Consider the following 45762-nt stretch of genomic DNA (forward strand, 5'->3'; position numbering starts at 1 on the left):
TGCAGTCGCGATGCTCCAGCTTCATGCGCCCGCCAGCGTCAGGTGTTTCACGCGCACCGAGGCCGGCGGATGCGAATCGTAGAAGGCCGAGTGCAGCGGGTCCGGGGTGAGGGTGGAGGCGTTGTCCTCGTACATCTTGACCAGGGCCGACACCAGGTGGCGGCCATCGGTATGCCGGGCCGCGAAGGCGTCGGCTTCGAACTCGTGCTTGCGCGAGGTGATCGAGGACAGCGGCGCCAGCGGGAAGGTGAACACCGGCAGAACTAAAACGAAAAGCACCAGGGCCATGCCGTCGTTGGAGGCGTTCATGAAGGGCAGCACGCCCAGGCCCGTATAGAACCAGGCCTGGCCCTTCAGGTAGCCGAGCAGGGCCAGGAAGGCCAGCGACATGGCGAACATCACGGCGACGCGCTTGACGATGTGGCGCAGCTTGAAGTGGCCCAGTTCGTGCGCCAGCACGGCCTCGATCTCTTGCAGCTCGAGACGCGACAGCAGGGTGTCGAAGAACACGATGCGCTTGGCGCGCCCGAAGCCCGAGAAATAGGCGTTGCCGTGGGCGCTGCGCTTGCTGCCGTCCATCACGAACAGGCCGCGCGACGCGAAGCCGACGCGCGCCATCAGGCTCTCGATGCGCTGCTTGAGGCTGGCGTCTTCGAGCGGGGTGAACTTGTTGAACATCGGCGCGATCACGCTCGGGTAGATCGCAATCATGAGCAGCTGGAACCCGCTCCACACCAGCCAGGTATAGAACCACCACAGGTCGCCCGACTTGTCCATCAGCGTGAGCACCACCCACAGCAGCGGCAGGCCGATGACGGCGCCGACGATCGAGCTCTTGATGAGGTCGGTGAACCACAGGCCGGGCGTCATCTTGTTGAAGCCGAAGCGCTGTTCCAGCACGAACTGGCGGTACCAGTCCAGCGGCAGGTCGAGCAGGCTGGAGATGACGCCGAAGGCCACCACCAGCGCCAGCTGGTGCCACAGTCCAGGCCCGGTGAGGGGCAACAGGGCCAGCGACAGCAGCTGCAGGCCGCCCAGCAAGGTGAAGCCGATCAGGACCGCGCCGCCCCACAGCATGCCCACCAGGCCGAGGCGGGTCTTGGCGACGGTATAGTCGGCCGCTTTCTGGTGCGCCGCCAGCGGCACCTTTGGTGCAAACTCGGCCGGCACGCTGGCGCGATGGCGCGCGATGTGCCGGATATGGCGCGCGGCCAGCCAGGTGCGCAGCACCATGGTCAGCACGAAGAAAACGACGAACAAAACTGAAAACCCGAATGAAGACATTCTGTGCCTGTGAGAAAATGCAGGATTAGGTAAAACACGACTAGGCAAAGAGAGAATTATGTCACAAGCTACACCAACCACCGAGTCCGCCGCAGTGCCGCGTCAAAACGAGTTCAACCTGGTCTGGGTGGACATGGAAATGACCGGCCTGGACCCGGACAACGACCGCATCATCGAAGTGGCGGTGATCGTCACCGACCCCGAGCTGAACATCATCGCCGAAGGCCCGGTGTTCGCCATCCACCAGTCGGACGAGACGCTGGACAAGATGGACAACTGGAACAAGGGCACCCACGGCAAGTCGGGCCTGATCGACCGCGTGAAGGCCTCGACCGTCAGCGAAGCCCAGGCCGAGCAGGAACTGATCGCCTTCCTCAAGCAGTATGTGCCGTCGAACAAATCGCCGATGTGCGGCAACTCGATCTGCCAGGATCGCCGCTTCATGGCGCGCGGCATGCCGAAGCTCGAAGCCTTCTTCCACTACCGTAACCTGGACGTGTCGACCCTGAAGGAACTGTGCCGCCGCTGGAAGCCCGAGGTTGCCACCGGCTTCAAGAAGCACCAGAAGCACACGGCCCTGGCCGACATCACCGAGTCGATCGAAGAACTGCGCTACTACCGCGAGCATTTCATCCAGAAATAACTCGGCAAAAGCAGCAAAAAAACTGCATTGTATTGACAAGAAGGTATGCGACAATCGGCGGTATGGTTCCGCTCCCGCATACCGCTTTTTCGAGTGACAGCCAGGTGGCGGCGCGCATGCGCGGCCACGACTGGCACACTTCCAGCCTCGGCCCTCCCGAGGGCTGGCCACCGTCGCTGCGCACGGCAGTGGACATGATGCTGCATTCGTCCTTCCCGATGTTCATCGCGTGGGGGCCGCAGTTCGCTTTCCTGTTCAACGACGCCTACATCCCCATCCTGGGAGAGCGCTATCCGTGCGCGCCCGGCCTGCCGTTCGCCGAGGTGTGGCCCGAAGCCTGGCCCGAGCTGCGGCCGCTGGTCGAGCGCACGGTGGCGGGCGAGACGGTGTTCTTCGAAGACCTCGAGCTGAGCCTGCTGCGCAACGGTTATCCCGAGCGTGCCTGGTTCACGTTCTCGTATGCCCCGCTGGTCGATGCGGCCGGCCACGTCGGCGGCCTGCTCTGCACCTGCATGGAAACCACCGGCCGCGTGCTGGCCGAGCGGCGCGCCGCCTTCCAGCTCAGGGTGTCCGATGCGCTCGGCCCGATCGAGGATCCGGGCGAGGTGATCGCCACCGCCAGCGCCTTGCTGGGCGTGGAGCTCGGCGCCGCGCGCGTGCTGTACGCCGAGATCGATCCGCTCAGCGGCCGCCTGGAGGTGCCGCGCCTGTGGTCCCAGGATGGCGCCGCGCCGGCGGCCTTGCGCTCGCCGCTGCACGACTTCAGTCCGGCGGTGGTGGACGAGCTGCGCAGCGGCGCCGTGGTGCAGATCCACGATGCCGCCAACGACCCGCGCACGCAAGACCTGCGCGCCGCCTGGCGCGACGAGCGCATCGGCGCCTTGCTGGTGGTGCCGCTGGTAAAATCCGGCCGCCTGATCGCCTGCCTGGGCGTCGATGCGCCGACGCCGCGCTCCTGGACCGGCCACGACGTCCAGCTCGCGCGCGACGTGGCCGAGCGCACCTGGGCCGCGGCCGAGACCGCGCGCGCCCAGGCGCTGCTGCGCGAAGAGCGCGACCGCAGCCGCGACATCTTCGACAATATCTCCGAAGGCTTCGCCCTGTTCGACCGCAACTGGATCATGCAGCGCATGAACGCCGAGGGCCTGCGCATCTGCGCCGTCACGCGCGAGGAAGTCATCGGCCGCAACCACTGGGAAGTGTTCACCGCCATGGCCGACAGCGAGGCCGGCCGCATGTACCACCGCGTGATGGACACGCGCCGCGCCGGCGCCGCCGAGCAGTGCCACGTGTTCCCCGACGGGCGCCGCATCTGGACCGACATCCGCGCCTATCCGACCCAGGACGGCGGCATCGCCAGCTTCTTCCGCGACATCACCGACCGCAAGCTGGCCGAAGAAAAACTGATGGACGCCGACCGCCGCAAGGACGAATTCCTGGCCATGCTGGCGCACGAGCTGCGCAACCCGCTGGCGCCGATCAGCGCCGCCGCCGAGCTGCTCCGGCTGGGCAATATGGACGAGCGCCGGGTGCACCAGAGCAGCACCATTATCGGACGCCAGGTGCGCCACATGACGCGCCTGGTGGACGACCTGCTCGACGTCTCGCGCGTCACGCGCGGCCTGATCACCCTGGGCCAGGCGCGGGTGGCGGCGCGCGCCGTCGTCGAAGAGGCGGTGGAGCAGGTGCGGCCGACGATCGACGCGCGCTCGCAGCAGCTCAGCGTGCGCCTGCCGTCCGAACACGCCGCGGTGCGCGGCGACAAGGCGCGCCTGGTGCAGGTGGTGGCCAATGTGCTGGGCAACGCCGCCAAGTACACGCCCCCGGGGCGCGGCATCGACCTGCGCGCCGAGGTGCTCGGCACGCGCCTGGTGCTGAGCGTGCGCGACGAGGGCATCGGCATGGACCGCGAACTCACCGGCCGCGTGTTCGACCTGTTCACCCAGGCCGAGCGCTCGTCCGACCGCTCGCAGGGCGGGCTCGGACTGGGCCTGGCCCTGGTCAAGCACCTGGTCGAGCTGCACGGCGGCACGGTGGGCTGTTCCAGCCCGGGCCTGGGCAAGGGCAGCACCTTCGTGATCAGCCTGCCGCTGCTGCAGGAAGAAGAAACGCCGGTTCCCGCGCCGGGCGCCGCCGGTCCGGCCGGCGCCGCGCCCTTGCGCATCCTGGTGGTGGACGACAACCACGACGCCGCCGAGACGCTGGGCCTGTTGCTGTCGGCCCAGGGGCATGAGGTGGCGATCGAGCACGCCTCGCTGCCGGCGCTCGAGCGCGCGCGCGGCATGCGGCCCGACGTCTGCCTGCTCGATATCGGGCTGCCGGAGATGGATGGGCGCGAACTGGCGCGGCGGCTGAAGGCCGATCCGGCGACGGGCGGCGCGGTCCTGATCGCCGTCACCGGCTATGGCCAGCAGCAGGATCGCGATGCCGCACTGGCCGCAGGCTTCGCGCATCACTTGGTCAAGCCGGTCAATGTCGACGTGCTGCTGCGCGTGCTGGATGGCGTGCGCGGCGAAGCAGGGGCAACGGAGGAGCACAACAAGCAAGCCAACGTCGCTCCCGCGTAGGCGGGAGCCCAGGGCGGTCGCGCCGCCGAAAACCAAAAAAAGGAGACCAGATGAAAGAAAAACCGCTCTTCATCGTGAAAACGTTGGCACTTGCCTTGCTCAGTGCCGCCAGCCTGTCCCTGCAGGCCGCCAACCCGATCGTCCCCGGCTGGTACGCGGACCCCGAAATCCGCATCTACGGCAACAAGTACTGGATCTATCCCACCTATTCGGACCACTACGGCACGCCGCGCACCTCGCGCGGATTCACCCCCGAGCAGCAAGCCATGCGCGCCAAGTCCGACCTGATCTGGGAACCCTACCTGAAGCAGACCTTCCTCGACGCCTTCTCGTCGACCGACCTGGTCAACTGGACGAAGCACACCCACGTGCTCGACGTCGAGAACGTCGCGTGGGCGGCGTATGCGGTGTGGGCGCCATCCGCCATCGAGCACAACGGCAAGTACTACCTGTTCTTCGGCGCCAACGACATCAAGGCCAATGGCCAGCTGGGCGGCATCGGCGTCGCGGTCAGCGACCGTCCCGAAGGCCCGTTCAAGGATGCGCTCGGCCGCCCGCTGATCGACAAGATCCACAACGGCGCCCAGCCGATCGACCAGATGGTGTTCAAGGACGACGACGGCCAGGTGTATATGTATTACGGCGGCTGGAAGCACGCCAACGTCGTCAAGCTGGCGCCGGACCTGCTGAGCGTTGTGCCATTTCCGGACGGGACCACCTACAAGGAGATCACGCCCGACCCGGCCTATGTGGAGGGGTCATTCATGGCCAAGCGCAATGGCGTGTACTACTTCATGTGGTCGGAAGGAGGGTGGACGGGGCCGGATTATCGCGTTGCGTATGCCATGAGCAAGTCGCCGTTTGGGCCGTTCAAGCGCATCGGCACCATCCTGCAGCAGGATACGACCATCGCCAATGGGGCGGGGCATCACTCGGTGGCCAATATTCCTGGCACCGACGACTGGGTTATTGTCTATCACCGGCGGCCGCTGAACGACAAGGACGGGCATCATCGCGAGATGGCTATTGAGCATTTGTACTTTAATGCGGATGGCACTATCAAGCCTGTGGTCATGACCACAAAGGGTATGACGCCGCGACCGACTGCACCCGGTGGCTAACGATGTCAGGCAGCTGACACAAACGCTCGACGTTTTTTTTTGCAGAAATGACAAGTAGTCGAGCAACGGTGTCAATCTAGGTGAAGACACGTGATCTATCAGCACTTGCACAATTGCCTCCGACTAAAGTGGACCTTGCAAAAGCATTGCCCTGCAGTGTTCCACGATCTAGTGGAGCATTTCTGACGGTGATTTTAAGGGGGTGAGCAATGAAATATGTCGTATAGAATTAAAAATCTTTGTGTGCTACTGGGCCGAATTGCAGGAGAAGTAATTGAATTTCCCGGTGGGGCTACTTTCACTATGGATTTCTTGTTTGAAGTTATTGCAGTCACACGGCGTTGAGTTGGCGTTCCTTAGTACACTAAAACTCTTATGGCACAGCATGGACGCATTGGGGCGACTTTAAAGCTACTCCATTAGGACTCATGTATCGCTTCAGATTTTTTCTAAGCGTTAAAGCGCCTAGAAACTCACTTGCCTAATTTCTGTTAGCAATAATTGGGGTGGGGCAATTGCTTGGAGTCGTCAAGAAAACTATATATAGATAGGATGGAAATGCATGTGCTATCTGAAATTCGCTGGTATTTTACGCCACTCATTCCATGTTATCCTCGGATCGTCGGGTGTTTTTATCAATATTCTTTTTTCTCCTTTGGCCTTGCGTCGGGCATTGTCATTCCAAGCCCTTTCTCCAAATTTTCTCACAGCTGTGTAAATTGCCCCGGCATCCATTGTGTTAACCTTGAATGCTTCCATGCAAAGTCTAAAAATCTTGTCGGATTGCTCGCGTGTTAGATACTGTTCCCAGTAGAGGTAATCGTGAAGAACAGCGGCGTATGCATATAGGCCGTCCGGACGTAGTCGCGGCCAAAAGATTGCTGGAATGCTTGCGAAATCGGTGACAAAGCCAATTGGGACCCTGACTTGTTTATATGCGGTCGAATGTTGGGCAGTAGGAGTCCAGCCGATGACGCTAGTCGTGTAGTAAGTTGGATCAGCGAAACGCGCTACTTTTAATACGCCGGACGGATTTTTTTTCTTTACCTTCTCCGTCGGATCCTCTGCGTATTGCAAAAATAGTGCTTCCATCCAGGCATCGCTCGCGTCGCGATCGGTAGTTTGAGAAAATGTTGTTTTGGCCGAGAATGCCAATGACATAAATGCTAAAAAGCGGCGTCGCTTCAGCTTGGAATGAAGTTTCATCTGGTTTTCTCGACTAAAGGTTTGAACAACATCTCCCCGTCGCCGCGCATCCGGCCGAGCATTGGGATCTGTGTCGCGTTCGTTCGCTGTGCTACGTTATATTGAACGAAAAGAAACAGTTCGGTGAGTGTAATTACGCCATTCTTTCCGAGAAGATCTGCTTCTCCTTGCAGGCCGCTAGCGAGATAGTGGGTAAATGTGCTCATTTTCAACTGATCATCGATTTGAGCGGCTTGATCCGACATACCAGCGGTGACCATAAAGGCGCCTTGGGGTACTGCCAGTTGGGTGAGGTCGGGCACTGCTCCCGACTTTCTCACGATTCCCAAACCCGAAAAGCAACTGTCGACTGCAAACAGGACTTGTCGCACCATCTTGCCGTCGAGGGCACGGAAAGCATGGTTTTGAAGGTCGTTCAGACGTAGGCAACGAAGGGTTGGATTGGATGAATAACAATCACTCGTTGCAAGATAGCCCTCAGATGCTACGAGCGGGTCGGAAAAGCCATGTGTGGAGAAATAGATAAACAGGCGGTCGTCCCGATCAGCAGAATCAATCAATTTCGAAAGTGCTACATCAATGTCCTCCCTGGTTACCCGGTCACTAAGCAGCGTCGATACCTCGAATCCATTGCGTTTAAGCGCCTGATCCATTGCTGTGACGTCACGTGCAATTTTCTCTCTGTCAAATATGGAAAATTTCTTGTCGTCAAAGTTCCAGACTCCGATAACCAACGCTCGGCTTTTTGCGTACACTTGGTCGAATGCAATGGCTGGACCTTCTTTTCCTTCGCCTTTCAGTTCCGGAGCGGAAATATGATCATTATCCAGATTAAACTGGTAGGTAGCAGGAACTGAGAGTAGTGTCTGGTTGCCGTCGTCGAAGCGGGCTTGGACTGAGAACTGGTGAATACCTTTAACTAAAAAGGAATATGATGACTGTTGACGGGTTGTCCATGCGCCCCAATCCGAATCATTGGGGAAAATTCGGTATCGATAAAGCAAATGCTTGCGATTCAATTTAAACTCGGGACCAACTTCCCAGCTGAACCTTAATGGTTTTGCCTGCATTCCGCCAGAAGTGTTGGCTTGGCTGGGCAGGGTGCCGTTTAACTTGAGATAAACGCGCGGTGTGATATCAAGCGGAATCGGGCTTGCAGACACTTCGAAGTGAGCGAGAGTCGCACGTGAACTATCACGTATGGCCGGACTAAGTAACGCTCGGTCAGCGCTATGCGGGACAAATGCCCGTTTATAGCCGCCTGCAGTTTTTAATGGATGTCCGATAAATGTTGGGATCCGCGCAATCGCAACCGTGTATTTCCCCGGTTTATACGGTGCTCTGAAGTCGATTGTATAGGGTTTTGCCGAGGCCTCGAATCCCTCGCCAATATCCGGTGCGGCGCTTAAAGCTCCATAAATTTCCCAAGAATCTTGGTTGCGTTCCGAACCTTCCGGAATGACGGCGAATGTAAGGTAAGCGTATTTCTTGGAGCCAAAATGATACTCATTGGCCCGGAACTGGAGCACGATTTGAGAACCGGGGGCAACCTTCGCCCCCCCTTCTGTGAACACGACTGAAGATGGGATTACTTGAACCCCTCCTGCATATGCAGTTTGCTGAGAGATCAGGAATGCCAAAAGTATGAACCACTTGCGCAAAATCGAAACATTTGGCATACCTACCTCTTCGGTGGAATGACTACGGTGCTCGGTGCTGTGGAACTGTTTACCCAGTGCGTAGAGCTAGCTTGCCATAAAATTATCAGAGGGGCAATGGCCAAAAGCAAGGCGGCGGAGTTTTGAAATAGTCCTGTGGTACGCGGAGGCACAGGTGCCTGACAAAGATGAGGCCGTATGTGTTTTGCGCGCTATCCATTGCTGCGTTTCAGCCTTTGTCATACAGTCGTATCGCTTCGATCAGCATTCTTTGCTCGAGACTTTAGGGGGATCTGGAGGTCTCTGAGGCGTAGCGGCAAGTCACGTCTGTCGTCTCTTTCTGGACGAATGGTAGACGTGCCGGACAGGTGCACGTGATCGTTGCTCTCACGGCGACCGTGCATTATGCTTTGCGTCCAAATTGACTCCATGCACTATTTTTGATGACTTTTGCACCCATTTCGTGCAAATGTGCTGTAATGACGCTCTCCGCGCTCAACCTTGGTGCAATGCCATCCTTTCTTCTATCCATTCTGCGGCGGCCGCACCCGGTCGCCTTGCCACCGATCGGCCAGGCGCGGGCCGCGTTCGGCGCTTTGTTCGGCCTGGCCCTGTCCGGCGTCCTGAGCCAGGTCGTGCTGGCCTGGACCGCCCCCGGCGCCCACGTCGCCTGGCTCGTTGCCCCCATGGCAGCCTCCGCCGTGCTGCTGTTCTGCGTCCCCGCCAGCCCTCTGGCCCAGCCCTGGCCCGTCATCGGCGGCAATGTGGTCTCGGCCCTGGTCGGCGCCGCCTGCGCCCAGCTGCTGCCCGATCCGATGTTCGCCGCGCCACTGGCCGGCGGATTGTCGATCGCCATGATGTTCCTGCTGCGCTGCCTGCATCCGCCGGGCGGGGCGGTGGCGATGACGGCGGTGCTGGGCGGGCCGGCGGTGCATGAAGCCGGCCTGTCGTTCGCGCTGGCGCCGGTGGGCCTGAATACCGTGCTGCTGGTGCTGGCGGCGCTGCTGTACAACCGGGTGACGGGCGCCCATCACGCGCACAAACCTGTTCCGGCGCCGACCGCCGTGGCGGCCGAGGACATCGACGCCGCGCTGGAGCATTTTGGCGAAGCGGTCGACGTCTCGCGCGAAGACCTGGCCGTCATCGTCAACGATGCCGAGCACCATGCGGCCGAGCGGCGCGTGCGTCACCTGCACGCCGGCGACGTCGTGGTGCCGCCGCTGGCGCGGCTCGAACCCGACATGCCGCTGGCGACGGCGCGCGCCATCCTGCTCGAACATGGCTTGCCGTCGCTGCCGGTGGTGGATGGGGAAGGGCGGCTGCTTGGCGTGCTGACCCTGAAATCCCTGCTGCGGGCGGCGGCCGAGGCCGAAGCGTGGAACATCAAGGCGCGGGCGCTGATCGTCCTGCGCGGCCGCAGGCAAGCCGAGCGGGTGGCCGAGCTGATGATGACCGGGATCGCGGTGCAGGCGGCGCAGCCGGCGAGCGCCGTGGCCGCGCTGGCGGGCCGCCATGGCCTGGCGCGGGTGCCGGTGGTCGACGCGGCGGGAATGCTGGTGGGGATGGCAGGGCCGGTCGAAGTGCTCGACGCGCTGCATGGGGTGACGTTGGCGACGCAGGGGTGGCGGTTGCGGCGCCGGCGCGACGATTGATGCTTGTTTCGGCGCCGATTTCGTCTGCGATGATCTCGCTGCCAACGATCGCCGCGTCGGCGGCCTGGCCGCCGACCCTACGGGTGAATCAGGCCGATTCCGCCCCGCAGCACTTCTTGTACTTCTTGCCGCTGCCGCAGGGGCAATCGTCGTTGCGACCGACCTTCGGCTCCTCGCGCACCACGGTCTCGACCGCGGCCTTGCGCAGTGGCAGCCAGTAGCGGTACAGGGCCGGCACATTCGCTTCGATCTCCAGCGCCAGGGCGTGGATCTTGTGCGGATTGTCGACCAGGGCCAGTTCCTCCTCTTCGATCTCGTCGGCGCCGAGCAGGTAGATCGGGCGAATGAGTTCGGCCACGTCCGAGGTCCAGATCGGTTCCCAGGAGTCGGCGCGCAGTTCGACGCCTTCCCAGAAGCCCCAGCACCAGGCTTCCGGATCGATCAGGGTCTTGCCTTCGAATTCATGTTCGACGAACAGCGGCTCGAACTCCTTCGGCGAGACTTCGAAGGTGATCAGCACTTCGTTCATGAAGCGCATGATCAGGTTGATGATCTTTTCTTCTTCGCGCTTGTTCTTCCATTTCGGGGCGGCCGCCTCGTCCTGGCCCCAGACCAGCGGCAGCCATTCGGCCGGCATGATGGTTTCCGGACCGATCGCGATCGCGGTCAGGTAGCCGTGCAGGGTGTCCATCGTCATCGCGTCGTCGGAGCAACGGTCGGACAAGAGGAACTGGTCGAGTTCGTCGAATTCTTTTTCGGAGAGGGGCTGTTCGAGATGCATGGGAGTGTCTGGTGACGGCGCCCGGGCGCCGGTTTTGCGTAAAGGCGCCAGTGTAACGCCTGCGCCGCCAGGCGGCAGCAAAAACCTCGATCAGGTATGGCAAACGGCGGGGAGATGGCGCCGCGGCGCAACGGCCGCGGCGCCGGGATGGCATCAACGCTTGGCGTTGAACGCCTTGGTCAGCTCGTCGGCCGCGAACTGCTGCGCTTCCTTGGCTTTGGGCACCACCGCGCCCATGCCGAAGAATTCGTGGGTCACACCGGTGTAGTGACGGTAGTTGACGGCCACGCCTTCCTTCTCGAGGCGGTCGGCGTAGGCCTTACCCTCGGTCATCAGCGGGTCGATCTCGGCCGTGATCACGGTCGCCGGCGGCAGGCCCTTGAGCGAGGTCGCCTTCAGCGGCAGGGCGTACGGGCTCTTCGGATCGGCGCCGTAGTGCTTGAAGAACCAGCCCATCATCGCCTTGTTGAGCGGCTTGGCGTTGGCGTTCTTCTTGTACGACGCATTGTTCATGTCGTTGTCGACCACCGGATACACCAGCAGCTGGTGCACCGGCAGCTGGGCTTTCTGGTCGCGCGCCATCATCGAGACCACGGTCGCCAGGTTGCCGCCGGCCGATTCGCCGGCCACCGCCACGCGGGTCGGGTCGCCATTGAACTGGCTGGCGTTGTCGATTGCCCATTTATAGGCGGCGAAGGCGTCCTCGGGCTGGGTCGGGAACTTGTGTTCAGGCGCCCGGCGGTAATCGGCCGAGACGACGATGGCCTTGGCCCCCTTGGCCAGCGCGCGCACCGACGCTTCATAGACCTTGGTGTCGGCGATCACGAAGCCGCCGCCGTGGTAGTAGACGATGACCGGGAACGGACCCTTGCCCTCAGGGGTGAAGATGTGGACCGGGAAGCTGCCGCCCTTGCCCTGCACCGTCTGCGTCTTCATTGTCACGCCGGGTTCCGGCGCCGTGCTCTGGCCGGCATCCGACAGCACTTTCTTGACCGCGTCGGCGGCGCTCGGCTGCTTGCGCGCTTCTTCCGGGCTCAGGTTCTCGATCGGCTTCGGTTTGAGCGACGCCATGGCGTCGAGCACCTTTTGCATATTCGGCTCGGCCTTCGGCGGCTGGGCGTTCTGGGCGATGGCGGCGCCTGCAGCCATGCCGGCGGCGAGAGCGACGAGGGTCAGGGTCATCTTCTTCATGGTGTTCCAATCAGGTTGGCGCTCCGACGCGGGCTGCGTCTGGATGCGTTTGTTACATGGAACCCCGGAACAACACCGCCGCTCAGTACGCGAACGAACCCAGCCATCCAAAAGCGGGACGATTTCCGCTTCCCCGTGCGCCGCCGTACAATGGGCACATGGAAAAGCCGAACCTCGATACTCCCGAACACCCCTTTGCCCGCCTCGATCCCGCCATGGTGCTCGATGCGCTCGATAGCGTCGGCCTGCACGGCGATGGCCGCCTGCTGGCGCTGAACAGCTACGAGAACCGGGTCTACCAGGCAGGCCGCGAGGAGGGCGCGCCGGTGGTGGTCAAGTTCTATCGGCCGCAGCGCTGGAGCGATGCCGCCATCCTCGAAGAGCATGCTTTTGTCGCCGAGCTGGTGGAGCAGGAGATTCCGGTGGTGCCGGCCCTGGCCATCGACGGCAGGACCCTGCATGCCTTCGAGGGCTTTCGCTTCGCCGTGTTCCCGCGCCGCGGCGGGCGCGCGCCCGAGCTGGGCGACCCGGCCGTGCTGGAATGGACCGGCCGCTTCATCGGCCGCATCCACGCCCAGGGCGCGGTCAAGGCATATCAGCACCGGCCGGCGCTCGATCCGGTCACGTTCGGCCGCCAGCCCTATGACTGGCTGCGCAGCCATGATTTCGTGCCGCCCGAGCTGATGGTCGCGTGGTCGAGCGTGGTCGAGCAGGCCCTGGATGGTGTCGCGCGCTGCTACGAGCGGGCCGGCGAGCTGCCGCTGCTGCGCCTGCACGGCGACTGCCACGGCGGCAATGTGCTGTGGACGCCGGATGGCCCCCATTTCGTCGACTTCGACGACAGCCGCATGGGGCCGGCGGTGCAGGACCTGTGGATGCTGCTGTCGGGCGAGCGCCACGAGATGGTGCGCCAGATGAGCGACGTGCTGGCCGGCTACGAGGATTTTTGCGAGTTCCATCCGCGCCAGCTGTACCTGGTCGAAGCCTTGCGCACCCTGCGCCTGATCCATTATGCAGCGTGGCTGGCGATGCGCTGGGACGATCCGGCCTTTCCCGCCGCCTTCCCCTGGTTCAATACCCAGCGCTACTGGCAAGACCGTATCCTGGAGCTGCGCGAGCAGGTGGCGCTGATGGACGAACCGCCCTTGTGGCCGGTGTGATGGCCGAATGGATGAGCTGAGCCAATATTGCCGCCCAGTTCCGCGTAGCGTACTGAACGGATTTACCGGATAATCGAAACGACCGCCGCTATTGAGACCTCGCATGGAACCAAACCCAGCCAAGCAAGACGACGCCGACTTCTCGATCGACCTGTCGCAGGCCGCCGGCATGGCGCCGGCCGAGGCTCCGCCCGACTCGGGGCCTGAAGCGGCTGCCGCCGCGCCTGAGGTCCCTGCGGCCGCCCCGGCGCCGGCCGCGCGCAAGCCCCTCGAGATGCGCGAAATCCAGGAAGCGATCGCGCGGGTGGAAGCCGAGGCCAAGGCTAATGTTGCTGCAGAAAGCCGCCAGACCGCCGAATCGCGCGCACGCGCGCTGGCGGACGAACGCGCCGCCATTGACGCCGCCGCCGCCGCCGCCGCGCTGGCCAATTCGCAGGCATCCGAAGACGCGATCGCGGCCAACCGCGACCGCCTCGAATCCCTGCGCGCCGCCGCCAAGGCCTCCGCCGAGCGCCTGGAAGCGATCCGGCAAGAGACCGCCGAGCTGCGCGCGCGGGTCAAGAGCGACACCGAGATCCGCCTGGCGCTGGAAGCCCGTGCGCGCTCCGAAGAAGAAGCGCGGCGCCGCGCCGCGCTCCAGATGGAAGCCGAGGCCGAACTGGCGGCCAAGGCCGCGCGCGCCGCCGACGAGCTGGTGGCGCATACCGAACAGGCCAGGCTGCAGGCCGCCGAGCGCATGGCGGCGGTGGAAGCGGCCAAGGAAGAAGTGCTGCACAACGCCAGCGCCGACGCCCGCATCGCCATTTTGGCGCGCGAGCGCGAGCGCGCCGAAAAAGCCGCGCGCCAGACCGCCGAGAAGCTGGCCGAGGCCGAAGCCGAGGCGCTCGACCTGACCCAGCAGCGCGAACGCGCCGACCAGGTAGCCCTGGCCTCGGCGTTCGCGCGCGCGGCGGCCGAGGCGCGCGCGCTGGAAGAAGCGCGCGCGCTGGCCCACATCGAACAGGAACGCGAGGCGATCGCGCTGGCCCAGGCCGAGTCCGAGCGCGTCGCGGCCCAGTCGCTGCGCCTGCGCCTGCAGACCGAAAAGGAATTGCGCGACGCCGCCACCCACCGCGAGCGGCTGGAACAGATGGCCGCCGCCAGCGCCGAGGCGCGGCGCGAGGCCGAGGCCCGCATCCTGGCCGCGACCGAGGCCCGGATCGAAACCGACCGCAAGCTGCAGCTGGTGGCCGAAGACCGCGTCCGCGCCGAGGAAGAAGCGGACGAGCAGGTGCAAGCCCGGCTCGAGGCCGAGGCCGAGGCGGCGCTGGACGCGCGCGCGCGCCGCGCGGCCGACGAGGCGGCGGTGGCGGCGGCCCAGCGCGAGGCCGAGGAGCACCGGCGCGAGCAAGCCTTGGCCGACGAAAAAGCGGCGCTGGCCCAGGCCGCGGCCGAGGTCCAGGCCAAGCGCAACGCCGACGAAGCGGAGGCGGTCGCGTTCGAGGCCGAGCTGGTCGAACTGCAGCGCCAGGCCGCGCAACTGGCTGCGCAAAAACGCGAAGAAGCCGAGCGCCTGGCCCAGCTCGAGCGCGAGCGGGTGGCGGCCGAGACCCAGGCTCTGGCGGACCTCGAGCGGAAAGTGGCGGCCGAGCAGGAATTGATGCTGGCGGCCCAGGCGCGCAGCGAAGCCGAGGCGGCCGCGGCGGCGGCGCTGGCCGCCAGGGCGCAGGCCGAGCGCCGTCTCGAAGAAGCCCAGCGCGCGACCTTCGAAGCTCAGCAGGCCCAGGCGGACGCGGTAGCGGAAGAAGCGGCGCAAGCCGAGGCGACGCGCGACGCCCAGCAGGCGCATGCGCGCCGGGCGCAAGAGCTGGCCCAGGCCCAGCACGAACGCACCGAGGTCGAGCGCCAGCAGGTGGCGCTGACCGAGCAGGCGATCGGCGCCGAGCGCGAAGCCACGCAAGCGGCGCGCGAGTCGCTGGCCCTGGTCGAGCGCAAGCTGGCCGCCCAGCGCGCCCAGGCCGCGGCCGACGCCCGCGCCAACGAGGCGCAGGCGGCGCGGCTGGCGTCGGAACATGCCGCCGCCCAGGCCGCCGAGGCGCGCGCCGAGGCCGAGGAAACGCAAGCCCGGCTGGCGCGCGAGCGCGAGCTGGTCGAGCAGGCCGCCGTGCAGTCGGCGGTCGAGAAACGCGAAGCCCAGCGCGCGCTGCTGGAACACGCCCAGGCGCATGCCGAGATGCAGCGCAAGGCGGCGCAGGCGACCTTGCAGATGGCCGATGCGCGCAAGCACCTGGTGAACCTGGAAAGCAAGCGCCAGGACGAGCAGGCCGCCGAACTGGCGGCCACCGAGCGCGTCATCGGCGAACGCAAGGTCGAAGCCGGCCAACGCTCGGTGTCGGCCGACCTGACGCGCGAGGTATTGGGACGGTTCAAGCAGTCGCAGGCCCGGGCCGGCGACACCTCAGCCGCGCAGGCGGCGGCGCGGTTGGCGGAAGTGATCGCGGCCCAGCGCGAACTGGACCGCGACAAGGACTAGGGTTGGCCGGGGCGCGCAGCCGGCTGGGCCGCCGACCCTACGCCTACACTGTTATTGCGCGGGCGCCGCTGGCGCCGGCGCTCCCTGCGCCTGGCTCGGCGACACCGGATCGACCGGCCCCGTCACCGCACGCTTCACGAAATACTCGGTATCGCCAAAGCAGCTGGTCGGCACGCCCTTGTGCTGCTCGTAGCTGATCTGCACGCGGCGGCCGATATTATTATTGAGTTGCTGCACCACCGCCTCATCGCGCACGGTGAAGGCGAAGCGCTCGGGAATCGCGCCCGGCATGCTCGACAGCAGGATCTCGCCTTCCCAGGTCTTGCACAGCCAGCCTTTCTTGGAGAACGTCTGCAGATAGCCGGCGCGGTCGCCTTCGGAATAGGCCCAGGTCAGGGTGAACCAGGTGTACAGGGAACCGAGCACGGCGACGGCGGCGATGACGGACAGCAGGATGGCGGTGGCGCGGGCTTTGGGCATGGTCGGGCAGGGCGATCGAAAAAAGTTGGCACGGGTTGTCAATATGGCAGCGCAAACGCGATGCGCGCTCATTCTGCCATGCCTTGCCGTAATCGCAAACCGCAATTCTCAGCCGTTACCGATTCACCCGGTCCGCGCCGCCACCTCGGCCTCCTGGGCCGCGATCCTCCTGCGGTAGCGTATGGACGACCACAGCGACACCAGGATGAACGCCAGCCCGGACAGCCCGGTGAACCATTCCGGGATGTGATAGTGCACGCTGGCGAACATGATCAGGGCCAGGATGCCGATCGCATAGTGGGCCCCGTGCTCGAGGAAGACAAATTCTTGCAACGTGCCCTTGTAGACCAGGAACACGGTCATCGAGCGCACGAACATGGCGCCGATGGCCAGGCCCAGCATGATGATGACGACGTCGTTGGTAATGGCGAAGGCCCCGATCACGCCGTCGAAGCTGAACGAGGCGTCCAGCACTTCCAGGTAGAGAAAGCCGCCGATGCTGCCCTGCGAGATCATGGCGCCGACCGACGGGTCTTCTTCCTTTTCTTCGAGCAGGCCGCTCAGCCACTTGACGCCGATATAGATCAGCACCCCGGTCACGCCGGCGATCAGCACCGCCAGCTTGCGTTCTTCCGGCATCAGGTTCATGGCGCCGATCACGCTGAGCAGGGCCAGCAGCACGGCCAGTCCCTCGGAGCCGTACTGGCCGACTTTTTCCTCGAACCAAGTGATCCAATGCAGTTCTTTTTCCGTGTCAAAGAGGAAATTCAGGAATACCAGCAACAGGAAGGCGCCGCCGAAGGCCGCGACTTCGGCGTGGTGTTCGGTCAGGTGGCGCGAATACTCGTTGGGGTTGTCGATCGCCATGTGCCAGACGTCGAGCAGGCCGAGGCCGGTGGCGGCGGCGACGATCACCAGCGGGAACAGCAGGCGCATGCCGAACACGGCCACCAGGATGCCGACGGTCAGGAACAGCTTGCGCCAGAATTCGTTCCAGTGCTTGAGCACCGAGGCGTTGACGACGGCATTGTCGAAAGAAAGCGACACTTCCAGCACGCCGAGGATGGCCGTGATCCACAGGGCCTGCAGCAGGCCGGGCAGGCCCCGGTGCTCGTAGCCCCACCAGCCGGCCAGGGCCATCAGGACTGCCGTGACGATGAACGACCAGCGGAAGTGCCGCATACATACCCCTTGTCTGTATTGACTGCCTGGGTCAATATTACCGTTTCCCGGGTTGCTGCGTCCGTTCCAAAAGTCGCCCACCGCGCCTTGCTTCTGAGATAATTCCGCCCAGCATTTTCACCTATAAGACATCATGGAAATTATCTACCTCGTGACGCCCATACTGACCTGGATGGTGGTCGGTCCGATCAAGTTTCTCATTTCCAGCGTCCGCCTGCGGCGCTGGGCCTTCGACCTGGTCGGCAATGGCGGCTTCCCCAGCAACCATAGCGCGGTCGTGTCCAGCATGGCCACCCTGATCGCCCTGCGCGAAGGCATGGGCCATCCGGCCTTCGGCGTGGCCTGCACGCTCGCCTTCATCGTCATGATCGACGCCAACAGCCTGCGCCAGCACGTCGGCCGCCACGCGGTGTCGCTCAACCGCCTGCACGACGGCAAGGCCGACTACGTGATCCTGCGCGAACGCATGGGCCATACCAAGATCGAGATCGCCGGCGGGGTCCTGACCGGCATCGGCATGGGCTTCCTGATCAACGCCGTCCTCGGCGGTTTCTGATCGTGTCCATATGGCGGCGTCCATCCCCCGGACGTCCGCCTGTCCGTTTTACCCCGCATCTCGTCCGGGCTGGAATGCAGCTCATCGCCAAAAAACGCAGTTCATCCATCGAATTCGGCGTTATACAGGTTCGTCAATTGACGCCATCAGGGCCCTCCTGAATACTTCGCGCTGGCTGTATCTATTCTCATTTTTATAAAAAAGACCAAGTCCTTCTCTGGAGAACCACAATGCTGCGCAAAACCCTCCTCGTTCTAGCCATCGCTTCAAGCCTCGTCGCCTGCGGCAAGGATTTCGCCACGGCCCCCGGCCAGGCCAAGGACAACAAGCCGACGCAGCTGACGGTGGCGCCCGAGGATGTATTGACGATCCAGAGCGACGCCATTTCGTCCGGCCCGGTCATCACCGGCTCGATCCAGCCCGAACGCAAGGCCGACCTGCGCGCCGAAGTCTCGGCCATCGTGCTGCAGGTGCTCAAGGAGAACGGCGAACCGGTCAAGCGCGGCGACGTGCTGGTGCGCCTCGATGAAACCTCGATCCGCGACAGCCTGATGTCGGCCGAGGATGCGCAGCGCGCCGCCAGCCTGGCGCTGGAACAGGCCAACCGCCAGCTCGAACGCCTCAAGACCCTGAGCGCCTCCGGCATGACCTCGGCCAAGGCCCTGGACGACGCCGAGATGGCGCGCAACAACGCCATGAGCGAGCTGTCGGGCGCCAGGAGCCGCGTCGCCACCGCGCGCCAGCAACTGGCCCGCACCACGGTGCGCGCGCCGTTCGACGGCATCGTCTCCGAGCGCAAGGTCTCCAATGGCGACACCGCCACCATCGGCAAGGAACTCGTGAAAGTCATCGATCCGACCAGCATGCGCTTCGAAGGCGCGGTGTCGGCCGATTCGGTCAGCACCGTCAAGGTCGGCCAGAAAGTCAATTTCCGCGTCAACGGCTATGGCGAGCAGCAGTTCGCCGGCATCGTCAGGAGGATCGACCCCGCGGCGAACCCGGTCACGCGCCAGGTCGAGGTGCTGGTGGGCTTCGCCGACAAGGCCCAGCCGCGCGTGGCCGGCCTGTACGCCGAAGGCCGCGTCGACGCTTCCGCCACCGACGCCCTGATGCTGCCCGAGTCGGCCCTGGTGCGGGTCGGCGACAACAGCCATACCTGGCGCATCAAGGATAAAACCCTGTCCAAGGTCAACCTGGTGGTCGGCGCGCGCGACCCGCGCACCGGCAACTTCGAAGTCAAGCAGGGCTTGAGCGCCGGCGACGTCGTGCTGCGCGCCCCGACCTCGAACCTGAAGGATGGCCAGAAGGTCGACATGCCGGCCGCGCGCGTGGCCAGCGCGGCCGGCTCGGCCGCCGGCGCGGCGCCGGTCCAGGGCAAGTAATACGGGAAAAATAAAAGGAAAACAACGATGTTCCTGTCCAATTTCAGTGTCAAGAAACCGGTCGCGACGGTGGTGATCATCGTCGCGATGATGGCCATCGGCCTGCTCGCGCTGTCCAAGCTGCGGGTCAACCAGAACCCCGACGTCGACATCCCCGTCATCGTGGTCGACATCCCGTATCCGGGCGCCTCGCCCGAGACCTCGGAACGCGAGATCACCAACCGCCTCGAGAAGCAGATGCAGGCGATCCAGGGCGTCACCGAAGTCAATTCCAACTCCTATGAGGGCGGCGCCACGATCTGGATGGAGTTCGACTTCGACCGCAATCTGATCGAAGCCTCGGACGACGTGCGCAACGCCATCGCCGCGGTGCGCTACAAGCTGCCGATCGAGATGCGCGAGCCGGTGCTGCGCCGCATCGATCCGGCCGCCGAGCCGGTGATGTCGCTGGCGCTGTCGTCGAGCACCCAGAGCCATGCCGAGATCTCGCGCTATGCCGAGGACGTGCTGGCCGACCAGTTCCGCGCCATCGACGGCGTCTCGACGGTGGCCGTCAACGGCGCCCTGCGGCGCGAGTTGTCGGTGCTGCTGCGCGCCGAGAAGCTGCGTGAATTCAATGTGTCGGTGACGGAGGTGACCAATGCCCTGCGCAGCGGCAATACCAATGCGCCGGTCGGCAAGCTGCGCGACGAGCTGGACGAGAAGGGCATCCGCCTGATCGGCCGCATCGAGCGTCCCGAAGACTTTTCGCAGATCGTGGTCAAGCGCAACGGCGACACCATCGTGCGCCTGAACCAGGTGGCCGAGATCCAGGACGGCTTCGCCGACATCAACAGCCTGTCCATGCGCAGCGGCAAGCCGAACGTCGGCCTGCAGATTTCCCGCTCGCGTGACGCCTCGACCGTGGCGCTGGCCAAGAAGGTCCATGAAGTCGTCAAGGAAGCGAGCAAGCACCTGCCCGAAGGCACCAAGCTGGAAGTGACCCGCGACGGCGGCGAGGATGCGCAATCGAGCCTGAACAACGTGATCGAGGCGCTGGTGCTGGGCGCCGTGCTGACCGTGTTCGTGGTGTATGCCTTCCTCAATTCCTGGCGCTCGACCCTGATTACCGCGCTGGCCCTGCCGACCTCGGTGCTGGCGGCCTTCATCGCGGTCTGGCTGTGCGGCTTCACGCTGAACTTCATGACCCTGCTGGGCCTGTCGCTGGCGATCGGCGTGCTGATCGACGATGCGATCGTGGTGCGCGAAAACATCGTGCGCCATATGGAAATGGGTTCCGACCGCCGCACCGCGGCCCTCGAAGGCACCGCCGAGATCGGCATGGCCGTGGCCGCCACGACCTTCTCGATCATGGCCGTGTTCGTGCCGGTGGCCTTCATGCCGGGCGTGTCCGGCGAGTGGTTCCGTCCGTTCGCGCTCACCGTGACCTGCTCGGTGATCGTCTCGCTGTTCATCTCGTTCACGCTCGACCCGATGCTGTCGGCCTACTGGGGCGACCCGCCGGACCACCACAGCGCGCCCAAGAAAGGCATCGGCCGCGTGCTGGACCGCTTCAATCACTGGTTCGACCGCCAGGCCGACCGCTACGGCCGCGTGATCGCCTGGGCGCTGCACCATCGCCGCTGGATGGGTTTCATTGCCCTGGCGAGCTTCGTCGGCGCCATCGCCCTGCATTCGAGCTTTGGCGGCTCCAGTTTCCTGCCGAAGATGGACTCGGGCACGATCATGATCGACGTGCGCGTGCCGGCATCGTCGAGCATCGAATATGCCCGCCGCAAGGTGGAAGCGGCGGCCGAGCTGGCGCGCACCCTGCCGGAAACCGAGGACACCAACAGCAACGCCAACCTGAACGGCGGCCGGGTCTACGTCGACATCGGCAAGCGCCGCCAGCGCGACCGCAGCGCCTCCGAGGTCGCGGTGGAACTGCGCCAGAAGATCAGCCGCCTGGTCGGCGCCGAGTACACGGTCATGGATGACCTGAGCGGCAACGGCAAGCCGGTGCAGATCGAGTTCAGCGGCCCCGATTCGCGCCGCCTGATGGAGCTGACCAACGCCTACATGGCCAAGCTGCGCGAAGTGCCGGGCGCGGTCGACGTCACCCTGTCCGAGCAGGATCCCAAGAACGAGCTGCAGATCGTGCTCGACCGCGGCCTGGCGAATATGATGGGTATTTCGGTCAACGACGCCGCCCAGTCGCTGCGCGTGGCCTTCGCCGGCATCGAGGTGGGCGACTGGGTCGACCCGACCAGCGAGACCCGCGACGTCGCAGTGCGCCTGCACCCGGACGACCGCGTCAATACCGAGAGCATCGAGCGCCTGCCGATCTCGGTCGGCGGCACCGGCATGATGGTGCCCCTCGAGCAGATCGCCTCGATCACCATGGGCAAGGGCCCGTCGGGCATCCGCCACAAGAACGGCGAGCGCATGATCACGGTCTCGGCCAATGCCCAGGGCCGCTCGCCGGGCGAGGTCACGGCCGACGCCATGCGCCTGGCGCGCACCTTCGACTTCCCGCCGGGCTATGGCCTGGCGCTGGGCGGCTCGGGCGAAGACCAGCAGGAACTGTTTACCGAGATGATCATCGCGCTGCTGTCGGGCATCGCCCTGATGTACCTGATCCTGGTGATGCAGTTCGGTTCCTTCACCGCGCCGATCGGCGTGATGATGTCGCTGCCGCTGTCGCTGATCGGCGTGGTCGTGGCGCTGATCATCACGGGGCATACGCTCAACCTGATGAGCATGATCGGCATCATCATGCTGATGGGCCTGGTGGCCAAGAACGCGATCCTGCTGCTGGACGCCGCCCGCGCCCTGGAGCACGAAGGCATGGACCGCGAAGAAGCGCTGATGGCGGCCGGCCGCAAGCGCCTGCGTCCGATCCTGATGACCACCTTCGCGCTGATCGCCGGCATGCTGCCGGTGGCGCTGGCCTTCGGCGACGCGGGCGAGTTCTACCAGCCGCTGGCGATCGCCATCATCGGCGGCACGATCACCTCGACCGTGCTGACCCTGCTGGTGGTGCCGACCTTCTACGACAGCATCGAGATCGCCCGCGACCGCATGCTGGCCAAGTATGGCCGCCGCGCCGAGCGCTGGAACGCGCTGCCGGCCTTCCTGATGACCTTCGTGGAAGCGATCCTGACCCTGACCTTCGTGCGCCTGGTCTATCGCGTGATCGTCCGCGCCGGCCGCTTTGTCACCGGTCGCGGCAAGGCCGTCCCGGCCTGATCCTCACCCTGCGGGCGGCGCCAGCCGTCCTTTGCCCCTACACGGCCAGCCATGCGCTGGCCGTGTCTTTTCAACGACGGGTCGCATGGGCTCGCCGTGCAGTCGCCGTTGTTGCGTCAGTATTTCCTGTTGTTATGGTCTAATAGCGGGTGCCTTGTGGATAATTCGATACTGAACTGCTTGCGTAGTAGTGAACAGTGTTTCAAGAATCCCGTCTTCCATCCCTCCCGCCGTTAGGTCTCCATGCCCATGTCAGTAATCCCATCACCCTCCACACCTGCCGGTTCCGATATGAACTGGCTCGCCGGCGGCGGCGAGATGGGCGAACTGATCCGCAGCATGGACTGGTCGAAGACGCCGCTCGGGCCGCTGTCCGAATGGCCGCAGAGCCTGCGCACCTCGGTCAGCCTGTGCCTGTCGTCGACCTTCCCGATCCTGGTGTGCTGGGGGCCGGACGACATCCAGATCTATAACGACGCCTACCGCCCGATCTGCGGCGACCTGCATCCGGCGTCGATGGGGGCGCCGTTCAAGGTCATCTGGGCCTCGGCCCTGCCGGTGGTGGGGGCTGCCTTCGAACGCGCCCACCAGGGCGAGGGCGCCTATATCAAGGACCAGCAGATGTTCCTCGACCGCAGCGGCTATCTCGAGGAAGCGAACATGACCTTCTCGTTCTCGCCGATCCGCGACGAGTCGGGGGCGGTGGGCGGCGTCTTCCACCCGATCACCGAGACCACGGCCCAGGTGCTGGGCGCGCGCCGCACCCAGGGCCTGCGCGACCTGACCGCCAGCCTGGCATCGACCCGTTCGATGGCCGAGATCGGCCAGCAGCTGACGGTCCACGTCGAGCGCATGCAGGCCGACGTGCCTTTCCTGCTGTTCTACCAGATCGACCAGGACAGCGGAAACCTGGAACTGCGCGGCGGCGGCGGCTTGCCGGCGCACTGCGCGCTGGCGCCGCAGTCGGCGCGTCTGGACGACGCCTGCTGGCCGTTCGCGCGCTGCGCCGCCACGGGCGCGGCGGCGCAGGTCGACGACGTCGCCGAACGGCTCGGCGGCGCGGCCTGCGGACCCTACGACGATCCGCCGCGCTCGGCCCTGGTGCTGCCGCTTTCCCTGCCGGGCCAGCAAGAGCTGTTCGGCTTCGTGGTCGCCGGCGTGAGCGTGCGCCGCGCGCTCGACGCCGACTATCGCAACTTCTACGAATTGCTGGGGGCGGCGGTGAACACCGCGGTCGGCAACGTCATCGCCTACGAGCAGGAACAGCGCCGGGCCGAAGAACTGGCCAAGATCGACCGCGCCAAGACCGCCTTCTTCTCGAACGTGTCGCATGAATTCCGCACCCCGCTGACCCTGATCCTGGGTCCGCTCGACGACGCCCTGGCGGACGCCGCGGACAGCATGAGCGCGGCCCAGAGGAAGCGCATCGAGGTCACCCACCGCAATGCGCTGCGCCTGCTCAAGCTGGTCAACTCGCTGCTCGACTTCTCGCGCATCGAGGCCGGCCGGGTGCAGGCCAGCTACGTGCCGGTGGACCTGGCGCACCTGACGCTCGACCTGGCCGGGGTGTTCGAGTCGGCCATGGCCAAGGGCGGCCTGGACTACAAGGTCGCGCTGCAGGACCTGGGCCGGCCGGTCTACGTCGACCGCGACATGTGGGAAAAAATCGTCTTCAACCTGCTGTCGAACGCCTTCAAGTTCACCCTGCGCGGCAGCGTCACGATCAGCCTGCGCGAGCACGCCGGCATGGCGCGGCTGTCGGTGCAGGACACCGGCACCGGCATCCCCGGGCACGAGCTGCCGCGCATGTTCGAACGCTTCCACCGCATCGAGGGCGCGCCGGGACGCACCTATGAAGGCACCGGCATCGGCCTGGCCCTGATCCAGGAACTGGTGCGCCTGCACGGCGGCACGATCGCCGTCTCGAGCGTGTTCGGCGAAGGCACGCGCTTCGACGTCGACCTGCCGTTTGGCCAGGCCCACCTGCCGCAAGACCGCATCCTGCACGCGCCGGACGCGATGGAAGACCGCCAGCGCATGGGCTCCGCCTTCGTCGAGGAAGCGCTGCGCTGGCTGCCGGACGCCGAAGCCGAACCCCACGAGGAGGAGCAGGCGGCGCCGGTCGACATGGCCGGCCAGGCGCGCCCGCGCATCCTGATCGCCGACGACAACAACGATATGCGGGCCTACCTCAAGGCGCTGCTCGAGCCGCACGCCGAGGTGCGCGCCTGCGCCGACGGCCAGGCCGCCTTCGAACTCGCGCTGGCCGACCCGCCCGACCTGCTGCTGAGCGACGTGATGATGCCGAAGCTCGACGGCTTCGGCCTGATCGCGCAGATCCGCGCCAGCGAGGAGCTGCGCCTGCTGCCGGTGATGCTGCTGTCGGCGCGCGCCGGCGAGGAAGCCAAGGTCGAGGGCCTGCAGGCCGGCGCCGACGACTACCTGGTCAAGCCGTTCTCGGCCAACGAGCTGCTGGCGCGGGTGCGCACCCAGGTGGCGCTGGGCCGCGAGCGCAGCCAGATGGAGCGCGATGCGCGGGCGCGCGAAGCCCATGTGCGGGCGCTGGTCGACGCCTCGCCGGCCATGCTGTGGACCACCGACAACGAGGGCCAGTGCACCTATCTCAGCCAGCGCTGGTACGACTACACCGGCCGCACGCCGGAACAGGACCTGGGCCTGGGCTGGCTCGACAATACCCACCCCGACGACCGCCAGCGCTCGGGCGAGATCTTCCTGGCCGCGAGCGCGGCGCGCGAGCCGTTCTCGATCGACTACCGCCTGCGCTGCCACGACGGCAGCTACCGTTGGTTCATCGACGCCGGCCTGCCGCGCGCGAACGCGGCGGGCGAGCCGGACGGCTACGTCGGCACGGTGATCGACGTTCATGCGCGCAAGATGCTGCAGGAGCGCTTCGAGCGGGTGTCCGAGGCGGGCGACATCGGCGTCTGGTATGCCGACGCGCCGTTCACCGAGTTCCAGCTCAATGCCGAGATGGCCTTGCACTTCGGCCTGGACGGCGCGCGCGCGGCCTCGGTCGACACGCTGCTGGCGGCGGTCGACCCGGAAGACCGCGAGCGGCTGGCCGGCAGCGTGGCGCACGCGGTGCGCGCCGGCGCGCCGCTCGACCTCGAGTTCCGCACCGTGGCGGGCGACGCGCCGCGCTGGCTGCGGGCGATCGGCTGGTGCGGCCTGGACAAGCACGGCCAGCCGGAGCGCTTCGACGGCGTGACCCTCGACATCGACAGCCAGAAGTACGCCGAGCAGGAGTTGCAGCGCCTGGCCAACGAGCTGGGACAGAAGAACCGCGCGCAGAGCGACTTCCTGTTCACGCTGGCGCACGAGCTGCGCAACCCGCTGGCCCCGATCCGTTCGGGGCTGGAGCTGATGCGCATCGGCGCCGCCGGCGGCGACGTGCAGGCCATCATGCGGCGCCAGGTCGACCACATGGTGCACCTGGTCGACGACCTGCTCGACATGGCGCGCCTGGCCGAGGGCAAGGTGACCCTGCGCCTGGAACGGGTGCGGCTGGACGACGTGGTGCGCGAGGCGGTCGACATGAGCATGCCGCTGGTGGAAGCCGGCAAGCACGCGTTGTCCGTGCGCCTGCCGCAGGAACCGCTGGCGCTGCACGCCGACCGCCACCGCGTGGCCCAGGTGCTGAGCAACCTGCTCAACAACGCGGCCAAGTACACGCCGCAGGGCGGCGCGATCGAGCTGGTGGTGCGCGTCGAGGCGAACGAGGTGGCGCTCACGGTGTCGGACAACGGCATCGGCATCGCCGCGCCGGCGCTGGAGACGATATTCGATATGTATGCACAAGCCCATCTCGGCAGCGGGATGGCGCAGGGCGGCTTGGGCGTGGGCCTGAACCTGGTCCAGCGCCTGGTCAAGCTGCACGGCGGCCGGGTGGCGGCCAGCAGCGCCGGCGCCGGCATGGGCAGCCGGTTCACGGTGTGGCTACCGTTGCCGCAGGGTGCGCTGGCTGGGCTGCCCTCCGCAGCCGCGCCCGAACCGGTGACCGCGCCGGTCTCCGCCACACCGGGCGGCATGCTGCGCATTCTCGTGGTGGACGACAATGTCGACGCGGCCGAGACCTTGCAAGCCCTGCTCGAAATGAACGACCACACCGTCAGCGTCGCCAACGACGGCGCCGCGGCATTGCGCCTCGCCGGAGAACACCTGCCGCAGGTGGTGTTCCTGGACATCGGCCTGCCCGACATGAGCGGCCATGAGGCGGCCGAGGCGATGCGCCGCATTCCGGGCATGGAAGACGCGACGCTGGTGGCGCTGACGGGATGGGGGGCGGAGCAGGACCGGCGACGGTCGAGCGAGGCGGGGTTCGATCATCACCTGACCAAGCCGGCCGATTTCACGATGGTGGAGAATCTGATCCGCGACGTCGCGGCAAAGCAGCGCACGACTGACTAGCCGACGGCGGCAGGTGCGGGCCTGAAAAAAAACAACCCGGCCGTGAGGGGCCGGGTGCTGGTATTGGGTAGAGCGCTACCCCGAGCGCGCCCCGCGCGCAGGGCGTCGTTCGGGGCGTTGGCCAATCGATTACTGGCCGGTGGTGCCGGTCGGCGGCGTGGTGGTGGTCTGCGGATCGGTGGTGGTGGTGCCGGTGGCGCCTTCGGCGGTGCCGGTGCCGGTGGTGCCGGTCGCGCCGGTGGTGCCTGCCGCGCCGCTGGTGTCGCCGGCGGTGCCGGTCGCGCCGGTGGTGCCGCTGGTGCCCATGTCGGTGGTGCCGGTGGTGCCGGTGCCGGTTGCGCCGGTGCCCACGTCACCCGTGGTGCCGGTGGCGCCCGAGGTGCTGCTTGGCATGGTCGCCGAGGTGTCGGCCGGGGTGGTGGTGGTCGCTGCGTCGTCCTTCTTGCAGGCGCCCAGCAGGGTGGCCAGAACCGCGGCGGTCAGCAGGATTTTTGGTGCTTTGGTCATTGCATTCATTTTTAAACTCCTCGTTTACGTCTATCTTTGTGCCGCAGCTTCCAGCTCATTGGTGAGGCGCTGGAAGAACAACGGCGCCAGTTAGTTCCACCCCTTTGCAATTCAAGGGAGGAACACTCAGGGAACCGACGCAATACGCGGCCCCGGTGCGTACTTCAATCCAACTGTGCCCATTAGACCGGATGCCCGGCTGCCGGTTCGTTAGATACCGCACTCTTGCGAAACTCCGTAACATTTTTTACAGAGTTTTCTTTCGCCGGGCAAAAGTCAAGCACCCAGCTGTTCGTCTCCCGGCACGGGCCGGATGTTCCGGTCATCGGCGCTGCGCTTGATATGGTCGGTGTGAGCAAGCTGTTCCAGCAGCGCGGGAACTTCCATGGAGATTTCTCGCGCCAAATATCCCAGGGTGCCCAGTCGTTGCGCCAGGCGGTCGCCGGCGCGTGCGTGCAAGGCCACGCCCCAGCAGGCCGCCTGTTCCGGCGCCGCGCCGCGCGCCAGCAGGCCGGCGATGATGCCGGCCAGTACGTCGCCCGACCCTGAAATGGCCAGGCCAATATTGCCTGCGCCTTCGTGTTGCCACAGCGTGCTGTCCGGCGCCGCGATCACCGTGCGTGCGCCCTTGAGCGCGATCACCGCATTCCAGTCGCGCGCCGCCTGCAGCGCCGGCGCGTCCGGCGCGCCGACGAGGCATTCTTTCTCGAGGCCGGTCAGGTGGGCCATCTCGCCGCAATGCGGGGTCATGACCACGGGCCGCTCGAAGCGCATCGGCTTGCCCTCGGGCCAGTCGTGCGGCATGTGCAGCATGACGTCCATGGCGCAGGCATCGAGCACCAGGCCGACGCCGGCTGCGTCCAGGCGCGGCAGCAGCGCGTGCACCAGGCGCGCGGTGCAGGGGGCGTCGCGCATGCCGGGGCCGACCAGCACCGCGTCGACCTTGTCGGCCAGCGGATCCAGGCTGCTTAGTGCGTCCAGGTGGAAACCGTCGGTGTCGTTCTCGAGCAGGCCGATCACTCGCGCCTCGGGCATCGCCAGCGCCACCAGCTGGGCCACGCTGGCCCCGGTGGCGATGGTCAGCTTGCCGGCGCCGGCGCGCAGGGCCGCGGTGGCGGCCAGGATGATGGCGCCCGGCATCTCGCGCGAGCCGCCCAGCACCAGGACGTGGCCGCGCAATTCCTTGTCGCCCTCGGCCTGTGGTTGCGGCAGCGGCCATGCCGCCAGATAGTCGGCATCGACGTCGTGCACGGTGTGATTGGTGGAATCCATGGTGCGGCCTCAGGCCTTGGGCGAGGTGGGCAAGTCCTTGGCGACGGTGACCGGGGTGCCGGTCGCTTCCAGCGGCGCCACGAAGTTCACCAGGCGCAGCGCCAGGTCGCCGCGCTTGCCCTGGTTGGGGTCGAACTCGTAGGACGTGACCGAGCAGTTGGGCACGTCGCCGGCGCGGTCGAAATCCAGGATCTGCGCCTCGTTCAGGTGCTCGAACAGGTAGCGGAAGCAATTCACGGTGACCTGGTGCGCGACGATCAGCACGCGCTCGCCGCAGAAGTCGCGCTCGAGCGTGTCCATCACGCTGCGCAGGCGCAGGATGACGTCGCACCAGCTTTCGCCGCCCGGCGGGCGGAAATAGAACTTGCCGACGTGCTGGCGTTGTTCGTACAGATCGGGGAAGTGGTGGGCGATGCCGTGCGTGGTGAGACGGTCGAGCACACCGAATTCTTTCTCGCGCAGGCGCTCGTCGGACCGCACGCACAACAGCTCGTCGCGCTCCAGGCGCTGCATCAGGATGTTGGCGGTCTCGGTCGCGCGGACGTAGGGCGAATGCAGCACCACGTTGGGACGCTGGTGCGGCGGCAGGGCGGCGAACCAGGCGCCCAGGGCTTCGGACTGGCGCTCGCCCAGGTCGGACAGCGGCACGTCGACGTCGCGGTCGGCGATGTCGATGCGGTGCCCGGCGGCGGCTTCGGCCAGGTCACGCGCAACATTGCCCGCGCTTTGTCCATGCCTGACCAGCCAGATCTCCTGTGGCCATTTCTGCTCCATCGCCGTCCGCCGAAAAGTTAACATGGCGTCATCATGACGGATTCGGCAAGGCGTCAGCGCACGATTGCTGGCGCCCGCGGCGATGTTTACGCGTGCTTACACGGCTTGTTCCTCGCCGTCGAGGTTGACGTCGGCATCGTCCTGGAACACCCGCATATCGGTCTGGCCCAGCACCCGGCTGGTGACGCTGCCGGCCGCGATCGAACCGCTGACGTTCAGCGCCGTGCGGCCCATGTCGATCAGCGGCTCCACCGAGATCAGGAGGCCCGCCAGCGCCACCGGCAAGTCCATCGCCGACAGCACGATCAGGGCCGCGAAGGTGGCGCCGCCGCCGACGCCGGCCACGCCGATCGAGCCGAAGGCGACGATCGCCAGCAGAGGTAAAAGGAAAGCAACGGTGAACGGATCGATGCCGACCGTCGGCGCGATCATCACCGCCAGCATCGCCGGATAGATGCCGGCGCAGCCATTCTGGCCGATGGTGGCGCCGAACGAGGCGGCGAAATTGGCCGTGCCTTCCGGCGTGCCCAGGCGCGCGGTCTGGGTCGCCACGCTCATCGGGATCGAGCCGGCGCTGGTGCGCGAGGTGAAGGCGAACACCAGCACCGGGAAGATCTTCTTCAGGTAGCGCAGCGGATTGAGTCCGACGCCGGCCACCATCGCCAGGTGCACGCAGAACATCAACGCCAGCGCCGCATACGAGGCGACCACGAAGTTGAGCAGGCCCAGGATGTCCTGCAGGCTCGAACCGGCCACCATCTTGGCCATCAGCGCGAACACGCCGAACGGGGTCAGGCGCAGCACCAGGGTCACCATCCGCATCACGATCACGTGGGCCACGTGCACGAAGCCGCTGAAGGACTGGAACACTTCCGGCTTCTTGCCGGCGATGCCGACGGCCGAGATGCCGATGAAGACCGCGAACACCACCACCGCGATGGTCGAGGTCTTGCGCGCGCCCGTCATGTCGAGGAAGGGATTGGCCGGGATGAAGGACAGCAGCAGCGACGGCAGCGACAGTTGCTGCGCCGTGGCCAGGTTGCCCTGCAGGTATTCGCCGCGCGCGACTTCGGCGCTCGACGCGGTCAGGCCCACGGCCGACAGGCCGAACAGCTTGGCCATCGCGATGCCGATGCAGGCCGCGACCACGGTCGTGACGAGCAGGATGCCGATGGTCAGGGTGCTGATCTTGCCGAGCGACGCCGCGTCGCGCAGCTTGAGGATGGCCTGCACGATCGAGACCATGATCAGTGGGATGACGATCATCTGCAGCAACTTGACGTAGCCGCTGCCGATGACGTCGAGCCAGGCATTGGTGGCCACGATGTCGCTCGCGCCGGCGCCGTACACGGCCTGCAGGCCGGCGCCGAACACGACGCCCAGCCCGAGGCCGGCGAACACGCGCTTGGTGAACGAGGCGTGGCGGGCCTGCATGCCATACAGGAGTGCGCAGATGGCCAGGGCGAGGGCCAGGTTCAGGAGGACGGGGAAGGTCATAACACTCGGGTTGAAGCAAGGAATCGCGCCATTCTATCGGCAAAGTTGCCTTGACGTAGTGTTAATGTCACCTTTGCTTATGCGCTCAGAGCATATTGACGGAGGAATATCGTGCGGTCGCGCCAGATGTGTGTATCTGTTGCTGCACTGCGACGGAAGATAAGTCATAACGCAAGGAAATACTCAATGCTTCCCATAAAGGGAACAATGTTTCTATAATCCAATGGATACCACATTTTTTTATCCATGGGCTTAGGCCAGCGAATCATGTTCAAACATCTCAGCATCAAGTCGCGCCTCATCTTCGTCATCGCCTTCCTGGCCGTCGAACTGGTCGCCGGCGCGGTCATCGGCATCTACAACCTCGGCGTCGCCAACACCGAACTCAAGCAGATGTACGACCACCGCCTGGTGGGCCTGAGCCAGGTGGGCCAGGTCACCCAGCTGATCACCACCAACCAGCTCGCCGTCGCCAAGGCCGTCAACCTGGAAGACAGCGGCCAGCGCAATGCCGCGCTCGAGTCGGTCGACGCGAACATCGCGGTGATCAGCAAGATCCTCGACAGCTACCGCCAGCTGCCGATGACTGCCGGCGAGAAGGCCCTGTACGAACAGTTCACCGAGGCGCGCAAGGTATTCGTCGAGCAGGGCATCCGCCCGGCCATGGCCGCGATCCGTGCCGGCGACAACGCCGGCGCCGTGGCCCAGCTCAACGGCAAGATGACCACGCTGTACCTGCCGGTGGCCGATCTCGGCGCCAGGCTGGTCAAGGAGCAGCAGGACGCGGCGCTGAAGGAATACCAGGCCTCGCAATCGACCTTCGAGATCGTGCGCGCGGTCTGCCTGGCCGGCCTGGTGTTCGGCCTGATCATGGCCGCCTTCGTCGGATGGGTGCTGGTGCGCGCCATCGTGCGTCCGCTGGAGCAGGCGGTCGCGATCGCCGGCGCGGTGGCCCAGGGCGACCTGACCCAGACCATCGAAGTGACTTCGAAGGACGAGACCGGCCGCCTGCTGCAGGCGCTGAAGGACATGAACGATTCGCTGGTGAAGATCGTGAGCCAGGTCCGCACCGGCACCGACAACATCGCCACCGCCTCGAGCCAGATCGCGGCCGGCAACCTGGATCTGTCGTCGCGCACCGAGCAGCAGGCCGGTTCGCTGGAAGAAACCGCTTCGTCGATGGAAGAACTGACCTCGACCGTGAAGCAGAATGCCGACAACGCACGCCAGGCCAACGCGCTGGCCACCTCGGCCTCGGAAGTGGCGGGCAAGGGCGGCGCGGTGGTCGAGCAGGTGGTGCAGACCATGGGCGCGATCAATGCCTCGTCGACCCGCATCGTGGACATCATCGCCGTCATCGACGGCATCGCCTTCCAGACCAATATCCTGGCGCTGAACGCGGCCGTGGAAGCGGCGCGCGCCGGCGAGCAGGGCCGCGGCTTCGCGGTCGTGGCGGGCGAGGTGCGCAGCCTGGCGCAACGTTCCGCGGCGGCGGCCAAGGAAATCAAGCTCTTGATCGACGACTCGGTCGACAAGGTGCACCACGGCTCCGAGCTGGTCGAGCGCGCCGGCGCCACGATGCAGGAAATCGTGCAGAGCGTGAACCGCGTGACCGACATCATGTCCGAGATCACCGCCGCCAGCCAGGAACAGACCGCCGGCATCGAACAGATCAACGGCGCCGTGGCCCAGATGGACCAGGTGACCACGCAGAACGCGGCGCTGGTGGAAGAAGCGTCGGCCGCAGCGGCCTCGCTGCAGGAAGAAGCGACTGCGCTGGCGCAGACCGTGGGCGCGTTCAAGCTGAATCAGGCGGGCAGCAGCCGCGCCAGTGCGGCGGCCCCGCGCGTGACGACGACCTTGCCGGCGGTGGTGGCGAAAGCGCCGGTGAAGGCGGCCGCAAAGCCGGCCAATCCCGCAGCGCCGACCAAGCCCAAGGCGCAAGCCGCCCCGGCTGCCGCTGCGAAGCCCAGGAAAGCCGAAACCGCGGATGTCGGCGACGGTTGGGAAGAGTTCTGATTCCCGCCTGACGCCAACGGAACGAAGAAGCCAACCCGACGGTTGGCTTTTTTTCGTCTGCGCCACGAGTCAGATGCGCAGCTTGCGTAGTCCAATCGAGACCAGCGCGAGCGCCAGCGCGCCCAGCGCCAGCAACTGACCTGTCGGCAGGCGGCCGGGCGCCGCGACATGCTCATACCGCGGCAGCTGCGCCAGATCGTCCTCCGTCATCGCCCGCTCCTCGAACAGGTAGGGATAGAAGAAGCGCCGCAATTGCGTGTGATAGGCGGCGATACGGTCCTGGTAGGCCAGCTGCGCCGCCAGGTCGGTATCGGCCAGCCGGTGCAGCAGCACCTGCACGTTCACCGAGGCCAGCACCAGGCCGACGCGCGCCGTCCAGCTTTCCCTTGCCTGCATGCTGGCGCGGTATTCGGCGACGTCGGCGGCGACCGCATCGTCGCCTGCCTGGTGCATCGCGTAATACCACGTCCAGTGAAAGCGTCCTTCGACCGGCGGCGTGTCCTTCCACTCGGGGTGGGCGCGGAAGAATTTTTCGAAGGTCTCCGGCTTGGGGATGTCCCAGCCCGAGTGCACGGCCTGGCGCTGCGCCAGCGCCAGCTCGACGCCTTTCGACACCGGCGACAGGCGCGCGATCGCGGCGTCGGCCAGGGTCGGCAGGATCATCGTCAAGCCGACCAGGCAGGCCAGCAGGATCGCGGCGCTGCTGCTCGAGGTGCGGGCGCGCGCCGCGACCCAGCTCGCCAGGCCGAACCAGAAGGCCAGATAGAGCGTGGCCACCAGCGCGATCGCCGCGAAGTCCGCCACAGCGGCGCCGGCCACCAGCGCGCCACAGGCCAGCGGCAGCAGGGTGGCCAGCCACACCAGGCCATAGCGCAGGCCGACCCGGCGGCGCCAGGTGTCGGCGGCGGCAGGTAGCGACGCCAGCAGCCGCAGGCGGCCGGCTTCGCGCTCGCTCGAGACCAGGTCGTGCATCAGCGCGATCACGAACAGCGGCGCCAGGAACACCAGCACGAAGGCGAAGTCGAAGCGGCCCGGCATGGCCAGCTCGGGGTTGATGGCCTCGGACTCGTACAGCTGCGAGTGCAGGCCGAGCAGGCGCACGCGCAGGGCCTGCGGCTGCAGGTCGCGCTGGCCGATCGCCGCGAAGGCCAGCGGCGATGGCGGGTTCAGCGTCAGGTGCGGCAGGTAGTAGCCGACCGAGCCGGCTTCGGCCACGCCACCCTTGAGCTGCCTGGCGGCGATGGCGGCATGGTCCTGCGCGTGGCTGGCGGCGATGCGCTCGAGAGCGGCGCGCTGCTGGCTCACGGCCTGCAGGCCGGTCCAGACCGACAGCGCGCACAACAGTCCCAGCAGCACGACGGCGCCGACGGCCAGTCGCGAATGCGCGACCTGGCGCAGTTCAAATGTCAGCGTTTTCATTTGGCCTTCCTTTCCAGGCGTTTCGCGATGGGATAAGCAGCGCCCAGCAGGGCCAGCAACCAGCCGCCCAGCAGGGCGAAGGCTGGCCAGGCATGGCGCGCCGCCACCTCGGCATAGGGCGCGGGCGGATAGCCGAAGCGCGGCGTGTCGTCCCAGTGGTGCTTGTCGATGCGTTCGTCGCCCGCGCCCTGCGGCGAGACCACGTTGGCGTGCAGGCCGTTGAGCGCCTGGACGAAGGCGTAGCGGTATTTTTCTCCCTCGCCCAGGAAGCGCGCGTGGCTGTCGAGGTTGGTGCCGGCCAGCGCGGTCGACATGCGGCGCAGCGCGATCACGGGGCTGAACAGGCTGGCCGAATGCACGATCGCGTTCTCTTCGCGCTGGCGCGCGAAGTCGGCGCGCATGAATTCGTCGAACAGTTCGCTCGTCAGGCGTTCGCCTTCGGCCATCAACAGGCCGCCATAGTTCACCGGCAGGTCTTCGACCCGCTGCACGCCGTATTTCTCCAGGGTGCGCGCGCGGAAGGCGTTGAAATAAGGGTCGTCGGGATTGTGGCTGTCGCCGATCGCCGCCAGCCGCTCGTGGATCGCGACTTCGGTTTCGATGCGGCTCGGCCGGCCGACGTCGCCGGCGGCGAAGTCGGGCATCACGCGCGGCAGCAGGATCGCGGTGACGATCCAGCCGGCCACCAGGGCCAGCAGCGCGTCGCGCGCGCGCGGCAGCGTCGCCGACACCAGCACCGCCGCCACCACCCACAGCAGCAGGTAGAGCGCATACCCGAGCAGCATCGTCAGCGCCTGCGGCGCCGCCGCCGGATGCAGCAGCGCGATCGCGGCAAGCGCGATGAAGGCGGGAGCGCCGAGCAGCAGCGCCACGCCGGCATGCGCGGCCAGCTTGCCGAGCAACAGGGTCGCGCCGGGGATGCCCTGCACGATCTGCAGGCGCAGCTGGCCGCGCTCGCGCTCGCGCGCGACGCTGCCGAAGGCCAGGAACACGATCAGCAGGGGCGTCAGCACCTGCAGCACGAAGGCCGGGGTGAGCTGGCCGAAGCGCAGCAGCACCGAGGACTGGCCCGCATCGCTGAAGTTGGCGCTGTTCTGGCGGTGGCCTTCGAGGAACAGCGTGTTGCCGGTGAACGGATCGACGCCGAAGTCGAAGAAGGCGAGGGGACTCAGCGGACGGAACACGTAGTGCCCGTAGTGCACCACGCGGTGCGGATGACGATCCGGCTGGTTGTGCCACTGTGCGTCGGCCGTGCCTTGAAAGCGCGCGCGCTCGGCGTCGACGGCTTGCACGCGTTCGTGGCTGACCAGGATCGCGGCCAGGGTCAGCGCCAGCATGAGGATGCCGGCGGCCACCGCCACCCGGTTGCGCAGCATGGCGCGCCATTCGCTGCGGGCGATGGCGGGCAGCGCTTGCCTGATGGTGGCGCTCATGCCGGTTCCTTTGCCTGCGTCGTTCCGGCATAGCGCCGGTACAGGTCGCGCACGTCGTAGCGTTCGTCCCCGCCGGCCGCGACTTCATGGCTGATGTGGCCGCGCTCCAGGAAGCCGATGCGGTCGGCCACCTCGGCCGCCCCCAGCAGGTCGTGGGTGACCATGAAGATCGCGCTGCCGCGCCCGCGCAGGCCCTGCAGCAGGGCGTTGAACTCGCTGGTGGCCTGCGGATCGAGGCCGGTGGTGGGCTCGTCCAGCAGCAGCACCGGCACCTGGCGCGCCACGGCCAGCGCGATCGCGACCTTCTGGCGCATGCCTTTCGAATAGCCGCCAAGGCGGCGTTTCCAGGCCGAGGCGTCCAGGCGCACGGCGTCCAGGGCCGCGTCGATGCCGGCGTCGCTCCAACTGCTGCCCGCCAGGCGCAGGAAGTATTCGATGTTCTCGCGGGCGTCCAGATGCTCGTACAAGGCCACGTTCTCGGGCACATAGGCCAGTTGGCCGCGCGCGGCCAGCGGGTCGGCGGCGACGTCGATGCCGCACACGCGCACGCTGCCGGAGCGGGGCGCCGTGAAGCCGAGGAAGGTGTTCATGGTGGTCGACTTGCCGGCGCCGTTGCCGCCCAGGAGGGCATAGATCTCGCCGCGCGCAACGCGCAGGGACAGGTCGCGCAGCACGGGCGCGGACTGGTAGGCGACGGTCACGCCGTTCGCCTCCAGGGCAGGGGTATTCATGGTCATCGTGGTCCTTTGTGGTGAAGCGGGAGCGACAGGCCACACGCGCGTCGCGGCGTGACTGCCGGCGGCGGCGCGCGCGGGATGCACGCAGTGCGCGAAAGCGCATGCGCGTCCGCAAGCCGGCGCGGGCCGGCCTGCACGGGTTCTGGAGGCGGATCAGTGGCGCGGAGGCGCCTGGCGGGAAGGAATCAGGTAGCGGCGCAGGACGACCGGCGCGGGGCGCGGCAGGCGTGCGAGGACGTAGGCGATGACGAGGAAGATCGCCAGCAGTTGTGGCGATGCCGCGGGAAGGTCGGCCGTGGAATGGGAAGCGAGCTGGCAGCTGACGCAGTCGGACAGCTGTTCGGACAGGTCATGGTCGTGGAACGAGGCGCCCACGAGTTGCAGGGCAAGGATCAGCGCGCACAGGCAGGCCAGCACCCGGCGCAGGGGTGCGCTCATCTGCTGAAAGCTGGCGGCCTGGAACTGCATGCGATCCCGATTGACGTTGATGCGGGGCAGTATAGCCCAGCGGACATCGAGCCGACAACCGGGTCGCACCAATCGAGGCTTACTCGAAAGCGATCAGCAGCGCGGTCAGGCCGATGCAGGCGGCGGCGATGACGCCGATGCGGGTGCGCAGGCGGCGGCCGTTGGAGACGATGTCCTTGGCGATGCCGCGTTTCGGCGCCTGTGGGTTGCTGCGGTCGACCGCGGTCGCGGCATGGATGGAAGAATGGTGGCGTTCGGTATGTTCGGTGTTCATGGTTGACTCCAGCGCCGTCTCGAATGAAGACTGGCAAGTAGATGATGAATGGCCGGCGTGAGCCGGGCGTAATACGAAGATGGTGTGCCGTTCAGGCGCGCGGGGCGCGCTGGGCAGGAAGAAGGGCTGTCTGGCAACTGTGGCAACTGGGCCGCACCGCCACGTCGTTGGGATAACGCGGGCTGGGGTAGGGCGGACAGTGAATGCGTGACATGCGGATGCCAGTACAAAGCGTCGAATTCGGGACCCGGGACGGGAGCAAGACCTTCAAGTCGGGCTGCGTTCGGGACGTTATTTATTTTACATGCATGCCACGTATAGACAAGGGCCGCACGATTGACAACTGGTGTTTTCTTATAGAAACAGTCCATCCTAGCATGCCGTGCCAGCGAGTTGAAGGGTGTATTTGCAGCTTCGCTGAGCGGACGCAACAGCTCGTCCAAAATGATGCGATGCGCAATCGCAGTGCGCCATTCTCGCCATCGTACGGTGCGCTGGCGGTGCAGTTTTGGGCGCGTCCCTCTGCGCGCTTCCTGGCATGAAGATTGCGTAATCAGCATCAGCGCAACGGAGCGCTGCGTGTGCCGCCAACGAAGGCAGCACCCACAAGACAATGACGTCTACCGGAACATGAATGCGTTCATGTCGGTACGCGTCTTTTTTTTTGCCTGACCACATTGGGATTGCGATGAAAAATCAGAAGCTTGAAGCGAAGAGCGTAGCGACGACGGGCGTCGGCGAAGTCGATGTCACGCGCAGGAAAGTCATTCATGGCGCAGGTCTGGTAGCGGGAGGAAGCTTGATGGGGCTGGCAACGGGCGGCGTGTGGGCGGCGGGGTCGGACAAGCCGGAAAAGACCGAGATCAGGATCGGCTTCATTCCACTGACCGATTGCGCGTCGGTGGTCATGGCGTCAGTGCTGGGCTTCGACAAGAAGTACGGCGTCAAATTCGTGCTGAGCAAGGAAGCGTCGTGGGCCGGCGTGCGCGACAAGCTGGCCAACGGCGACCTGGACGCGGCCCACGTGCTGTACGGCTTGCTGTATGGCGTCCAGATGGGCATCGGGGGCCAGCGCAAGGACATGGCGGTGCTGATGGGCCTGAACAACAACGGCCAGGCGATCACGCTCTCCAAGCAGCTGGCGACCAAGGGCGCGGTCGACGGCCAGTCGCTGGCCAAGCTGATGCGCGCCGAAAAACGCGACTTCACCTTCGCCCAGACCTTCCCGACCGGCACCCACGCGATGTGGCTGTATTACTGGCTGGCGGCCAACGGCATCAACCCGATGAAGGAAGCGAAGGTGATCACGGTGCCGCCGCCGCAGATGGTGGCCAATATGCGGGTCGGGAACATGGACGGCTTCTGCGTGGGCGAACCCTGGGGCCACCGCGCCATCATGGACGGCATCGGCATCACCGCCATCACGACCCAGGACATCTGGCGCGACCACCCGGAAAAGGTGCTGGGCTCGACCCTAGAGTTCGCGAAAAAGAACCCGAACACCTGCCGCGCCATGATGGCCGCCATCATCGAGGCCAGCCGCTGGATCGACGCCTCGATGGCCAACAAGAACAAGATGGCCGAGGTCATCGCCGCCAAATCGTACGTCAACACCAGCAAGGACGCGATCGACCAGCGCATCCTGGGCCGCTACCAGAACGGCCTGGGCAAGACCTGGGACGACCAGAACTACATGAAGTTCTACAACGACGGCGCGGTCAACTTCCCGTATCTGTCGGACGGCATGTGGTTCATGACCCAGCATCGCCGCTGGGGCCTGCTCAAGCAGGACCCCGACTACCTGGCCGTGGCCAGCGCGGTCAACCAGATCGCGCTGTACAAGGACGCGGCGACCCTTGCCAAGGCGCCGGTGCCATCCAGCCCGATGCGCAGCTCGAAGCTGATGGACGGCAGCGTCTGGGACGGCAAGGACCCGAAAGCCTATGCCGCTTCGTTCAAGGTCAGGGTCTGATTTTCATCTTGTTTGAATGGGGGAATGCCATGAACGCTATTCTGAAATCCGAACACCATGCATCGACCGGTGGCGGCGCGACTGTCGTGACGCTGCCGCTTGCGGCGGATGTGCCTCTCGCCGCGACTCCGGTCCGCAAGCCGGCGCCCGTTGTGCGCGGCGCGCAGCCGTTCGCCCGAGCGGTGAAGGCGGTCCTGCCGCCGCTGGTAGGCATCGCCTTCGTGGTGCTGGTGTGGCAGCTGATCGCCACCCGCAACGAGACCTTCCCGTCGCCGCTGGCGACCTTGCAGGAGGCGCTCAAGCTGTTCGCCGATCCGTTCTACCACAACAGCCCGAACGACCAGGGCATCGGCTGGAACGTGCTGGCCTCGCTCAAGCGGGTGGCGGTGGGCTTCGGGCTGGCGGCGCTGGTCGGCATTCCGCTCGGCTTCATCATCGGGCGGGTGCGTTTTGTGAGCGGCATGTTCGGTCCGATCATCAGCCTGCTCAAACCCGTGTCGCCGCTGGCCTGGCTGCCGATCGGCCTGCTGGTGTTCAAGTCGGCCGACCCGGCGGCGATCTGGTCGATCTTCATCTGCTCGATCTGGCCGATGATCATCAACACGGCGGTCGGCGTGCAGCGCGTGCCGCAGGACTACATGAACGTGGCGCGGGTGCTGAACCTGTCGGAGTGGAAGATCCTGACCAAGATCCTGCTGCCGTCGGCGCTGCCCTACATCCTGACCGGCGTGCGCCTCGCCATCGGCACCGCATGGCTGGTGATCGTGGCGGCCGAGATGCTGACCGGCGGCGTGGGCATCGGCTTCTGGGTGTGGGACGAGTGGAACAACCTGAACGTGGCGAACATCATCATCGCGATCGTCGTCATCGGCGTGGTGGGGCTGCTGCTCGAGCAGGCGCTGGTGGCGCTGGCGCGGGCGCTGACGCACGAACAAGTGGCTAACTGATTAAGGAGCGCGATCATGGAAGACCTTCAAACCAGGTTCATCGACATCACCGGCGTGGAGATGGCGTTTCATACGAAGAAGGGCGTGTTCCAGGCGTTGCAGGGGATTGACCTGGCGGTGCGCAAGGGGGAGTTCATTACGCTGATCGGGCACTCGGGCTGCGGCAAGTCGACCTTGCTGAACCTGATTGCTGGTCTGTTGAAACCGACGGCGGGCGTGCTGCTGTGTGCCAATCGCGAGATCGCGGGGCCGTCGCCGGAGAGGGCGGTGGTGTTCCAGAATCATTCGCTGCTGCCGTGGTTGACCTGTTACGAGAACATTCATCTCGGGGTCGAGCGGGTGTTTGGCGCCGGTGAGACCCGCGCCCAGCTGCGCGAACGGACGCTGGATGCGCTGGCGCTGGTGGGGCTGTCGAGCGCGGAGGGCAAACGGCCGCACGAGATCTCGGGCGGCATGAAGCAGCGGGTCGGCATCGCGCGGGCGCTGGCGATGGAGCCGAAGGTGTTGTTGATGGATGAGCCGTTCGGCGCGCTCGATGCGCTGACGCGGGCGCATTTGCAGGATGAGTTGCTCAAGATCGTGGCGGCCACCAAGTCGACCGTGGTGATGGTGACGCACGATGTGGATGAGGCGGTGCTGCTGTCGGATCGGATCGTGATGCTGACTAATGGGCCGGCGGCAACCATCGGCGAGATCGTCGAGGTGGGGCTGGAGCGGCCGCGCGATCGGGTCGCGCTGGCGCAGGATGCGCGCTATACCGAGCATCGCAAGGCGGTGCTGGAGTTCTTGTATCGGAAGCAGGCGCATCCGGTGGTGGAAGCGGCTTGATTGGCAGGATGAGCAACAGATCGCTTTACGGTATCTGTACCTCAGCTATAGAGAACATCTCGCCTATACGCTATCCTAAACTATAATTATCTTACGGTTGCAGGCTGACTGCCAATCAGTTTGCAACCGCATTCAGTCTCGCAACCTTCTAGCGCAACTGGAATACCGTTTACAGTAAATGTGTCGCATGCGGTAATGATTTTATTAATTCCGTGTGGATTGCCGCTTGGATATAGTTGAGGACAGTCTACGGCATCGCCGAGTCTTGCAATCGCACGGCCTCGCACATCGTGAGTAGCTGAGCCGCTTGTAACTGTTCCGCCATGATCAGTTTTGTCGCCTACCGCGATTATCTTTAAAGGCATTTTCAGTCTCCCGGCAAGGCGGCATCGAACATGGCTTATCTGGAATAAATTCGAAACTTTTCGGTAGTTATTTTAAAGGCGCAGGGGCGCCATGGTCAAATCAATCTTCTGGCCATTCACGTAAAATCTGAACAAGTTCCGCTTTCGTAACTTTCCTGGCCTTGAGGATTTTCACAAGCTCATCATTTGTTACCGGATAATTGTTTAAAAGCTTTGGTAATTCCTCAGGGTCGACAGTCCGAAGCCAAAGCGGTGATATCATTTCTGCGTCAGCTGGCTCTGAATCAAACTCGCCTTTGAAGTGAAAGTATACATGGTACGTTTGATGCCCCTCGGGCCAAGCGCGATCGTAGTAAAGAACGGTCCCCGCAGGGAGAATGGAATAATAATTCTGTTCGCCGGCGATTAATAATGGCTCTTTCGTGGTGTAAGCGTTCTTTGTTGTCATATTTAAAGTTCCAGTAGCGGAAATGATGAAGCCAAAAAATCCAGACAAGAGTGCAATAAGGATGCCAAGAAAGGCTCTCTTCATTTTCGGCCTTTTCCATAGATAGTGATTTTTTTGGCAGGGGTCCGCTTATTATTCTCTAGCATCGATTGCACATCCTCCGGCATGAAAATCTTTGAAGGCCATCCGAAATTTTGTGCCTTTGCCGCGGTTTTCTCTACATCTGACATGCCCCGTCCAGAATTGTAAAGTTGAGCTTCTGAATCAATTGTGGGGAGCGCTATTTTAGCACCGGAAAGTGTCATGGTAGCGCAGTTGTTCTTGATTGCATCATAATCTTCATTGAGCTTGAACTCTCTTTGGTTCGGATGTTTTGCTACTCTTTCTTTAGCCCCGGATGTCATTTTTTCAAAGTATCGATTTACGGCTAAAGTTTTTTCGTTGGGAACTGTATATGAGAACCCAGTGGTGTTTCTTCCATATGCGTTTTCGCCGGAGATGTATGTTTCAAATTTGTCCCAGACACGGAGAATACCTTCACCTTGTTCACCAAAGAGCCCTTTCGTTGCGCCATAACGCCCGAAGTCGTAGATCCGTTCTTCGGTCGCTGAAATTACGCGCAATGCCGCGTGTCCGTAATTGTTAATTTCTCCCTTTTTGCTCTTGTATGGACCTCCAATCAGGATCTCCACAGTAGCTGTGTTCAACTGTATTGTCGTGGTTTGATTCGTCAGAATACCCACTCCCGCTTTTAGTTTTTCTGACGTTCGTTCTAGTTTTGTCATGGCCGCAGATTTATCGTGAGAACGTCAATCGAGCAATCAAGCGCTTAACACTTCTATTGCAACTCCGAGCTCCGGGAACTCCACGTTGCATCGTCCAGCCGGCAGCTGTTCAATACGTGCTGTACCTATATTATCAACGTTGCCAACGTGCTTATTTCCCGATGGATCGGTAAGAATAAATCTCTCATTCGGTATAGGTCCGTCTGAGTCGATAAGCTTAAACTCGACCCAACTGGTATTTTTTACTAGCTCGCTCAAGAGTTGCTCGCGCAGCATTGAGTTCCCAAGCTTTGCATTTGTCAGGGCGCTGCTTACGTTAAGTGTCTTTGGGCCGGGGAAACTGTGTGTCGCCGCATGGGCAATTAGGGTTCCTGACGTTCCGATTTCAATTGAGTCTGCAGAGAACTTGGCAAAACTTCCTCCGCCATTTATTACGAGCTCTTCCTTGGCAGTAATGGTGATTTGATTGGCTGATTGATTAATTTCGAGTTTGGCGAGAATTTTTATACTATTTGATAATGCTTTTACGTCGATGTCTCCAGCGGCCGCCACCATTTTTATTCCCGCCTGCTGTACGAATAAACGGAAGGCGTGGCGAACGCTTGCAAATATATTCTCCCCGGCAGCCAAGGAGAAACTTCTTCCCGTTGTTATGGCTGTGTGGCGGCCACTGGAAATGTGAGTATCTGTGGTAGTCGAGGTGGAAATTCCGGCGGCACTGGAAACAATCAAATGTGGTTTGGTCAATTCAGGTGAATTGCTTGGGTTAGCATTGGTTCCACGAATTGAATCGCTCTCTTCCTGAAGTATGTGTGCTACTTCGCACTGATTCCCATCAGCCTCATATGTCCCATTTTCTTCCGCACTTTTCGCTAATGATTGCTGTTGTTTGATGGCTGCATCAAGGTTCTCGACCGCTTCTTCCATGCTTTTTATTGGACCACGAGCGTTCATTCTGGCTTCGGTTGTTACCAGCATGCCCTTAGCGGCGCGTATGGCGCCGTGTCCATCGGTCCGTAGCTCCCATCCTTCACCACGGGCATCCGTTCGGCCACGATTATTCTCGATTCTTTTTATATATCCTAGAGAAAGCTGGCTCTGTAAGTGATCGCTTTTGAGTTGTGCTTGAATTTCTTTATTGGTGTCGTCGAGGATGAGGTGATTACTGCGTCCAACGGGCGAATTGCCGGAACTTGGAGCTAATTCGCGGCTCCTGAATCCGGTCAGCGCTCGTTGTGTTGGAGTAGACCATGGCGGCATGTTACGTTCATTAAAAACGGCTCCTGTAATGATCGGGCGATCTGGGGAGCCGTCGAGCCATTGAACAATCACTTCCGTACCTACCCGCGGAATTGCTGTAGCGCCTAGCTCCGCTCCGGCCCAGGAGCTGGACACGCGCAGCCAAGCTGAGCTGCGTTCGTCGTTGCTGCCTGCCCGATCCCAGTGAAACTGCACCCGTACCCGACCGTATTCGTCTGTATAAATGCTGTCAGGGCCGGAAGGCCCGACTACGATGGCAGTTTGGGGGCCAACGATCTTGGTATCCGTGCTGTTGAAGTTGCGCCCGGGGCGCCACTTAACGTTCTTGCGCGTGCAGACAAAGCGATTGCGATATTGAATCTTTTCATCAGGTTGCTGTAGATAGTTATTAGTGGCGGTGTGATGGACGGACAAGAGTAAGAAGTTATCGTTGCCAACCTTGTTGCCATGCCGCAAGACATTGTGCTTGAAATGGTCCACCAGTTGGAACCAACGACCGGGCATCAAGAAGCGATTATTGCCTGCGCCTTCAACATGCTTGGCGGTTGCTTCGATTTCTTCCAAACGTATTCGACATTGGGTGTCACCGTCCTGGGAATTTCTAAAAGCATAGGCTCCACTATATTCGTAGGACTCGATTTCTGGTACCTTGCCTTGCTGATTTAAGGTTGGTAGAACGACGCTACACGGTCGAGGATCCTTGAAATTAAAGCTGTTCAGGGCAAGGGTCGAGGGTGTCACACGGCGTATTGGGGACCAATGGTCCACAGCGTCCTCCTCCAATGAGTTACCTTCACTATGGAAGCGCACTTGCGGGCCGCCGTCGAGGACGGGAGCGTGCATAGAATCGCTGCTGACGATAAGCTTATGACCCGTTGGATAATGTCCGTACCAATAATACAACCCTGCTGCTTCCCATCGGCGACTTAGGTAATTGAAATCAGTTTCGTTGAATTGACACGCTTCAGTCATCTTGGGATCATCACCGGTTACATTCCAATCCCATTGCGCGTAGGTTCCATAATCCTGGAAAATGCTCTCCGTCTGTTCTCGCAAAGTCTGGTTGTGAAATAGATAGCTATCCTTGCGCAGACTGAGAAATTTCAGCCAGGGACCGAGAGTGGCTTCGTATATCGTAAAGCCACCGTCCGAATGATGCCGACGGAAGGTAAATATATATCCTGAAAAATAGCGCAAGCCACCGTCTCGTCGCACCAATTCAATATTGATTAGCTTGCCTTGGACTTCCTTAAAGGCCACGCTATCGTCGTCAGACAGTAACTCGACCGTAAATTCGAAATTTCTCGACAAACTTTCAATGGCAACGATTCTGTTGACTACAAATTTGGAAGCCGGTGCGTCATTGTTTGGGAACGACAAGCGCAGGATGCGATTGTGCTGTCTGTCGTGAATAAGGTCGTGAAGAAAGCGACGAGCTTGAGTCATGGGCGAACTTGGAGCTTGAGTCGTCAGTTGAGGAAATTGTGCCGGCCAATGCGAATTTTTTATAATTATTCAGGTACATGCACAGATGAAAATTGAGCAGACTCAACTATCTGTGCGAGAGGCAAGTGGGGCGATCCATAAGATACGCTGCGTGACACCTGAGCTTTGCCAGCATAGAACCTACGTGTCAAGTCCCGCCTGTTCATAAACCCGCTTAACGAATAATTCCGGCCGTTTTTGCTGCCATTCTTTGAGCGCGAGGATGGGCGTCTTTGCATCG

The 45762-nt window shown here is 63.9% G+C and carries 35 protein-coding genes (1 of these 35 running past the window's edge); 14 read left to right on the forward strand and 21 right to left on the reverse strand.

Going from position 1 to position 45762, the window contains the following annotated elements:
• On the reverse strand, positions 1-25 hold the 5' portion of the coding sequence (locus ABIB42_RS01290) for a 4a-hydroxytetrahydrobiopterin dehydratase (protein WP_005669388.1). It extends 308 nt beyond the left edge of the window; the window shows 25 of its 333 coding nt (coding positions 1-25); its start codon is at positions 23-25; the stop codon falls past the left edge of the window.
• Positions 22-1284, reverse strand: coding sequence for a M48 family metallopeptidase (locus ABIB42_RS01295; protein WP_273161443.1), 1263 nt, complete (start codon positions 1282-1284; stop codon positions 22-24). Before ABIB42_RS01295 ends, ABIB42_RS01290 begins: the two co-directional genes overlap by 4 nt.
• A 58-nt stretch (positions 1285-1342) precedes the next feature.
• Here ABIB42_RS01295 and orn point away from each other — a divergent pair, with 58 nt between their 5' ends.
• The 3 genes from orn to ABIB42_RS01310 all read left to right on the forward strand — a co-directional run bounded on the left by orn (position 1343) and on the right by ABIB42_RS01310 (position 5615).
• The gene (gene orn / locus ABIB42_RS01300) at positions 1343-1927 is read left to right on the forward strand and encodes an oligoribonuclease (RefSeq protein ID WP_005669391.1); all 585 of its coding nucleotides are present in this window, start codon (positions 1343-1345) and stop codon (positions 1925-1927) included.
• A 62-nt stretch (positions 1928-1989) separates the two neighbouring features.
• Complete coding sequence (locus tag ABIB42_RS01305; RefSeq protein ID WP_005669393.1) at positions 1990-4494, forward strand: hybrid sensor histidine kinase/response regulator; 2505 nt, start codon at positions 1990-1992, stop codon at positions 4492-4494.
• A gap of 50 nt (positions 4495-4544) precedes the next feature.
• Entirely contained in the window at positions 4545-5615 is a 1071-nt protein-coding gene (locus tag ABIB42_RS01310) for a glycoside hydrolase family 43 protein (protein WP_005669395.1), read from the forward strand.
• Between the two features lie 567 nt (positions 5616-6182).
• On the opposite strand, the gene ABIB42_RS01315 is transcribed toward ABIB42_RS01310, so the two are convergent.
• Positions 6183-6821 carry a DUF1353 domain-containing protein gene (locus tag ABIB42_RS01315; RefSeq protein WP_312484538.1) on the reverse strand — a complete coding sequence of 213 codons (639 nt, stop codon included), beginning with the start codon at positions 6819-6821 and terminating at the stop codon, positions 6183-6185.
• Positions 6818-8500, reverse strand: a complete 1683-nt coding sequence (locus ABIB42_RS01320; protein WP_429247744.1) for a caspase family protein — start codon at positions 8498-8500, stop codon at positions 6818-6820. The genes ABIB42_RS01315 and ABIB42_RS01320 overlap by 4 nt, the downstream gene beginning before the upstream one ends.
• 536 nt (positions 8501-9036) lie before the next feature.
• Here ABIB42_RS01320 and ABIB42_RS01325 point away from each other — a divergent pair.
• The gene (locus ABIB42_RS01325; RefSeq protein WP_429247745.1) at positions 9037-10131 is read left to right on the forward strand and encodes an HPP family protein; all 1095 of its coding nucleotides are present in this window, start codon (positions 9037-9039) and stop codon (positions 10129-10131) included.
• An 88-nt stretch (positions 10132-10219) separates the two neighbouring features.
• Here the strand turns inward: ABIB42_RS01325 and ABIB42_RS01330 are convergent, their stop codons facing one another.
• Together ABIB42_RS01330 and ABIB42_RS01335 are read right to left on the reverse strand one after the other, a co-directional pair.
• Positions 10220-10912, reverse strand: a complete 693-nt coding sequence (locus ABIB42_RS01330; protein WP_005669404.1) for a UPF0149 family protein — start codon at positions 10910-10912, stop codon at positions 10220-10222.
• 153 nt (positions 10913-11065) lie between these two features.
• Positions 11066-12103, reverse strand: a complete 1038-nt coding sequence (locus tag ABIB42_RS01335) for an alpha/beta hydrolase (RefSeq protein ID WP_005669405.1) — start codon at positions 12101-12103, stop codon at positions 11066-11068.
• A 158-nt stretch (positions 12104-12261) separates the two neighbouring features.
• Between ABIB42_RS01335 and ABIB42_RS01340 the strand changes: the two genes are divergently transcribed.
• Entirely contained in the window at positions 12262-13263 is a 1002-nt protein-coding gene (locus tag ABIB42_RS01340; protein ID WP_184234328.1) for a serine/threonine protein kinase, read from the forward strand.
• A gap of 103 nt (positions 13264-13366) precedes the next feature.
• On the forward strand, positions 13367-15775 hold the full coding sequence (locus tag ABIB42_RS01345) for a hypothetical protein (RefSeq protein WP_184234313.1): 2409 nt from the start codon (positions 13367-13369) through the stop codon (positions 15773-15775).
• 51 nt (positions 15776-15826) lie between these two features.
• Here the strand turns inward: ABIB42_RS01345 and ABIB42_RS01350 are convergent, their stop codons facing one another.
• Both ABIB42_RS01350 and ABIB42_RS01355 read right to left on the reverse strand, forming a co-directional pair.
• On the reverse strand, positions 15827-16255 hold the full coding sequence (locus ABIB42_RS01350; protein ID WP_005669411.1) for a hypothetical protein: 429 nt from the start codon (positions 16253-16255) through the stop codon (positions 15827-15829).
• Positions 16256-16378: 123 nt separating this feature from the next.
• Complete coding sequence (locus ABIB42_RS01355; protein ID WP_005669413.1) at positions 16379-17437, reverse strand: DUF475 domain-containing protein; 1059 nt, start codon at positions 17435-17437, stop codon at positions 16379-16381.
• A 133-nt stretch (positions 17438-17570) separates the two neighbouring features.
• Between ABIB42_RS01355 and ABIB42_RS01360 the strand changes: the two genes are divergently transcribed.
• From ABIB42_RS01360 to ABIB42_RS01375, 4 genes are all read left to right on the forward strand, one after another.
• The gene (locus tag ABIB42_RS01360) at positions 17571-17993 is read left to right on the forward strand and encodes a divergent PAP2 family protein (RefSeq protein ID WP_005669415.1); all 423 of its coding nucleotides are present in this window, start codon (positions 17571-17573) and stop codon (positions 17991-17993) included.
• A gap of 230 nt (positions 17994-18223) precedes the next feature.
• Positions 18224-19375, forward strand: a complete 1152-nt coding sequence (locus ABIB42_RS01365) for an efflux RND transporter periplasmic adaptor subunit (protein WP_429247746.1) — start codon at positions 18224-18226, stop codon at positions 19373-19375.
• A gap of 27 nt (positions 19376-19402) precedes the next feature.
• A complete protein-coding gene (locus ABIB42_RS01370) occupies positions 19403-22603 on the forward strand; it encodes an efflux RND transporter permease subunit (RefSeq protein ID WP_429247747.1) in 3201 nt (1066 codons plus the stop codon).
• A gap of 291 nt (positions 22604-22894) precedes the next feature.
• Complete coding sequence (locus ABIB42_RS01375) at positions 22895-27031, forward strand: ATP-binding protein (RefSeq protein WP_429247748.1); 4137 nt, start codon at positions 22895-22897, stop codon at positions 27029-27031.
• A 129-nt stretch (positions 27032-27160) separates the two neighbouring features.
• On the opposite strand, the gene ABIB42_RS01380 is transcribed toward ABIB42_RS01375, so the two are convergent.
• From ABIB42_RS01380 to ABIB42_RS01395, 4 genes are all read right to left on the reverse strand, one after another.
• Complete coding sequence (locus tag ABIB42_RS01380) at positions 27161-27547, reverse strand: hypothetical protein (RefSeq protein WP_429247749.1); 387 nt, start codon at positions 27545-27547, stop codon at positions 27161-27163.
• A 267-nt stretch (positions 27548-27814) separates the two neighbouring features.
• Positions 27815-28810, reverse strand: coding sequence for an NAD(P)H-hydrate dehydratase (locus tag ABIB42_RS01385; protein ID WP_429247750.1), 996 nt, complete (start codon positions 28808-28810; stop codon positions 27815-27817).
• Positions 28811-28819: 9 nt separating this feature from the next.
• On the reverse strand, positions 28820-29584 hold the full coding sequence (locus ABIB42_RS01390) for a histidine phosphatase family protein (RefSeq protein WP_429247751.1): 765 nt from the start codon (positions 29582-29584) through the stop codon (positions 28820-28822).
• A 96-nt stretch (positions 29585-29680) separates the two neighbouring features.
• Positions 29681-31081, reverse strand: coding sequence for an L-cystine transporter (locus ABIB42_RS01395; RefSeq protein ID WP_005669437.1), 1401 nt, complete (start codon positions 31079-31081; stop codon positions 29681-29683).
• A 267-nt stretch (positions 31082-31348) separates the two neighbouring features.
• Between ABIB42_RS01395 and ABIB42_RS01400 the strand changes: the two genes are divergently transcribed.
• Positions 31349-33100: a methyl-accepting chemotaxis protein gene (locus tag ABIB42_RS01400; RefSeq protein ID WP_005669440.1), complete on the forward strand. Its 1752-nt coding sequence runs from the start codon at positions 31349-31351 to the stop codon at positions 33098-33100.
• Between the two features lie 69 nt (positions 33101-33169).
• On the opposite strand, the gene ABIB42_RS01405 is transcribed toward ABIB42_RS01400, so the two are convergent.
• The 5 genes from ABIB42_RS01405 to ABIB42_RS01425 form a co-directional block, all read right to left on the reverse strand.
• Positions 33170-34519: an ABC transporter permease gene (locus ABIB42_RS01405; RefSeq protein ID WP_184234295.1), complete on the reverse strand. Its 1350-nt coding sequence runs from the start codon at positions 34517-34519 to the stop codon at positions 33170-33172.
• On the reverse strand, positions 34516-35952 hold the full coding sequence (locus tag ABIB42_RS01410) for a DUF3526 domain-containing protein (protein ID WP_005669445.1): 1437 nt from the start codon (positions 35950-35952) through the stop codon (positions 34516-34518). The genes ABIB42_RS01405 and ABIB42_RS01410 overlap by 4 nt, the downstream gene beginning before the upstream one ends.
• Complete coding sequence (locus ABIB42_RS01415; RefSeq protein ID WP_229409868.1) at positions 35949-36683, reverse strand: ABC transporter ATP-binding protein; 735 nt, start codon at positions 36681-36683, stop codon at positions 35949-35951. Before ABIB42_RS01415 ends, ABIB42_RS01410 begins: the two co-directional genes overlap by 4 nt.
• 159 nt (positions 36684-36842) lie before the next feature.
• Positions 36843-37157 (reverse strand): hypothetical protein, encoded by a 315-nt coding sequence (locus ABIB42_RS01420; protein ID WP_071363439.1) that lies wholly within the window; start codon positions 37155-37157, stop codon positions 36843-36845.
• A gap of 79 nt (positions 37158-37236) precedes the next feature.
• Complete coding sequence (locus tag ABIB42_RS01425; RefSeq protein WP_005669451.1) at positions 37237-37431, reverse strand: hypothetical protein; 195 nt, start codon at positions 37429-37431, stop codon at positions 37237-37239.
• Positions 37432-38233: 802 nt separating this feature from the next.
• On the opposite strand from ABIB42_RS01425, the gene ABIB42_RS01430 reads away from it, so the two are divergent.
• Genes ABIB42_RS01430 through ABIB42_RS01440 form a run of 3 tightly spaced genes read left to right on the forward strand, consistent with a single transcriptional unit; the run spans position 38234 to position 41178 of the window.
• A complete protein-coding gene (locus tag ABIB42_RS01430; protein WP_429247752.1) occupies positions 38234-39403 on the forward strand; it encodes a CmpA/NrtA family ABC transporter substrate-binding protein in 1170 nt (389 codons plus the stop codon).
• A gap of 29 nt (positions 39404-39432) precedes the next feature.
• The gene (gene ntrB, locus ABIB42_RS01435; RefSeq protein WP_429247753.1) at positions 39433-40350 is read left to right on the forward strand and encodes a nitrate ABC transporter permease; all 918 of its coding nucleotides are present in this window, start codon (positions 39433-39435) and stop codon (positions 40348-40350) included.
• Between the two features lie 15 nt (positions 40351-40365).
• Positions 40366-41178, forward strand: a complete 813-nt coding sequence (locus tag ABIB42_RS01440) for an ABC transporter ATP-binding protein (RefSeq protein ID WP_005669454.1) — start codon at positions 40366-40368, stop codon at positions 41176-41178.
• Positions 41179-41264: 86 nt separating this feature from the next.
• Here the strand turns inward: ABIB42_RS01440 and ABIB42_RS01445 are convergent, their stop codons facing one another.
• The 4 genes from ABIB42_RS01445 to ABIB42_RS01460 all read right to left on the reverse strand — a co-directional run bounded on the left by ABIB42_RS01445 (position 41265) and on the right by ABIB42_RS01460 (position 45482).
• A complete protein-coding gene (locus ABIB42_RS01445) occupies positions 41265-41543 on the reverse strand; it encodes a PAAR domain-containing protein (RefSeq protein ID WP_429247754.1) in 279 nt (92 codons plus the stop codon).
• A 100-nt stretch (positions 41544-41643) separates the two neighbouring features.
• A complete protein-coding gene (locus ABIB42_RS01450) occupies positions 41644-42075 on the reverse strand; it encodes a hypothetical protein (protein ID WP_157225652.1) in 432 nt (143 codons plus the stop codon).
• The gene (locus tag ABIB42_RS01455) at positions 42072-42776 is read right to left on the reverse strand and encodes a hypothetical protein (RefSeq protein WP_005669455.1); all 705 of its coding nucleotides are present in this window, start codon (positions 42774-42776) and stop codon (positions 42072-42074) included. Before ABIB42_RS01455 ends, ABIB42_RS01450 begins: the two co-directional genes overlap by 4 nt.
• Before the next feature lie 36 nt (positions 42777-42812).
• Positions 42813-45482 carry a type VI secretion system Vgr family protein gene (locus ABIB42_RS01460; protein ID WP_429247755.1) on the reverse strand — a complete coding sequence of 890 codons (2670 nt, stop codon included), beginning with the start codon at positions 45480-45482 and terminating at the stop codon, positions 42813-42815.
• Positions 45483-45762: the final 280 nt, after the last annotated feature.

Source organism: Massilia sp. UYP32, from assembly GCF_050434365.1.
In the GTDB taxonomy this organism is placed as follows: Bacteria; Pseudomonadota; Gammaproteobacteria; order Burkholderiales; family Burkholderiaceae_D; genus Telluria; species Telluria timonae.

Coding starts and splice junctions, on each gene's coding strand:
- orn (WP_005669391.1), top strand. CDS start 1,343: ATGTCACAAGCTACACCAACCACCGAGTCCGCCGCAGTGCCGCGTCAA.
- ABIB42_RS01455 (WP_005669455.1), bottom strand. CDS start 42,776: ATGACAAAACTAGAACGAACGTCAGAAAAACTAAAAGCGGGAGTGGGT.
- ABIB42_RS01450 (WP_157225652.1), bottom strand. CDS start 42,075: ATGAAGAGAGCCTTTCTTGGCATCCTTATTGCACTCTTGTCTGGATTT.
- ABIB42_RS01305 (WP_005669393.1), top strand. CDS start 1,990: ATGGTTCCGCTCCCGCATACCGCTTTTTCGAGTGACAGCCAGGTGGCG.
- ABIB42_RS01310 (WP_005669395.1), top strand. CDS start 4,545: ATGAAAGAAAAACCGCTCTTCATCGTGAAAACGTTGGCACTTGCCTTG.
- ABIB42_RS01385 (WP_429247750.1), bottom strand. CDS start 28,810: ATGGATTCCACCAATCACACCGTGCACGACGTCGATGCCGACTATCTG.
- ABIB42_RS01420 (WP_071363439.1), bottom strand. CDS start 37,157: ATGCAGTTCCAGGCCGCCAGCTTTCAGCAGATGAGCGCACCCCTGCGC.
- ABIB42_RS01425 (WP_005669451.1), bottom strand. CDS start 37,431: ATGAACACCGAACATACCGAACGCCACCATTCTTCCATCCATGCCGCG.
- ABIB42_RS01375 (WP_429247748.1), top strand. CDS start 22,895: ATGAACTGGCTCGCCGGCGGCGGCGAGATGGGCGAACTGATCCGCAGC.
- ABIB42_RS01295 (WP_273161443.1), bottom strand. CDS start 1,284: ATGTCTTCATTCGGGTTTTCAGTTTTGTTCGTCGTTTTCTTCGTGCTG.
- ABIB42_RS01410 (WP_005669445.1), bottom strand. CDS start 35,952: ATGAGCGCCACCATCAGGCAAGCGCTGCCCGCCATCGCCCGCAGCGAA.
- ABIB42_RS01345 (WP_184234313.1), top strand. CDS start 13,367: ATGGAACCAAACCCAGCCAAGCAAGACGACGCCGACTTCTCGATCGAC.
- ABIB42_RS01430 (WP_429247752.1), top strand. CDS start 38,234: ATGGGGCTGGCAACGGGCGGCGTGTGGGCGGCGGGGTCGGACAAGCCG.
- ABIB42_RS01415 (WP_229409868.1), bottom strand. CDS start 36,683: ATGAATACCCCTGCCCTGGAGGCGAACGGCGTGACCGTCGCCTACCAG.
- ABIB42_RS01440 (WP_005669454.1), top strand. CDS start 40,366: ATGGAAGACCTTCAAACCAGGTTCATCGACATCACCGGCGTGGAGATG.
- ABIB42_RS01400 (WP_005669440.1), top strand. CDS start 31,349: ATGTTCAAACATCTCAGCATCAAGTCGCGCCTCATCTTCGTCATCGCC.
- ABIB42_RS01330 (WP_005669404.1), bottom strand. CDS start 10,912: ATGCATCTCGAACAGCCCCTCTCCGAAAAAGAATTCGACGAACTCGAC.
- ABIB42_RS01370 (WP_429247747.1), top strand. CDS start 19,403: ATGTTCCTGTCCAATTTCAGTGTCAAGAAACCGGTCGCGACGGTGGTG.
- ABIB42_RS01320 (WP_429247744.1), bottom strand. CDS start 8,500: ATGCCAAATGTTTCGATTTTGCGCAAGTGGTTCATACTTTTGGCATTC.
- ABIB42_RS01335 (WP_005669405.1), bottom strand. CDS start 12,103: ATGAAGAAGATGACCCTGACCCTCGTCGCTCTCGCCGCCGGCATGGCT.
- ABIB42_RS01460 (WP_429247755.1), bottom strand. CDS start 45,482: ATGACTCAAGCTCGTCGCTTTCTTCACGACCTTATTCACGACAGACAG.
- ABIB42_RS01390 (WP_429247751.1), bottom strand. CDS start 29,584: ATGGAGCAGAAATGGCCACAGGAGATCTGGCTGGTCAGGCATGGACAA.
- ABIB42_RS01395 (WP_005669437.1), bottom strand. CDS start 31,081: ATGACCTTCCCCGTCCTCCTGAACCTGGCCCTCGCCCTGGCCATCTGC.
- ABIB42_RS01350 (WP_005669411.1), bottom strand. CDS start 16,255: ATGCCCAAAGCCCGCGCCACCGCCATCCTGCTGTCCGTCATCGCCGCC.
- ABIB42_RS01445 (WP_429247754.1), bottom strand. CDS start 41,543: ATGCCTTTAAAGATAATCGCGGTAGGCGACAAAACTGATCATGGCGGA.
- ABIB42_RS01405 (WP_184234295.1), bottom strand. CDS start 34,519: ATGAAAACGCTGACATTTGAACTGCGCCAGGTCGCGCATTCGCGACTG.
- ABIB42_RS01365 (WP_429247746.1), top strand. CDS start 18,224: ATGCTGCGCAAAACCCTCCTCGTTCTAGCCATCGCTTCAAGCCTCGTC.
- ntrB (WP_429247753.1), top strand. CDS start 39,433: ATGAACGCTATTCTGAAATCCGAACACCATGCATCGACCGGTGGCGGC.
- ABIB42_RS01355 (WP_005669413.1), bottom strand. CDS start 17,437: ATGCGGCACTTCCGCTGGTCGTTCATCGTCACGGCAGTCCTGATGGCC.
- ABIB42_RS01340 (WP_184234328.1), top strand. CDS start 12,262: ATGGAAAAGCCGAACCTCGATACTCCCGAACACCCCTTTGCCCGCCTC.
- ABIB42_RS01315 (WP_312484538.1), bottom strand. CDS start 6,821: ATGAAACTTCATTCCAAGCTGAAGCGACGCCGCTTTTTAGCATTTATG.
- ABIB42_RS01360 (WP_005669415.1), top strand. CDS start 17,571: ATGGAAATTATCTACCTCGTGACGCCCATACTGACCTGGATGGTGGTC.
- ABIB42_RS01380 (WP_429247749.1), bottom strand. CDS start 27,547: ATGAATGCAATGACCAAAGCACCAAAAATCCTGCTGACCGCCGCGGTT.